The 57671-nt window shown below is 34.3% G+C and carries 45 protein-coding genes and 3 tRNA genes (1 of these 48 running past the window's edge); 30 read left to right on the plus strand and 18 right to left on the minus strand.

The window, feature by feature from the left end:
• Positions 1–135: 135 nt before the first annotated feature.
• Positions 136–1230 (minus strand): redox-regulated ATPase YchF, encoded by a 1095-nt coding sequence (gene ychF, locus B6A10_RS04230; RefSeq protein WP_188219837.1) that lies wholly within the window; start codon positions 1228–1230, stop codon positions 136–138.
• Between the two features lie 205 nt (positions 1231–1435).
• Here ychF and B6A10_RS04235 point away from each other — a divergent pair, with 205 nt between their 5' ends.
• Positions 1436–2179 (plus strand): class I SAM-dependent DNA methyltransferase, encoded by a 744-nt coding sequence (locus tag B6A10_RS04235; RefSeq protein ID WP_188219838.1) that lies wholly within the window; start codon positions 1436–1438, stop codon positions 2177–2179.
• 48 nt (positions 2180–2227) lie between these two features.
• On the opposite strand, the gene B6A10_RS04240 is transcribed toward B6A10_RS04235, so the two are convergent.
• The gene (locus B6A10_RS04240) at positions 2228–2578 is read right to left on the minus strand and encodes a 4Fe-4S dicluster domain-containing protein (protein WP_026715150.1); all 351 of its coding nucleotides are present in this window, start codon (positions 2576–2578) and stop codon (positions 2228–2230) included.
• A gap of 135 nt (positions 2579–2713) precedes the next feature.
• Between B6A10_RS04240 and B6A10_RS04245 the strand changes: the two genes are divergently transcribed.
• The 6 genes from B6A10_RS04245 (at position 2714) to B6A10_RS04270 (ending at position 7704) form a co-directional block, all read left to right on the plus strand.
• Complete coding sequence (locus B6A10_RS04245; protein ID WP_188219839.1) at positions 2714–3772, plus strand: acyl-CoA reductase; 1059 nt, start codon at positions 2714–2716, stop codon at positions 3770–3772.
• Positions 3773–3865: 93 nt separating this feature from the next.
• On the plus strand, positions 3866–4936 hold the full coding sequence (gene serC / locus B6A10_RS04250) for a 3-phosphoserine/phosphohydroxythreonine transaminase (protein ID WP_188219840.1): 1071 nt from the start codon (positions 3866–3868) through the stop codon (positions 4934–4936).
• 251 nt (positions 4937–5187) lie between these two features.
• Positions 5188–6138, plus strand: coding sequence for a D-2-hydroxyacid dehydrogenase (locus tag B6A10_RS04255; protein ID WP_188219841.1), 951 nt, complete (start codon positions 5188–5190; stop codon positions 6136–6138).
• Positions 6139–6237: 99 nt separating this feature from the next.
• Positions 6238–6795, plus strand: coding sequence for a DUF937 domain-containing protein (locus B6A10_RS04260; protein WP_188219842.1), 558 nt, complete (start codon positions 6238–6240; stop codon positions 6793–6795).
• A gap of 124 nt (positions 6796–6919) precedes the next feature.
• Positions 6920–7360, plus strand: coding sequence for a DUF6146 family protein (locus B6A10_RS04265; RefSeq protein WP_055090149.1), 441 nt, complete (start codon positions 6920–6922; stop codon positions 7358–7360).
• A 32-nt stretch (positions 7361–7392) separates the two neighbouring features.
• Positions 7393–7704 (plus strand): DUF6787 family protein, encoded by a 312-nt coding sequence (locus B6A10_RS04270; protein WP_188219843.1) that lies wholly within the window; start codon positions 7393–7395, stop codon positions 7702–7704.
• On the opposite strand, the gene B6A10_RS04275 is transcribed toward B6A10_RS04270, so the two are convergent.
• Both B6A10_RS04275 and msrA read right to left on the minus strand, forming a co-directional pair.
• On the minus strand, positions 7701–7961 hold the full coding sequence (locus tag B6A10_RS04275) for a hypothetical protein (protein ID WP_188219844.1): 261 nt from the start codon (positions 7959–7961) through the stop codon (positions 7701–7703). The genes B6A10_RS04270 and B6A10_RS04275 overlap by 4 nt on opposite strands.
• An 8-nt stretch (positions 7962–7969) precedes the next feature.
• A complete protein-coding gene (msrA, locus tag B6A10_RS04280; protein WP_188219845.1) occupies positions 7970–8521 on the minus strand; it encodes a peptide-methionine (S)-S-oxide reductase MsrA in 552 nt (183 codons plus the stop codon).
• A gap of 126 nt (positions 8522–8647) precedes the next feature.
• Here msrA and B6A10_RS04285 point away from each other — a divergent pair, with 126 nt between their 5' ends.
• From B6A10_RS04285 to B6A10_RS04320, 8 genes are all read left to right on the plus strand, one after another.
• Positions 8648–9313 (plus strand): ABC transporter ATP-binding protein, encoded by a 666-nt coding sequence (locus B6A10_RS04285; RefSeq protein WP_188219846.1) that lies wholly within the window; start codon positions 8648–8650, stop codon positions 9311–9313.
• A 15-nt stretch (positions 9314–9328) separates the two neighbouring features.
• Positions 9329–10093 carry a TIGR02757 family protein gene (locus tag B6A10_RS04290; protein ID WP_188219847.1) on the plus strand — a complete coding sequence of 255 codons (765 nt, stop codon included), beginning with the start codon at positions 9329–9331 and terminating at the stop codon, positions 10091–10093.
• A 335-nt stretch (positions 10094–10428) separates the two neighbouring features.
• Positions 10429–13200 carry a T9SS type A sorting domain-containing protein gene (locus B6A10_RS04295; protein ID WP_188219848.1) on the plus strand — a complete coding sequence of 924 codons (2772 nt, stop codon included), beginning with the start codon at positions 10429–10431 and terminating at the stop codon, positions 13198–13200.
• A gap of 512 nt (positions 13201–13712) precedes the next feature.
• Entirely contained in the window at positions 13713–14618 is a 906-nt protein-coding gene (locus B6A10_RS04300; RefSeq protein ID WP_188219849.1) for a HEAT repeat domain-containing protein, read from the plus strand.
• Positions 14615–16042, plus strand: a complete 1428-nt coding sequence (locus B6A10_RS04305) for a glycosyltransferase family 2 protein (RefSeq protein ID WP_055090140.1) — start codon at positions 14615–14617, stop codon at positions 16040–16042. Before B6A10_RS04300 ends, B6A10_RS04305 begins: the two co-directional genes overlap by 4 nt.
• Positions 16043–16046: 4 nt before the next feature.
• Positions 16047–17312: a YaiO family outer membrane beta-barrel protein gene (locus B6A10_RS04310; RefSeq protein ID WP_188219991.1), complete on the plus strand. Its 1266-nt coding sequence runs from the start codon at positions 16047–16049 to the stop codon at positions 17310–17312.
• 162 nt (positions 17313–17474) lie between these two features.
• On the plus strand, positions 17475–17891 hold the full coding sequence (locus B6A10_RS04315) for a response regulator transcription factor (protein ID WP_188219850.1): 417 nt from the start codon (positions 17475–17477) through the stop codon (positions 17889–17891).
• 150 nt (positions 17892–18041) lie between these two features.
• Positions 18042–19391, plus strand: a complete 1350-nt coding sequence (locus B6A10_RS04320) for a DEAD/DEAH box helicase (protein ID WP_188219851.1) — start codon at positions 18042–18044, stop codon at positions 19389–19391.
• A gap of 104 nt (positions 19392–19495) precedes the next feature.
• Here B6A10_RS04320 and B6A10_RS04325 read toward each other — a convergent pair whose 3' ends face one another.
• From B6A10_RS04325 to B6A10_RS04335, 3 genes are all read right to left on the minus strand, one after another.
• Positions 19496–20026: a peroxiredoxin-like family protein gene (locus B6A10_RS04325; protein WP_188219852.1), complete on the minus strand. Its 531-nt coding sequence runs from the start codon at positions 20024–20026 to the stop codon at positions 19496–19498.
• A gap of 67 nt (positions 20027–20093) precedes the next feature.
• A complete protein-coding gene (locus B6A10_RS04330) occupies positions 20094–20669 on the minus strand; it encodes a Crp/Fnr family transcriptional regulator (RefSeq protein ID WP_188219853.1) in 576 nt (191 codons plus the stop codon).
• A gap of 5 nt (positions 20670–20674) precedes the next feature.
• Positions 20675–21784, minus strand: a complete 1110-nt coding sequence (locus B6A10_RS04335) for a lactonase family protein (RefSeq protein WP_188219854.1) — start codon at positions 21782–21784, stop codon at positions 20675–20677.
• A 171-nt stretch (positions 21785–21955) separates the two neighbouring features.
• On the opposite strand from B6A10_RS04335, the gene B6A10_RS04340 reads away from it, so the two are divergent.
• The 4 genes from B6A10_RS04340 to B6A10_RS04355 are packed head-to-tail and all read left to right on the plus strand — an operon-like array spanning position 21956 to position 26130.
• Positions 21956–23884 (plus strand): vWA domain-containing protein, encoded by a 1929-nt coding sequence (locus B6A10_RS04340; protein ID WP_188219855.1) that lies wholly within the window; start codon positions 21956–21958, stop codon positions 23882–23884.
• A gap of 5 nt (positions 23885–23889) precedes the next feature.
• Positions 23890–25146 carry a dihydroorotase gene (locus B6A10_RS04345; protein WP_188219856.1) on the plus strand — a complete coding sequence of 419 codons (1257 nt, stop codon included), beginning with the start codon at positions 23890–23892 and terminating at the stop codon, positions 25144–25146.
• 7 nt (positions 25147–25153) lie between these two features.
• Positions 25154–25474: a DUF4870 domain-containing protein gene (locus B6A10_RS04350; RefSeq protein ID WP_026713229.1), complete on the plus strand. Its 321-nt coding sequence runs from the start codon at positions 25154–25156 to the stop codon at positions 25472–25474.
• An 8-nt stretch (positions 25475–25482) separates the two neighbouring features.
• The gene (locus B6A10_RS04355) at positions 25483–26130 is read left to right on the plus strand and encodes an alpha/beta hydrolase (RefSeq protein ID WP_188219857.1); all 648 of its coding nucleotides are present in this window, start codon (positions 25483–25485) and stop codon (positions 26128–26130) included.
• Positions 26131–26220: 90 nt separating this feature from the next.
• Here B6A10_RS04355 and B6A10_RS04360 read toward each other — a convergent pair whose 3' ends face one another.
• On the minus strand, positions 26221–27204 hold the full coding sequence (locus B6A10_RS04360; RefSeq protein ID WP_188219858.1) for an FKBP-type peptidyl-prolyl cis-trans isomerase: 984 nt from the start codon (positions 27202–27204) through the stop codon (positions 26221–26223).
• Between the two features lie 79 nt (positions 27205–27283).
• On the opposite strand from B6A10_RS04360, the gene B6A10_RS04365 reads away from it, so the two are divergent.
• Together B6A10_RS04365 and B6A10_RS04370 are read left to right on the plus strand one after the other, a co-directional pair.
• Positions 27284–27688, plus strand: coding sequence for an RNA-binding S4 domain-containing protein (locus tag B6A10_RS04365; RefSeq protein WP_188219859.1), 405 nt, complete (start codon positions 27284–27286; stop codon positions 27686–27688).
• Positions 27689–27730: 42 nt separating this feature from the next.
• On the plus strand, positions 27731–28228 hold the full coding sequence (locus tag B6A10_RS04370; RefSeq protein WP_055090413.1) for a phosphoribosyltransferase family protein: 498 nt from the start codon (positions 27731–27733) through the stop codon (positions 28226–28228).
• Here B6A10_RS04370 and B6A10_RS04375 read toward each other — a convergent pair.
• A complete protein-coding gene (locus tag B6A10_RS04375; protein ID WP_055090415.1) occupies positions 28220–28738 on the minus strand; it encodes a shikimate kinase in 519 nt (172 codons plus the stop codon). The two genes, B6A10_RS04370 and B6A10_RS04375, sit on opposite strands and share 9 nt — an antisense overlap.
• Positions 28739–28865: 127 nt before the next feature.
• On the opposite strand from B6A10_RS04375, the gene B6A10_RS04380 reads away from it, so the two are divergent.
• The 4 genes from B6A10_RS04380 (at position 28866) to B6A10_RS04395 (ending at position 30478) form a co-directional block, all read left to right on the plus strand.
• Positions 28866–28938, plus strand: a tRNA-Lys gene (locus tag B6A10_RS04380).
• Positions 28939–28981: 43 nt separating this feature from the next.
• Positions 28982–29054 (plus strand) — tRNA-Lys (locus B6A10_RS04385).
• Between the two features lie 41 nt (positions 29055–29095).
• Positions 29096–29178, plus strand: a tRNA-Leu gene (locus B6A10_RS04390).
• A 268-nt stretch (positions 29179–29446) separates the two neighbouring features.
• Positions 29447–30478: a LacI family DNA-binding transcriptional regulator gene (locus tag B6A10_RS04395; protein WP_055090417.1), complete on the plus strand. Its 1032-nt coding sequence runs from the start codon at positions 29447–29449 to the stop codon at positions 30476–30478.
• Between the two features lie 76 nt (positions 30479–30554).
• Here B6A10_RS04395 and B6A10_RS04400 read toward each other — a convergent pair whose 3' ends face one another.
• Both B6A10_RS04400 and B6A10_RS04405 read right to left on the minus strand, forming a co-directional pair.
• On the minus strand, positions 30555–32480 hold the full coding sequence (locus B6A10_RS04400) for a sialate O-acetylesterase (protein ID WP_188219860.1): 1926 nt from the start codon (positions 32478–32480) through the stop codon (positions 30555–30557).
• A 16-nt stretch (positions 32481–32496) separates the two neighbouring features.
• Entirely contained in the window at positions 32497–34737 is a 2241-nt protein-coding gene (locus B6A10_RS04405; protein ID WP_188219861.1) for a glycoside hydrolase family 3 C-terminal domain-containing protein, read from the minus strand.
• A 183-nt stretch (positions 34738–34920) separates the two neighbouring features.
• Here B6A10_RS04405 and B6A10_RS04410 point away from each other — a divergent pair, with 183 nt between their 5' ends.
• From B6A10_RS04410 to B6A10_RS04430, 5 genes are all read left to right on the plus strand, one after another.
• A complete protein-coding gene (locus B6A10_RS04410; RefSeq protein WP_188219862.1) occupies positions 34921–37113 on the plus strand; it encodes an alpha-glucuronidase family glycosyl hydrolase in 2193 nt (730 codons plus the stop codon).
• Positions 37114–37186: 73 nt separating this feature from the next.
• The gene (locus tag B6A10_RS04415) at positions 37187–40084 is read left to right on the plus strand and encodes a glycosyl hydrolase 115 family protein (RefSeq protein ID WP_188219863.1); all 2898 of its coding nucleotides are present in this window, start codon (positions 37187–37189) and stop codon (positions 40082–40084) included.
• A gap of 16 nt (positions 40085–40100) precedes the next feature.
• On the plus strand, positions 40101–41234 hold the full coding sequence (locus tag B6A10_RS04420) for an endo-1,4-beta-xylanase (RefSeq protein WP_188219864.1): 1134 nt from the start codon (positions 40101–40103) through the stop codon (positions 41232–41234).
• 5 nt (positions 41235–41239) lie between these two features.
• Positions 41240–42673 (plus strand): MFS transporter, encoded by a 1434-nt coding sequence (locus tag B6A10_RS04425; protein WP_188219865.1) that lies wholly within the window; start codon positions 41240–41242, stop codon positions 42671–42673.
• Between the two features lie 34 nt (positions 42674–42707).
• Positions 42708–43733 (plus strand): glycoside hydrolase family 43 protein, encoded by a 1026-nt coding sequence (locus tag B6A10_RS04430; RefSeq protein WP_188219866.1) that lies wholly within the window; start codon positions 42708–42710, stop codon positions 43731–43733.
• Between the two features lie 476 nt (positions 43734–44209).
• Here B6A10_RS04430 and B6A10_RS04435 read toward each other — a convergent pair whose 3' ends face one another.
• The 7 genes from B6A10_RS04435 to B6A10_RS04465 form a co-directional block, all read right to left on the minus strand.
• A complete protein-coding gene (locus tag B6A10_RS04435; RefSeq protein WP_188219867.1) occupies positions 44210–45451 on the minus strand; it encodes a cellulase family glycosylhydrolase in 1242 nt (413 codons plus the stop codon).
• 128 nt (positions 45452–45579) lie between these two features.
• Positions 45580–47283 carry an endo-1,4-beta-xylanase gene (locus B6A10_RS04440; RefSeq protein WP_188219868.1) on the minus strand — a complete coding sequence of 568 codons (1704 nt, stop codon included), beginning with the start codon at positions 47281–47283 and terminating at the stop codon, positions 45580–45582.
• Positions 47284–47322: 39 nt separating this feature from the next.
• Positions 47323–48336, minus strand: a complete 1014-nt coding sequence (locus B6A10_RS04445; protein WP_238929359.1) for a DUF5627 domain-containing protein — start codon at positions 48334–48336, stop codon at positions 47323–47325.
• 74 nt (positions 48337–48410) lie between these two features.
• On the minus strand, positions 48411–50162 hold the full coding sequence (locus B6A10_RS04450; RefSeq protein ID WP_188219870.1) for a RagB/SusD family nutrient uptake outer membrane protein: 1752 nt from the start codon (positions 50160–50162) through the stop codon (positions 48411–48413).
• Between the two features lie 28 nt (positions 50163–50190).
• Entirely contained in the window at positions 50191–53208 is a 3018-nt protein-coding gene (locus B6A10_RS04455; RefSeq protein WP_188219871.1) for a SusC/RagA family TonB-linked outer membrane protein, read from the minus strand.
• Between the two features lie 44 nt (positions 53209–53252).
• Positions 53253–55142 (minus strand): RagB/SusD family nutrient uptake outer membrane protein, encoded by a 1890-nt coding sequence (locus B6A10_RS04460; RefSeq protein ID WP_188219872.1) that lies wholly within the window; start codon positions 55140–55142, stop codon positions 53253–53255.
• 12 nt (positions 55143–55154) lie between these two features.
• Positions 55155–57671 carry the 3' portion of a SusC/RagA family TonB-linked outer membrane protein gene (locus B6A10_RS04465; RefSeq protein WP_188219873.1) on the minus strand. It continues 699 nt past the right edge of the window, so the window shows 2517 of its 3216 coding nt (coding positions 700–3216); its start codon lies off the right edge, out of view; it ends in the stop codon at positions 55155–55157.

Here is a 57671-nt window from a genome sequence, read left to right on the forward strand (position 1 = left end):
ATTTAATCAGTTGTAAATCAACGACTAAATATACGAAATAACTTATGTTAAACCAAATATAAAGCACAAAAAAAACCGCCTCAGTTTTGAGACGGCTTCATCTATTTTCTTTTTCGGTTTCTTTATTCTAAAAAACTACACATTAAAACGGAAATGCATCACATCACCATCTTTTACAATATATTCTTTTCCTTCCACACGTAATTTTCCGGCTTCTTTCACTTTAGATTCCGAACCATAATTAGAGAAATCATCATAAGCAATTACCTCGGCACGAATAAACCCTTTTTCAAAATCGGTATGGATTACTCCGGCAGCTTTTGGAGCAGTATCACCTATATTAATCGTCCAGGCACGAACTTCTTTTACACCAGCAGTAAAATAAGTTTGTAAGTTTAATAATTTATAAGCCGCACGAATTAAAACTGCCGATCCCGGTTCTTTCAATCCTAAATCTTCTAAGAAAATCTGACGCTCTTCGTAACTTTCTAACTCTGTAATATCAGCCTCAGCTCCTACTGAAAGCACAATTACTTCGGCATTTTCATCTTTTACCAATTCGCGAACCTGATCTACATATTTATTTCCGTTTATCGCCGAAGCCTCATCTACATTACAAACATACAAAACCGGTTTAGTGGTAATCAACTGAAAATCTTCTATCAAAGCTTCTTCCTCATTCGACTGAGGCACCACTGTTCTGGCTGATTTTGCCTGTAATAAAGCTTCTTTAATTCGGTCCAAAAGTGCTTTTTCTGTTTGCGCTTCTTTATTTCCGGTTTTAGCCGCACGATTTACTTTTTCCAAACGTTTTTCAACCGTTTCCAAGTCTTTCAACTGCAACTCGATATCAATGGTTTCTTTGTCACGAATCGGATTTACATTCCCGTCAACATGCACAATATTGTCGTTATCAAAACAACGCAATACATGAATAATAGCATTACACTCACGGATATTTCCCAAAAACTGGTTTCCTAAACCTTCTCCTTTACTGGCACCTTTTACCAATCCGGCGATATCTACGATATCAACCGTTGCCATTTGCACACGTTCCGGTTTCACCAATTCTTCCAAACGGGCAATTCTCGGGTCCGGTACATTTACCACACCAATATTAGGTTCGATAGTACAAAAAGGAAAGTTTGCACTTTGCGCCTTAGCATTAGACAAACAATTAAATAAAGTTGATTTCCCAACATTTGGTAATCCTACAATTCCTGCTTTCATGATCGTATTATTTACAACTAGCGTTTTGCTATGTGTTTAATTTTTATTTTAAAAGTGTGCAAATATACTATATAAAACGCAGAGTTAACATAATTCTAAAATTTATGCAAAGCATTTAGTTCACGCAAAAAAAAGCTTATCTTGCAAATGCATTTTTTGACTAATTAAATCCTTAAGCTGTGAAGGATTCAAATTCTAAAACGCTATGATTAATCTTTATCCCGATGAAATGGCCGAAATTTACGACGCCATGTACCAAAGTTTTATAGATTATGACAAAGAATACGCTTTTTACAACAATCTGCTTCAAAAAAATGAACCAAAATCTATTCTGGAAATAGGAAGCGGAACAGGAAATATTGCCAAACGTTTTATTGAAAACCACCAAAACTACCGCGGACTTGATTTTAGCACAAGCATGATTACCATTGCGCAAAAAAGAAATCCGGATTGTGAATTCCTCCACGGCGACATGCGCGATTTTAATCTGGAAAAAAAAGCGGATGCTATCATTATTACCAGCCGTTCCACCAGTTATCTGATTACTAATAATGATATTAACGACACTTTTAACTGTTTATACAACAATCTGAATCCAAACGGCATTATTATTTTTGATTTTATCGATGCTAATCGCTACATCCCTTTTATCAAAGAAAACAAAACAGTCATCCACAGTGCGAGACACAAAGGACATTCCTATCTTCGAAAAAGCGATTGGGAAATCAGTTCGCACGACAATTTTATTTTGGAATGGACGGCAAAATATTATAAAGACAAAATAGACAACACTACTATTATTGCTAATGATTATTCTACGGTACGGGTGTTTACACTAAACGAAATCCAATTATTTTTATACCTGCACAATTTTGAAATTCAGGAAATCATTGACCGCAAAACATACGCTTTTGATACTTTTGTAATCGTGGCCAAAAAAAAATCCTAAACAAAAAGCTTAGGATTTTTTTTAAATTGAAATTAAAAATATAATTCACTATTCATTATGTAAGAAAGCCTGTCTGTTCAACAAGGTTTCCTCATCCTCAACATGATTTTCATCCGGAACACAACAATCTACAGGACATACAGCAGCACATTGAGGCTCGTCGTGGAATCCTTTACACTCTGTACATTTTCCCGGAACAATATAATAGATTTCATCAGAAATTGGAGTTTGCGCCTCTTCAGCATCTACTTCAGTTCCGTCAGGAAGAACTACTGTTCCACTTAATTTTGTACCATCTTTGTATCTCCAGTCATCAGCTCCTTCATAGATTGCTGTATTTGGACATTCTGGTTCACATGCACCACAGTTGATACATTCGTCTGTTATGATAATTGCCATTATTACTTGGTTTTATGGTTAAAGTACAAAAGTTTTCAAGTTTTAATAACCTGTAGATTATAACTTTTGTCTTTCGACTATATTATACTTATTTTTGTGCAAAATTACAATCAAAACATTTCATAAGCAAACAATATGACAATAGAAAGCAAAAAAAATATTTTTGTGGAATTAGGAAAATTTCTCAGCCAATTTTCTGAGGCCGAAAATAAACAGAGAGAAGACGTACAGGGCAATGCTGTTTTTTTTGATTCTTTTGTTAATTTGATTGAGCTTTCACAATCCCATAACGGCTGGTACACGCCTGAACAAGTGTATTATGCAATAAATTCCTGGGCTACCGCTTTAACCGAAGAAAACCTCAATCAATGGCTTTCAATGTATTCTTTTGACAATGTAAAATCCAAACGAATAGCCTTAATTCTTGCCGGAAATATTCCGTTGGTAGGCTTCCATGATTTTCTTTGTGTGTTAATAACAGGACATGATGTTTTGGTAAAAACATCCTCAAATGACCAACATTTATTACCTTTTTTAGCCAAATACCTTATTCATATTGCTCCCGAATTAGCCGAAAAAATCACTTTTACCGAAGGAAAACTGGAAAATTTTGATGCCGTAATCGCTACCGGAAGCAACAATACCGCCCGTTATTTTGAATATTATTTTAAGGACAAGACTTCTATTATTCGCAAAAACCGCAATTCAGTTGCTGTTTTAAACGGAGAGGAAACCAAAGAACAATTAATCGCTTTGGGTGAAGATATTTTTAGGTATTTTGGTTTAGGATGCCGCAATGTTTCCAAACTTTTTGTTCCAAAAGGCTACAGTTTTAATGCTTTTTTTGAAGCCATGTTTGAATATCAGGATGTGATACATTATGAAAAATACGCTAATAATTACGATTACAACAAAGCGGTTTTCCTGATGAGTAATTTTCAATTGTTAGACAATGGTTTTTTAACAATCAAAGAAGACAATAGCTACGCATCGCCAATTTCCAGCGTATTTTACGAATATTACGACGCCTTGCCGGAAGTAGAAAAAAAACTACAGAAAGACAGCGACCAAATCCAGTGTATTACAAGCAATAATTTGATAAAAAACAGCATTGCATTCGGACAAACCCAACAACCAAAATTATGGGATTATGCCGATAATATCGATACTATATCGTTTTTGTTAATAACATAGAAAAATTTTTAATAATTATTATGAATAATTTAATGCTTATTCGACTCCTATTACCGAAATTTGCATTTTAATTTTTTGGACATAAACTACACCATGAAAAAACACAACTACAGCGCAGGACCTTGTATTTTACCACAAGAAGTTTTTGAGAAATCAGCACAAGCTATTTTAGACTTCAATAATTCAGGATTATCGATTTTAGAAATTTCGCACCGCAGCAAAGACTTTGTTGCTGTTATGGACGAAGCAAGAGCATTAGTTCTTGAATTACTTGGATTAGAAGGAAAAGGATATCAGGCACTTTTTCTTGCCGGTGGAGCTAGTTTAGAATTTTTAATGGTTCCTTACAACTTAATGAAAGAAGGAGGAAAAGCAGCTTATTTAGATTCAGGAACCTGGGCTACTGCAGCTATTAAAGAAGCCAAATTCTTTGGAGAAACTGTTGTTGTAGCTTCTTCAAAAGAAGACAACTACACTTATGTACCTAAAGGATATGAAATTCCTGCTGATGCAGATTATTTCCACTGTACTTCAAACAACACTATTTTTGGTACTCAAATGAAAGAATTCCCTAAAACGAATGTTCCGTTAGTTTGCGACATGAGTTCGGATATTTTTTCAAGAGAATTAGATTTTTCACAATTTGACATTATTTATGCCGGTGCTCAAAAAAATATGGGCCCTGCAGGAACAACTTTAGTAGTTATCAAAGAAGAAATCATTGGTAAAAACGGTCGCAACATTCCTAGTATGTTGGATTATGCCAAACACGTTAAAGCAGAAAGTATGTTCAACACTCCTCCTGTTTTCCCTGTGTACGCATCTCTATTGACATTGAGATGGATCAAGGAAAAAGGTGGTATCGCAGCGGTTGAAAAACTTAACAATGCTAAAGCTGAATTGCTTTATAACGAAATTGACAGAAACCCATTATTCAAAGGAGCTGCTGTTACAGAAGACCGTTCTAACATGAATGTAACTTTCTTGTTAAAGAATCCGGAGCACACTGAAACATTTGACAAAATGTGGAAAGAAGCCGGAATCTCTGGCCTTCCTGGTCACCGTTCAGTAGGTGGTTACAGAGCGTCTATTTACAATGCTATGCCAATTGAAAGCGTACAAGTATTGGTAGATGTAATGCAGGCTTTAGAGAAAGCAGTTTAAATAAATTAAAAGATTCAATGATCGAAAGATTAAAGAATCTATATTTATTTAAATAAAATCTATTGATTGAATCTTTAAATTTTTCAATCTTTAAATTGAAATTGCTAGCAGAGGCTCTAGCCCCGATAGAAGCGGAAATCCTTGTGGCGGCAGGCATCTACGCCGACGCAAGATTGAAACGGATAGCGGGAAACAGCTTCTAAAACATTCAATTAATTTGAGGTTTAAACCTCGTAATGTAATAACAAAACATGAAAGTATTAGCAAACGACGGGATTTCAAAAAGTGGAATCTTAGCTTTAGAAAAAGGTGGTTTTGAAGTAATCACTACAAAAGTTGCTCAGGAACAAGTAGCCAACTACATCAACGAAAACAACGTAAGCGTGATTTTAGTTCGTAGTGCTACTAAAGTTCGTAAGGACATTATTGATGCTTGTCCGGGCATTAAAATCATCGGTCGTGGTGGTGTAGGTATGGATAATATTGATGTGGAATACGCTAAAAGCAAAGGAATCCACGTAATCAATACTCCTGCATCTTCATCAGAATCGGTTGCTGAATTAGTTTTCGGTCATTTGTTAACAGGAGTTCGTTTCTTACACGACTCTAACAGAAACATGCCATTAGAAGGTGATACTAAATTCAACGAATTGAAAAAAGCTTACGCTAACGGAGTTGAATTAAGAGGTAAAACTTTAGGTATTGTAGGTATTGGCCGTATTGGTCAGGCTACTGCTAAAATGGCTCTTGGATTAGGAATGAAAGTTATCGCTGCTGATAGTTTCATCCCTCAAGTTGATGTAAAAGTAGAGTTCTTCGACGGACAAGCTATTACAACTACAATCAAAACACAATCATTAGAATCAGTATTTGCAGAATCTGATTTCATCACCTTACACGTTCCTGCTCAAAACGGTTACATTGTAACTGAAAAAGAGTTTGCTACAATGAAAAACGGTGTTGGAATTGTAAACTGTGCTCGTGGTGGTGTTATCAACGAAGTTGATTTAGTGAAAGCTTTAGACAGTGGAAAAGTTGCTTTTGCAGGTTTAGACGTTTTCGAAAACGAACCAACTCCGGCTACACAACTTTTAATGCACCCAAAAATCTCTTTGACTCCACACATTGGAGCTGCAACAGGAGAAGCTCAGGACAGAATTGGAACTGAATTAGCTTCACAAATCATTAGTTTATTGAGCTAATAATTTTAAGGCTTTTATAACACAAAAGGACTCATTACAAATTGCTAATGAGTCCTTTTTTTATTAAATTTGATAAGTAACCTTATAAAAGCGAATCTCATGTTAGATCAATTAGCACAATTAGTACAGGAATTTGGTGAAGATGCAGTTATAAAAAACGAAGCAATCCCGCACGAACAAAACCAAGCCGTTTTGCAGGAAACCAGCAACTCTATTTTTTCCAGCTTACAAAAAATAGCCAGTCAGGCTGATTTATCGCAAATTGCAGGACTCCTACAAGGTCAGGATATTGACAAAAACAATCCAGCCGTACAACAAATTACAAAAGATGTTTCAAATTCATTAACAGAAAAATTAGGAATCAGCTCCGCCACAGCAACTTCGTCAGTGACAGCCATAATTCCAAAAGTACTAAGTTCCTTAATTCAAAAAGCTAATGATCCAAAAGATACCAGCATCAATCTTTCCGGCTTACTGGATTCCTTAACAGGCGGAAACAGTCCGGAACACGCCAGCATCATGGAAGCCATCGGAGAATACGGAATTCATTTTGGTTTAGACCAAAACTCGGATGGAAAAGTAGATTTAGACGACGCTATCGAACTCACCAAAAAAGGAGGTTTAGGCGGAATGCTGGGCAAACTTTTCGGAAAATAATTTTTAAACTCGTTTTTTCAAAAGCCATTTAGCACAGGAATAAATGGCTTTTTTGTACCTAAAAACCAGAATTCAGTAATTTAATTCGTAAATTTAATAGGGCAAAACCAATTCGCCGAGCGTCATGAAAACAAAATTCCTCATAATACTATTAATTTTAGGTCTCATTATAATAAGTTGTGCTTCTCATAAAACATTGGCTCCAATTTCTAAAATAAATAAAGATTCAACAACAAATGACACCGTAAAAATCACCAACAAAGATTTAGAATACGAAGTAATTATTATCGATCCCGGATTTAATTTTTGGCTCAATTCGATGGCTTATCCGCGCGGTTTTTACACCCAAACCTATCTAGAAAACAAAAACAGAATTTATATTAACGAATGGAACAACCGTTTTTTACAACCGCAACGTTACAGTCGTGATTTGTATGAAATGAGTATTGATTACGATTCAAATATCAATTATGGCTACGAAGTCAACTACCTTATTTATAATTATATGATTTATTTTCAAAATAATTACCACCAAAAACTTTACGGCCGCGTTCCTTTAAGATAATCTTTATACATTTGTAATCATTATAAATAAAGATGAAAGGATTAAAAGAACGTTGGAAAATAGAGTCTAATTTTCAACTCACCATAATTTTTATCGTTTTTGCCATAACAGGATCAGCTTCGGCATGGATTTCTAAACCCGTTTGTATTTGGTTAGGAATTTTAAAAGAAGATTTTGGTTTCTGGCACACTCCTGTTCGCCTGCTAATTGTGTTGCCTTTATACCAAATTTTGCTGGTAATTATTGGTTTTTTATTTGGTCAGTTCAAATTTTTCTGGGCATTTGAAAAAAAAATGCTTCGCAAAATGGGTTTAGGATTTTTATTTAAAGACAACACTAATTAATCTTTCTTTTTAAACTTATAATAATAAATCCAGCTCAAAGTAAAAGTGGGAATAAAATCAATATAAGGCAAAAATTCTTCCGCAAAAGAAATAATCCCACCTATCCTTCCAAGCTTCCCTTTATACATTCGGGTCATTAAAAAACCGGGAAGCGGCGCCCAAACTACATCTGAAAATTCCCCGACAAAAGGGATACTAAAAGACAGCATTCCGATAGCATCAAAAAGAATTCCTAAAAAAAGTTTTTTATAAGCCATTTCCAAGATTAGTCCTTTTTTAATTTATCTTTAAAATAAGTTCTCACCTTATCAATTTTTGGCGCAATAACAAAAGCGCAATAACCCTGTGTTTTATTTTGATTGTAATAATTTTGATGATAATCCTCAGCCTCATAAAAAATAGTAGCCGGTGAAACTTTAGTCACAATTGGTTTCTCAAAAACAGCTTCTTCCTTTAGAAATTGAATAAAATCTTCGGCTATTACTTTTTGTTCCTCATTATGATAAAAAATCTCGCTTCGGTATTGTGTCCCTACATCATTCCCCTGACGGTTTAAAGTTGTTGGGTCGTGCGTTGCAAAAAACAATTCCAATATTTCGCCAAAAGAAATCTCCTCCGGATTAAAATAAACCTGAATTGCCTCGGCATGACCCGTATCCCCCTGACAAATTTCCTTATATGTAGGATTTTCGGTTTTTCCGCCTATATAACCCGAAACCACTTTTTCAACAGCTTTTAACTCTAAAAAAACAGCTTCCGTACACCAAAAACAACCTCCTGCTAAGGTTGCCACCTCTGTTATCATTTCTTTTTTCATAAGCTTCTTTTAAAAAAAATGTTTTCGTTTTTATTAACTCAAATTTATGCTTTTTAAACCAAAAATATAGTCTGCTTCATTTTATAATCCTTAAAATCTTTGTTTCTTTGTAAAAACTGCCAATTGATGATACAAGCGAAAAACTTACATAAATATTACGACCAGCTTCACGTACTGAAAGGTGTTGATTTACATATTCAAAAAGGAGAAATTGTTTCTATTGTAGGTGCTTCGGGAGCAGGAAAAACAACGCTTTTACAAATTCTTGGTACTTTAGACAAGCCTAATCAGGAAAACGAAATTGAACTTCGTATCAACGATGAAAATATCTTATCGATGAATGATAAAAATTTATCCAAATTCAGGAATTTGAATTTGGGATTTATTTTTCAATTTCATCAATTATTACCGGAATTTACCGCTCTGGAAAATGTGTGCATTCCGGCGTTTATTGCCAAAAAAAACAAAAAAGAAACCGAAGAAGAAGCCATCAAACTACTGACTTATTTAGGACTTTCGCATCGAATTCATCATAAACCCAGCGAACTTTCCGGCGGAGAACAACAACGTGTGGCTGTTGCCAGAGCTTTAATTAACAAACCCGCAATTATTTTTGCCGATGAACCTTCCGGAAATTTGGATACACATTCGGCGGAAAATTTACATCAGTTGTTTTTTAAGTTAAGAGATGAATTTGGTCAAACCTTTGTAATTGTGACACACAACGAAGAATTAGCCAATATGGCCGACCGAAAACTGGTTATGGTTGACGGCTTAATTAGCGACCATTAATATACATTCCGGAATATGAATTTCTCCGAACTCAAAGATTTTCTGGACGAAAAAGTACTGCAATACAACACACTTGATTTCATAGAAAGCGATCCGGTTCAAATTCCGCATTTATTCACTTTAAAAGAGGATATTGAAATTGCCGGTTTTCTGAGCGCCACCATTGCCTGGGGAAACCGAAGAATGATTATAAAAAACAGTCACCGCATGATGGATTTGATGGGAAATTCTCCTTATGATTTTGTCATGTCACATTCTGAAAATAATTTAGAACAATTAGAATCATTTGTACACCGCACTTTCAACGGTCAGGATTTTATTGGTTTCATCCAATCACTTCAAAATATTTATAAAAATCATGACGGACTGGAAGCTGTTTTTGCTAAAAATCAGGAAGAAATTTCTATGCAAAAAAGCATCTCGGAATTCAAGAAAATATTTTTTGAAATCCCGCATCTTTCCCGAACTCAAAAACACATTTCGGATCCATTGAACAATTCGGCAGCAAAAAGGATCAACATGTATTTGCGTTGGATGTGTCGTAAGGACAACAACGGAGTGGATTTAGGAATTTGGAAATCTATCGCTCCTTCGAAACTTTCCTGTCCACTGGATGTTCATTCTGGTAATGTTGCCCGAAAATTAGGTTTGTTACTTCGTAAACAAAATGATGGAAAAGCACTTTTAGAATTAGACACAAAACTTCGTGAACTTGATGCTACCGACCCTGTAAAGTACGATTTTGCACTTTTTGGACTTGGGGTCTTTGAAGGTTTTTAAACCGATTTACTATTCCTACTTTAGTCTCAATCAAAGTCAATTAAAAAGTATAACAATAACCAATATTTTTTTGTCAATTTAGTACTGTTTTAGCATCAAATTGTAATTTGACCCTGCTTAAAAAGCAATTTTTACCCCTAATTTGTTTTCTATATTTCTAATTTTATACCCGAACTAAAATAAAATCTTTGAAAAACATGTTAAAAAATGTAAACGTTTACATTTTAAAATAATTCATTTTAACCTAAAAAAAATCTACTATGAAATAAAATATTTTAAATAAATATGTCTATTAATAACCTTAAAAAAAACCTACTTAAATGCTAAAAAATTACATGAAACCATCATTAGTAATGGCTATAGCATGCCTTACTATGAAAACCACCGCAATTTTTGCTCAGAATCCAGTAGTAAAAATTGATTTTGATCAATCAGGAAGAAGCACTGCCGAAGTGAGTGAATCCGGGTATACCCCTTGGGTAATTACCACTAATACAGCCAGCAAAACAGTAAACGGCGTCACATTTACAGTAACCAAAGTTGGAGACAAAGGAGAAATTTTAGGTACCAATTGGTACAAAGCCGGAGTTCAGGCTCCTAGTTACGCCAGATTAGTCTGTGATGGAGTCACTGTGAAAAACGGTACTGCAAACGAAGGTGGTCATATAGAGCTTAAAATAAGCGGATTAGAAACCGGAGAACATACTTTAATGGCTTTTTTAAATGCTGTAGACAGCCCCGTTTATACATTTAGTCCAATTGATATATCTATCAATGAAAATTTAGTGATCGATAATTTGATTCCTACTGTAAGAGCGCTGTCTCCTGCAACTGCAAAATCAGCTTATTTAAAATTTCAGGCTACGACAGGAACCGATGTAATTATTCGTTTTGCGGCCGAAAAATCAGGAAATGAAACCTATAAAAATGTGATGTTGAATGGAATTGAATTAAATACACCTAACATTTTTAATCAGGCAACTAACCCGAAACCCAACGACAATGATGAACACGTAGAATTAAACTCCGGAAGCACCACCTTAAGCTGGACATCTGCCATTAATGCCGTATCTCACAATATTTATTTCGGCTCAGATTTAGCTGCAATTGAAGCCGCAAACATCTCTTCTTCTTTATATAAAGGAAATCAAACTAAAGAAAATACTTCTTACTCTGTAAATGGACTATACACTGGAGAGACTTATTATTGGAGAGTTGATGAAGTTTTAGCAAATGGTGAAATTGTAAAAGGAAACATTTGGCGTTTACGTCCTGCTCAGTTAGCTTTTCCGGGAGCCGAAGGTTATGGTCGTTTCGCACGCGGCGGAAGGGGCGGAAAAGTGATTGCAGTAACCAATTTGAATGATAGCGGTCCGGGAAGTTTACGTGAAGCCGTTACCAATGATATTGGTCCAAGAACGATTGTTTTTAATACTTCTGGAATTATCCAATTAAACTCGCGTTTGGTTTTAAGTCAACCTTATGTTACTATTGCGGGACAAACGGCACCAGGCAAAGGAATCTGTATTCGCTCCGCTCCTTTTGGAATTACCGGAAATGATGCTATCGTACAAAATGTACGCGTTCGATTAGGCGCAGGTCCTACTTATGACGGAATGGGATTAACCGGTGCGAATCATAGTATCATCGATCATTGTTCCATCAGTTGGACAATAGATGAAGCGTTTAGTTCTCGTTCCGGTAAAAATATTACCCTGCAAAGAACCTTAATTTCGGAAGCCTTAAATGCCGCAGGACATCAAAATTATCCGGCAGGAACAGAACACGGTTATGCAGGAACCATAAGCGGAGACATCGGAAGTTTTCACCATAATCTGTTAGCACATAATTACGGTCGTAACTGGAGTCTTGGAGGTGCATTAGACGGTAATGGTACTTATGCCGGCAGAATGGACATCACAAATAATGTGGTTTACAATTGGGGCAACAGAACTACTGATGGAGGAACTAAAGAGGTTAACTTTGTTAATAATTACTATAAACCCGGAGCTGGTTCTAAAATATTTGTTGCATTTAGTGCCGACAATGAAAATGTAGGAACTGGAACACAACGTTGTTATTTTAACGGAAATGTAATGCCTGGTTATTTTGACGAAAATAATCAAACCATTGGAAGAAGAGCAACCTTCAAAAACGGTGCAACTTATCAATACGACAACTTTGTTAATACTCCTTTTTTCCCATCTTATGTAACCACACAAACAGCCGAGGACGCATATAAAATTGTACTTTCTGATGTGGGATGTGTACAACCGGAATTTGACGAACATGACGAAAGAATTATTACTGAAACACTAACCGGAACTTTTACCTATACCGGAAGTGTAACCGGTAAACCTGGATTTCCGGATAATGAATCAGACGTTGGCGGATATGAAAATTATCCTGAAGTAAGCAGAGATATTGATTGGGATACTGATCAGGACGGTTTACCAAACTGGTGGGAAGCTATCAAAGGAACAAATTTAAATTCTGCAATTGGAGATTTTTCAGATAGTAATGCTGATGAAGATTTAGACGGTTACACTAATCTGGATGAATATCTACAATGGATGTCACTACCTCATTACGAATCTCCTAAAGGACATAAATTAAGTATTGATATCAAAAAATTTTCGAGAGGATTTACCGACGGAGTTAGTTACTCCTTATCTAATGTAGAAAAAGGAAATGCTACTTTAGTTTCTAACATAGTAGAATACAGACCAACAGCCAACGGATTAGGTTCATTCGATTTTACCGTTACTGATAATACCGGAGCAACAATGACCCGCAGGGTAAATATAGTTAACGGATATTCTTTGTCAGCAACAAAAAAGAATCCGGAAATCTCTACTCAGGTTAATGTTTGGCCTATCCCAAATAATGGTTCATTTTCTATACTAATGACCAATGACAGCGATGAAACTAATTCTAATGCAGAATACAAAATCTATGATATTTTTGGAAAAGAAGTCAAAAAAGGAATTCTTAAAGAAAGTCGTCAGGAAAACGTCAGTTTACAGTCAAAAGGAGTTTTTATTATTAATGTTTCAGATATTTCAAGTAAAAAAATATTTCATTCTCAAAAAATCATTTTAGAATAGTTTTTTTTACATCTTTAAATGGCAACTTTTCAAGTTGCCATTTTTTTTTTTATTATAATTTCAATCTTAATCCTTCAAATAATTTTCGAATTAAATACCCAAACTTCGTCAAATTAGATGCTCTGTATTCCGTAAAATAAAATTTTACCTTTTTAGACTTAGCCTCTTTGAAGCATTTTTAAATCTTCCTCAAAAGAAACAATTATTCCCAAATACAAAATTGTAAGTTTTTTGTAATTATTTTACACAAAAACTGCTTTTTATCGATGTTTTTATACACTTTATCGATGTCGTTACATTTTATTTATTACTTTTATCATGTAATTAATCCCCAAATTATAAACTACTAACCTAGGAAAAATATGGATCTAACCTACTCTTTGACTCATATCATTTTACCCTTTTTAGGACTTGCATTTCTGGTTTTGATTATAATATTAATCCTAAACAGATTACTTTTTAATTTACGTCAGCCAAAAATCAATTTAGTAAAAAACAAAATTGATGATTTTTTGACCACTTTAGTATTTTCATCTTACGAAGCAAACGAACTAAAGTTAAAAATTAATGATTTCAAAAAAGAAATTCCATTTAAAAAGAAGTGGTGCAAAAAAATAGTTTTAAATAAAATTATCTTTTTAAAACGAAATTTAAAAGGTGATATCATCAAAACATCTCACTTAATCTACGAACAGTTTGATTTGTTTAACTACAGTATTTCTCTTTTAAAGAGTAAAAAGAAGTATTTAAATTGTCTTGGCATGTATCATCTAAAAGCCCTGGAATACCGCAAAGGAAAAGATTATGTAACCCCATTTTTAAATCATAAAAACAGGATTCTAAACTCCAGCGCTTATCTTACTGTAATTTCACTGGAACCTGAAAATTTAGGCCTTTTATATAATTACCAAAAACCAATATTTTTAGCCGGTGAAATAAACATCATGAATATCATTCATCAAAAAAAGCCGCCAATACCCGGTAACCTAAAAGATTGGATACATTCAACAAATCCATCAATTGTACGATTAGGGATTAAGCTGATGGCTTTTTACAATTATACAAATGAAAATCAATCGATTACCACATATTTAAAATCGGATGATGAAAAAATACGCTTGGCTGTTATTACGGTCATTAGACAGCTCTTTATATTTGATACCGAGAAACAACTAATTGAGTTATTTGACACTGAAAGCAAGAACAACCAGCTCGAAATACTCAAAACTTTAGCTGTAATTGGAAGTAAAGACACCGAAGAGTTTATTTATAACTTATTAAAAAAACCGATAGATTCAGACATTAAACTAAAAGCGGTAAAAAGTCTTTCCAAAATGAATTCAAACTATATTGAAAACTTTATTGGCAATCATGAGATTAGTAAAATGATTCAACATGTAAAAATACCTTCTATATGATACTCAAAAATTTTATCGAATATTATGAAATATTTGTAGCTGCTTTTTCTTCTACTTATATTATTTTTTACATGTTATTAGCAGGATTATCTTATTATGCTATTAAAAAACATCTTAATGCGAAATATTTTATTCATGATGATGTATTATTAAAGTCAAACTACATCCCGGGAGTTTCTGTAATTGCTCCGGCCTTTAATGAAGGAGCTAATGTAGTTTACAATGTAAAATCTTTACTTTCTCTAAATTACCCTAAATACGAAGTGGTACTGGTAAATGATGGTAGTACGGATGATACCTTAGAAAAACTCATTAAAGAATTTGAATTAGTCAAAATAGATTTCTTTTATCAGGAAAAAATCCCAACAAAAACGGTGAGAGGCCATTACAAATCGACAAACCCGGTTTATTCTAAACTTTTAGTTGTGGATAAAGAAAATGGAAAAAGTAAAGCCGATGCTTCTAATGCTGGTATTAATTCGTCAAAACATCCTTTATTTCTTTGTACTGATGTTGATTGTATTTTAAAAAATGATACTATCATAAAATTGGCTAAACCATTTATTGAAAGTAAAAAAAGAGTAATTGCAACAGGTGCAGGCATTCGAATTTCAAATTCATGTGAAGTAAAAGAGGGATTTTTAGTAAAAATTAGATTCCCTAAAGGCTGGTATCCGAGATTTCAGGAATTGGAATATGTACGGGCATTTCTATTTGGAAGAATGGCCTGGAGTCAATTAAACAGCTTACTTTTAGTTTCCGGAGGACTGGGAATGTTTGACAAAGAAATAGCCGTTAAAGCCGGAGGGTACTGGCACAAATCTTTAGGAGAAGATATGGAACTTATTACCCGAATGCGAAAATACATGTATGATAATAAACTTGATTTTTCAGTAAAATACATTCCTGAATCCTTATGCTGGACAGAAGTTCCGGGAAATCGAGAAATATTAATTCGTCAACGTGTGCGTTGGGCAAGAGGTTTAATCCAAACACTTAATTTACATAAAGATATGTTCTTTAATCCGAAATATGGAAGAACCGGATTTTTAATTTTCCCCTATTTCTTCGCATTCGAATTCTTAGTACCTATTTTAGAAGCAATTGGATTTATTACATTAATCATCTCTTTTTTCTATTTGAACATAAATTACGAGAGTTTTTTATACCTGACCATTGCAGTGTATCTATTCTATTTAAATCTCACAATAATATCTATTTTATTAGACGAAATACTTTACAAACACTACTCTAGCGTAAAAGAAATACTTATTCTTATTATGACTGCGATTATTGAACCTATTTTTTATCACCCTATAAATGTTTATGCCTCTTTAAAAGGTTATTATCATTTTTTTAGACAAAAAGAACAGGCCTGGGGAAATATGCAAAGACAAGGTTTTAACACTCAAAATGACAATTAACACTATGATAACTAATAATAAAAAAATACTAACAATATTAACTTATCTAATCCTTTTACTAAATTATAGTCTTTTTGCTCAACAAATTGATACTGATAATTTATTAAAAGAAGCTCTTCACGAAACTAATGTTGAACAAAATTATCCATCGGCATTAAAAAAGTCGCAATTAGGAATTAAACTTGCCCCTGATTATCTGGATTTTTATCTATTGTCCGGAAGAATTTATCAAATAACTCAAAAAAAAGATAGTGCCCGTTACTATTTCAATTATGTTATAGACAGAAATCCAAAGTATGAAGAAGCTTTTTTGTATTTAATCAATTTGAATTTAGAAGAAAAAAAATATAATGAAGCCGAGATAACAATAAACCAAGCACTCCAAAACCATCCTGAAAACAAAAATTTCCGATATAAAAAACTTCTCGTTTATCAGTTAGAAAATAATGAACAAAAAGAATACGACTATGTAAAAATATTGGAATTACAATATCCAAATGATGCCGAATTAAAGCAACGCATTTTCATTTTAGAAACCAAAAACAATTCAGAAAGAATAGGAATTAATTATAGTTATACTGCTTTTGACAGGAAAAATTACGGCCCTTGGCATTTAGGAAGTTTGCAATACATCAGACAACGCAACTGGGGTTCATTAATTGGTCGGGTAAGTTACGCTAACAGATTCGCTTCAGGCGAAAGTATTATTGACGGTGTCCAATATGAAGCTGAATCTTACCTTTTTACAGGTAAAAAAAGTTATTCCTATCTTAATGCAGCGTATAGTGAAAAAGCTGTTTTTCCAAAATTAAAATTAGGATACTCCTATTTTCAAAACTTTTCAAATGGATGGGAAGCCGATTTAGGAATCCGATATGTAAAAACACTTGATGCCGATTTTACTACTGCTGTTGTGGGGATTGGAAAATACATTGGCTCATACTGGATTAACCTAAAATCTTATATTCAAAGCAACAACAATTCTATTTATCCGGCATTTACACTAACTAGCCGATATTATTTTGATACGCAGTTTGACTACCTAAGCTTAATTGCCGGTTATGGCTCTTCTCCTGATGAGAGATCTACTTTAGGACAATATGAAAATAGAGTTTCGTTAAACTCTTATCGAATTGGAGGCGGATATTTCAAATTAATAAACAAAAATTTTCTAACAGGTATACAATTAACTGTTAACAATCAGGAATATACTCCTCATTTAATACAAAATGAAATAGAAATAGCTTTAATGTTTCAATACAAATTATAAAAAAAAGAATACAAAACTTACATAACACCGACAAACAATGTATTTCATCGATATTTTTTACTCTTTATCGATAAATTAATTTTTTAAAGTTATATTTGTTAGTAATCTTTTTAAAAAAAAATTTTATAAAAAAAGTTTCTAAACACAAAATATCACATAAAAATGGAAAATAGCGCAAAGAAAATTTTAGTTATTGAAGACGATATTTTAATGGTGAAAATTTTAGAATTCGTGCTTCGAAAAGAAGGATACGAAACAGTAATTGCAAAAGATGGTATTGAAGGTCTCGAAAAATTAAAAACCATCAATCCGTCTATGATTATTACCGATATCATACTCCCATTCAAATCCGGATTAGAAATAATAAGTTTTGCAAAAGAAAATCACGCAGATATTCCAGTTATTGTTGTATCGGCAATGGGAGAAGAAGAAGGAACCGTAATGGAAGCCTTTAACTTAGGTGCAGATGATTTTGTATCAAAACCATTTAACCCGAATGAATTAAAACTTAGAGTAAAAAGATTGTTTGCTAAGAACCAATTTTTCGAAAATTCTATCAAAAATGCCATAAGCGCATAAATATAATGAGCTTAAAAATAAAACAAGCAGGATATCTTCTTAATTAGATCCCTGCTTTTTTTTTAAGACAAAACCAATAAAAAACAGATTCCTCTTACCTATTCTCTCATTAGCCTCAAAAAGACTATCTTTGCACAAAATTTACGTTTTATGGCTACTTTCGAGCAATTCAATCTACCTAAATCATTACAAAAAGCTGTTGATGAAATAGGACTTACTACTCCTACTCCTATTCAGGAGAAATCATTTTCGGTAATTATGTCCGGAAGAGACATGATGGGAATTGCACAAACCGGAACAGGTAAAACCTTTGCTTATCTGTTACCTTTATTAAAACAATACAAATTCAGTACTACACATACACCTAAAATTGTTATTCTGGTTCCAACCCGCGAACTGGTAGTTCAAGTTGTAGAAGAAATCGAAAAATTGACTAAACATATGTCCATCCGAACTATCGGGATTTATGGAGGTGTAAACATCAATACGCAGAAGAAAAATGTTTATGAAGGTTCTGATATTCTGGTAGGAACACCAGGAAGAACCATGGACTTAGCGCTGGACAATGTGGTGCGTTTTGAAGACATGCAAAAACTGGTCATTGACGAATTTGACGAAATGCTGAATTTAGGTTTCCGAGTACAATTGACTTCTTTATTTGCTATGATGCCAAGAAAGCGTCAAAACATTTTATTCTCGGCAACCATGACCGATGAAGTCGATGCAATTTTGAACGATTATTTCGATTATCCGGAAGAAGTAACACTGGCTGCTTCAGGAACACCTTTGGAAAAAATCACTCAAATCACCTATAACGTTCCGAATTTCAATACTAAAATCAATTTATTAAAACACTTATTAGCTACGAATGAAGACATGAGTCGCGTGCTGATTTTTGTCAATAACAAAAAGATTTCCGACATGCTTCACGAACGTATCGAGGAAGATTTTGAAGGACAATTTGGATTAATCCATTCTAATAAATCACAAAATTACCGTTTGAATACGATGGCTTCTTTTCAGGAAGGCAGTTTACGCGGATTGATTACGACGGATATCATGGCGAGAGGTTTGGATATTTCAGACATCACTCACGTTATCAATTTTGAAATGCCGGAGTTTGCCGAATTGTACATGCACCGTATTGGTCGTACCGGTCGTGCAGACAGTACAGGAACAGCCATCAGTTTTGTAACTCCTCGTGAAGAAGAAGCTAAAGTTGAGGCTGAAGTATTGATGGATATGGAATTGGAAATTGAAGCCTTCCCTGAAGAAGTTGAAATTTCAGATAAGTTAATTGGTCCTGAAAAAGACAGACAACCCATTAAGCATTTGATGAAAAAACCTAAAATTGAAGGTGGTGCTGCTTTTCATGATAAGGCCAAAAAGAACACAAAAATCAACTTGGGTGGGCCTTCTAAAACCAAGAAAAAAACTCATGGCTCTGTCAATAGAAACATGTTGAAACAACAAGCTGCTAAAAAGAAAAAGAAGAAATAGTCTTAAGATCTCAGAAAGCAATCTGCAGTTTGCAGAAAACAAAAAAAACAGATTGTAGATTAGAGGTTCTTATTCTTTAATTTACAATCTGTTTTTTCTGTCTTTTAAAAAATTTCTTCCAAAGGTAAATGATCAATAACACTATTTCCGTAATGCGCAATCTGAATGATTTTATCTTTTCCTATTAAAAAATCAGCAGGAATTTGATGTAATGTACCTTCTACTTTTCCACCTGCTTTAAACCCTTTTTTGGTTGCTTCATTCAAATGTTGCATTCCTTTAACCGACATCGTCCGCAATGTTTTAAGCCAGGAAGGATTTACTTTATACAAATCATACAACTCCCGATTGGTATCGGCAATAATGGGGAAATCAAATTGGTGTCTGTTAGCAATACTTGATTTGAGACTGTCTGCCGGAGATTCAAAAACCGCTATTAACTGAATTCCTTTTTGAGCAAATAAATCTTTATGTTTCATCATTTTTGCTATCTGAAGATTACACATAGCGCATTCGGCATAACGAAAAAAACTCAACAGTATTTTTTCACTTGGAATCTGATTCAAATCAATGGTATTTCCAAAAATATCTTTAGTAACAAATGAAGGCGCTTTTTGTCCTGAAACTAATTTCATAATTAATGATTTTAAAATTTACAATCACAAATTTGAAACTAACCTCATAAATCCTGCTTGATTTAAATCAAGAAATTCGTGCCCGTATTCTACTTAAAGTTTCCGGTTTCATCATTAAATAAGAAGCAATGTATTTCAACGGTATTCTGTTTAATAAATGTCCGCTCCTTTTGAGAAACACATCATATCGCTCTTTGGGTTTTAACGTTAAAAGCTCAACCTGCCTTTGTATATGTCCCGTTAAAGTTAACTCTAACATTGACTGATACCATAAAGCTATTTCAGGATTGCTTCGAATCAACGGCATCAAATCTTCTTTGGCAATAGCTACCAATTCAGTATCCACAATCGATTCAATACTTATCAAAGAAGGCTTTCCTTCTATAAAAGTTTGAAAACAGGTAATTAATGAATTTTCATAGCCAAACCCTAAATTAATTTGTTCGCCATTTTTATCCACTACAAATAATCGAACACAACCTTTTTTGACAAAATATAAATTGGAATCTTTTTGTTGAAAGCCTAAGAGTAATTCTCTTGCTTTTAACATTTTATCTTTGTTCCAAAAACGAAGTAAAATCGCTGCTGATTCGGTTCTTAAAATTTTATTTTCAAACAAAAAATTTGATAAAGCCAAATTCATAACAATTATTGTTTCGTAAAAATCAAACAAACTGGCGAACACAATCCGATTCTTTTTTCGGTATCGGTTAAAGCTCCTGTTTCGATATTACGTTTAAAAACAACCACATTATTAGTGTATTGATGTCCCACTAAAAGGAAATTTCCAGTTGGGTCAATGGCAAAATTGCGCGGTCCGTCACCCAAAGTACTGATTCGGGAAGCCAATTCTAATTTTCCATCTTTTAGAATTTTGAAACAACTAATGGTATTAGCTTCTTTTCTATTGGTTGCATATAAAAATTTCTCATCCGGCGAAATATGAATATCAGCAGCGGTAAAAGGCTGTGTAAATCCTTCTTCAACAACCGAAGTTTCCTGAACCAATTCTAATTTTCCTTTTTTATAACCAAAAACCGAAAGTGTACCATCCAGTTCCTGTAACAAATACATCTTTTTTCCGTTTTTGCTAAAAGCAAAATGTCTTGGCCCACTCCCCGCTTTCACACTGATGCTGTCTTTTAAAGCTAAAGGCTTTGCTGCTTTTGAATCGTATTGGTACACATATAATTTATCAGTTCCCAAATCGGTTGCCAATACAAGCTTGTGATCGGGTGAAAATTGCACCGAATGTACATGTGATTTTTCCTGACGTTTAGGATTAATCCCTTTTCCGCTATGCGTAATTAATTGTTTTAATTCCGTCAGACTTCCATTTTTATTTTTACCAAAAACCGCCACACTTCCGCCGGTATAATTGGCTGCTATCACGTTTTTGTCATCATTAATAATGTAACAAGGTCCCGGATTTTGAATCTTTTGCTTATTTAAAAAATCTAACTTTCCATTTTTCGAATCGTAGCTAAAAGCGCTAACGGTACTTTTAGGTCCGTCTTCATTAACCGAATACACAAAATCATTCTTTTTAGAAACCGTTACAAAACTGGGATTGATAATATTCTCTGTTGCAGATTTAAACTGAGAAACTCCGGTTTCTACATCAAAATCATAAACATAAATTCCTTTGCTTTCGCAACTCTTGGTGTAGGTCCCAATGACTAAATTAAATTTCTTTTCCTGCGCCTGAAAAGAAATACTGCCAAGTAACAACAATCCAAGTAAAACGCTTTTTTTCATTTTTAGAGTTTTTAGATAAATGCTAAAATACAGATTAATCAGCAACAAATTATAGTCCTGTAAATTTGATTCAAAAATAATCCAGGTAAATCAGGAACAAAAAATTTCAGAAGCTCAAAACAAAGTGAAGAGTTTTAACTATTTTTGGATACAAAATCAAACCAAAAAAGAATGCAATTCAAACATCCTGAAATTTTATACTTTCTCTTTTTATTGCTTATACCTATTTTGGTTCATCTGTTTCAGTTTCGAAAGTTTAAAAAAGAATATTTTACCAATGTTCGTTTCTTAAAATCGATTTCTATTCAAACCCGAAAAAGTTCCCAACTCAAAAAATGGTTGTTACTCGCCTGCCGATTATTGCTTTTTTTCTGTCTGATTTTGGCTTTTGCCCAACCTTTTTTTGATGCCAAAGACAGCCAAAACCGTTCGAATGAAACTTACATTATTCTGGACAACTCTTTTAGTATGCAGGCCAAAGGCAAAAAAGGCGAATTATTAAAAAGAGCCATTCAGGAACTGCTGGAAACAACGCCGGAAAACAAAAATTTCTCCTTACTAACTAATACCGAAAGCTATTGGAACACCGACATCAAATCGATTAGAAATACGCTTCAAAATCTAAAATACAGTGCGATTCCCTTTGAGTTAAACGCCATTTTAGCCCGAATTGATGCTCATCCTACAAATGCTAAAAAAGACATTATTGTGATTAGCGATGCTGTAGGAATGAATAAAAAACAACTCAAAAGTATTGCTAAAAACGACCTTTGTTACTTTGTAATTCCAGAATCGGAACAAAAAAATAATCTGAGCATTGACAGTGTTTTTATTACTGAAACCACGAATGATTTTTATGATATTGAAGTCAATTTATCCCGTTTTGGCAACGAAATCAAATCGGTTCCTGTAGCGATTTATAACCAGAAAAAGTTAATCGCAAAAACGGTTGCTAATTTAGACGGTTCAAAAAAATCATTACATTTTAATATTGCCAAACAGGCTTTTCAGGGTTATGTTTCCATTTCCGATAACAGCCTGACTTACGACAACAACTATTATTTTAGCATTGCCAACACCAAAAAAACAAAGCTAATCAGTATTGGCGAAAATGCCAAAAGCAACTTTTTACAACGCATTTATACGCCGGATGAATTTAATTACAGTAACACCGAGTTAAGCACTTTAGACTACAACACACTCGAAAAACAAGACGCGATTGTACTCAATGAATTGGACGAAATTCCTCAAGCTTTGCAAATTACACTGAAAGATTTTGTTCAAAAAGGGGGCAATCTGATTCTTATTCCGTCTGTCAAAAGTTCCGCTACGGCGCTAACTTCTTTTATAAGCGCTTTTGGCAATTTCCAATTTAAATCCATCGAAGCCAACTCAAAATTAATCACCAAAATAAACTTTGATCATCCCCTGTTTTCAGGTGTTTTTGAAAACAAAATCAGTAATTTTCAATATCCAATGACTAAAAGTTCGTTTGGAATTTCAAATAAGCAGTCAGCCGCTTTATTGTACGAAGATCAAAGTCCATTTTTATCGACAATCCAAAATACTTCCGGAACCGTTTCTGTTTTTTCGGCAGCTTTAAATACCGAAAATTCTAATTTTCAACAATCACCTTTAATTGTTCCTGTTTTTTATAAAATGGCACTTTTTAACCAAAATAATGGCGTAAACGCGCTAACAATTGGCAATTCTAATCCGTTTATTGTCGATGCTTCTCTTTCCAAAGACGGTATTTTGGAAATCAAAAATGAGCAGGAACAATTTATCCCAACCCAACAAATAATGAATACAAAAGTAAAACTCACTTTTAACGACCTGCCGCAGCAAGCCGGAAATTTTGAAATTTACAATCAAAAACAATGGGTTGAAAATATCAGTTTTAATTACAACCGAAGCGAAAGCAATCTTCAGCAAACCAATACCCAATTACTATCCGATTACACAAGAGCCGATTCGGCAGAAAGTATTTTTCACCGCCTACAAAGCGACCGAATGGATAAGCAACTTTGGAAATGGTTTGTTATCTTTGCACTGCTCTTCCTGATATGCGAAATGGCGATTATAAAATTCCTGAAATAAAAAATATGACAATCATTATCCGAAACGCAAAAATTATCGATCCGCAAAGCCCTTTTCATCAGCAAACGGTAGATATTTTAATAGTAAATGGTTTAATTGAAAAAATGGGGAGTAATTTACCCAATCCAGATCATGCCGAAGAAATAAAACTGGATAATCTACATGTTTCCCAAGGCTGGTTTGACAGCAGTGTTTCATTGGGAGAACCGGGCTTTGAAGACCGCGAAACCATCGCCAACGGATTAAACGTTGCTGCCCAAAGTGGTTTTACAGCCATTGCTTTGCAACCAAATTCTTTTCCGGTAATTGACAATCAATCGCAAATCAATTTTGTTAAAAACAAAGCTTTCGGACAGGCAACAGAACTTTTTCCTATTGGAGCTTTGACCAAAAATTCCGAAGGAAAAGACATGGCCGAGATGTATGACATGAAACAATCCGGCGCCATTGCTTTTGGGGATTATAATAAAAGTTTTGAAAATGCCAATTTGCTTAAAATTGCCTTGCAATACACACAGGATTTTGACAGCGTGGTAATTGCTTATGCTCAGGACGCTAACATCAAAGGAAACGGAGTGGTTAATGAAGGCGTTGTTTCTACCCGTTTAGGACTCAAAGGAATTCCAAATTTAGCCGAAGAATTGCAGGTTGCCCGTAATTTATTCTTACTTGAATACACCGGCGGGAAAATGCATATTCCTACGATTTCTACAGCAAAATCGGTAGCTTTAATCAAAGAAGCCAAAACCAAAGGTTTAAATGTAAGTTGCAGCGTGAGCGTGCATCATTTAACAATGACGGACGAAAAATTAGACAGTTTTGATACCCGTTACAAAGTAACTCCGCCATTAAGAACGGAAGCAGACCGTCAGGCTTTATTAGCCGGAGTGCTGGACAACACCATCGACATTATTACTTCCGACCATAATCCGATAGATATTGAACACAAAAAAATGGAATTTGATTTGGCTAAAAACGGAACAATTGGTCTGGAAACTGCTTTTGGAGCACTGAACACGGTTTTAGCTTTAGAAAAAACTATCGAAAAATTAACAGCGGCAAAAGCTATTTTTGGTATCGAAAATCATCCGATAAAAGAAGGCGAAAAAGCCAATCTGAGTTTATTTAATCCGGAAGGAACAAGCATTTTTACCAAAGAAGCCATTTTGTCCAAATCTAAAAACTCCGCTTTTTTAGGTCAGGAATTAAAAGGAAAAGCCTACGGAATTGTAAATCAGGGAAAAATAATTTTAAGCAAATAAAACTACAATGACTTTAGATAAAGAAAGTAAAAACATAGCCATCATAAGCTATTTCACGATTATTGGAGCTGTAATTGCGCTGTTTATGAACAATGACAAAAAAGATCCTTTTGCCTCTTTCCATATTCGTCAGGCGCTGGGTATCTTTTTATCTTTTTTTTTAATTGGGTATTTTATTGGTTATTTTGACAGCTGGACTATTTCTTCTGCCTTTTATATCTTTTATTTTATTCTTTGGATTTACGGATTCCTGGGAGCTTTGCAGGGACAAATGAAAGCGATTCCTATTTTAGGCGAACAATTCCAAAAAATATTCAAAAACATTTAATTCAACAAATGAATTTATCCTTAGAATACCTCATCAGAGAACCCAAAATAAAATTAGATACAAATCCGCTTCTATTATTATTACACGGTTACGGCAGCAATGAAGCCGATTTGTTTTCTTTTGCTTCCGAGTTACCGGAGGAATATTATGTAATTTCAGCCCGTGCTCCTTATGATTTACAATACGGTAGTTATGCCTGGTATGCGATTAATTTTGATGCCAATGAAAATAAATTCTCCGACCACGAACAGGCAAAATTATCCCGTGATTTGATTGCGAAGTTCATCGAAGAATTAATTGCTCATTACCCAATTGACAAAAATAACATTACGCTATTAGGTTTCAGCCAAGGAGCAATTTTAAGTAATGCAATTGCTTTATCATATCCGGACAAAGTACAAAAAGTAATTGCTTTAAGCGGCTATGTGAGCGAACCTATATTTGACGAAAATTATAAAAACAATGATTTCTCCAATTTAAAAATTTTCGCTGCTCATGGAACAGTAGATCAGGTAATCCCTGTAGAATGGGCCAGAAAAACCAAGCCATTTTTAACCAACTTGGGCATTGACGTTGTATATCACGAATATCCAATTGGTCACGGAGTTTCCCCTCAGGAATTTTATGATTTCAGAAATTGGCTTACACAAAACTAAAAATTAATTTTTTCCCAAATTAATTACACAAAAAATCCCGTCTTGATGAATCTCAGGACGGGATTTTTTTTATTATCTCAAAATGAAAATCTAGTGACAATTTGCATCCAAATGTTTCTTTTTGCTTGGATCTGTTGGTATATTTCCACCACAATCAGGAATCATATTAAAAGGTGTTACCACTCCGTTAACTGTTATTTCAAATTTAGTTACATAACCATCATTATCATCGTCGGTATCTAAAAAATTAGGAATCCCGTCTTTATCAGAATCATCCGGATTATCAACACCTTCCGCTAAAGAATACATATAACCGTCACCATTTAAATCCTCCAAATAATCCGGAATACCATCAGCATCTAAATCGGATCTCTTAATGGCATACAATTTAAAACTAAAAACCAAAGGTGTATAACTTGGAATTGAACCGCTTCCTGTACTATAATAAGCTAATCCTGAAGGTAAAAACATAACTCCCGCTCCAAAATCATTATAACTTACAGTTCCGTCAGAATTTGAAATAGCAGTTCCTGTTTTAAACTTTGGAAAAATTTCACTCCATCCTGTGATTACACTGTACAAATTAAAAAACGACTGCGGATATTTAACTTCCTCAAATTGTGTAGGAGTCAAAGTTGTAACTTCATCAACGGTACTTTTGTACAAATACTGCCCTCTATAAGACGTTAAAACAGCATCAACATTCGTTGGCGACTCACCTGTTCCTTCTCTTAAAACTAAATAATAAACCGAATAGGTAATATCATGTAGTGCAACATCTCTTTTTAACAGTTTTGGATAAGTAGCACTATTAAGATAAGACTTAATTGATTTTTCATTTACCGGATCAGTAATTTTAGAAAAAACAACATCCTGATCTTCTGTTTGTCCCGGAGCTTCTGTAACCGTAAATGTATAAGTTTCCAGATATTCTTCTATAGTAGTATTATCTTCTGTAAACTGTTCCTGATAATCTCTAAGTGGTATTTCTTCAATAGAGTTATCATCTTTAGAGCATGAAAATAAAAAGAGGCTTGTAATTATTACAATAAAATAATACTTAAATTTGTTCATTATAGCTGAATTTTAAGTGCGCAAGATACAATATTGATTTATTTTTGTAAACTATTTAACTTTGATTTTATAACTTTTTATGCGAATAGATAAATATTTATGGTGTGTAAGATACTACAAGACCCGAAACGTGGTCACCGAGGCCTGTAAAAAGAATCATATCACCGTAAACGGTGTGGTTGCTAAACCTTCTAAAGAAGTTTTTCCTACCGATGTTATTACTTTTAGAAAAGATCAAATTACCCAAACCATTACCGTATTAGACATCCCCGATAATCGTGTGGGAGCCAAATTGGTCGATATTTACAGAAGAAATGATACGCCGCCCGAAGTTTATCAACATCTGGAATTATTAAAATTATCCAAAGAACATTATCGCAAAGCCGGAACCGGTCGTCCAACTAAAAAAGACCGTAGAGATATTGATGATTACGGAAACGAGAATTATCCCGAAGATGATGAGGATAATTTTAAATTCGAATAACCTAAAAAAACTACATCACAAACCTTAAACAACATTTTTAAAATGAGCAAAAATATCATTCTTAGTCATCAGGAAATCAAACACAAAACCAAAAGAATTGCATACCAAATTTACGAAACCTTCATCGACGAAGAAGAAGTAGTTTTGGCCGGAATTGCAAAAAATGGCTATGTATTTGCCGAAAAAATTGCTCAGGAACTTCAATCCATTTCCGACCTCAAAGTGTTGTTATGCGAAGTTCATATTGACAAACAACATCCGCAACAGCCTATTCAAACATCTGTTCCAGCTCAGGAATATGCTAACAAAGGACTTATTCTTATTGATGACGTTTTGAATTCAGGCACAACCTTAATTTATGCCGTAAAACATTTCCTGGATGTGCCTTTAAAAAAATTCAAAACTGCGGTATTAGTAGACCGTAATCATAAAAAATACCCTGTAAAAGCCGATTTTAAAGGTATTTCCCTTTCCACTTCCTTATTAGAACATGTACAGGTAGAATTTGACCAAAACAACAGCTGCGCCTGGCTAAGCTAAAATTGCCAAAATCTCCCCTACGGTCTGCTCAATAGTTTGTTCATCTACAGCAACACTATATTGTGCCTGATTGTAATAATAACTTCTTTCAAATAAATGAGTAGCAATAAACTCTTTCATCTCCACATCATTTTTGTTGGCGATAAGGGGTCTGTTGCTCTTATTTAAAGACAAACGGCTTACTAAAGTATCAATAGAGGCTTTTAAATAAACCGACAAGACATCTTCTCTCTTTAATAACTCATGATTATTGGCATAACATGGAGTTCCTCCTCCCAAACCTATAATAACGGGCTCAGTTAAATTCAATAATTCGACAAAACATTCGTGTTCGAGCTTTCTAAAATGAATTTCTCCCTTCTCGGCAAAAATAGTTTTAATGTCCATTTTGACCTTTTTTTCAATAAATTCATCTAAATCGATGAACGGGACAGCTATTTTTTTTGACAATTCTTTAGCGATGGTTGACTTACCGCAACCCATGTAACCTAACAGTATAATTTTCTTCATAGAATAAAACCCTATAAATTAGAGTGTTAAAATTTATTATTAAAAAAAGACAAATTTATAATAAAAATGCTTGGAAAACTTAAAATAAAGTCCTTATATTTGCACCCGCAATCAGGGAACGATGCAAGACTCGATAGCTCAGTTGGTAGAGCACATCACTTTTAATGATGGGGTCCTGGGTTCGAGCCCCAGTCGGGTCACAAATGAGTGATCACTTGAAAAACAAACGTTCTCTGATGCAATGACTCGATAGCTCAGTTGGTAGAGCACATCACTTTTAATGATGGGGTCCTGGGTTCGAGCCCCAGTCGGGTCACAAAAGGTTAAGTAATTTTTACTTAACCTTTTTTTCTTTTAGGCCATGTGGAGAAACGGTAGACTCGCCATCTTGAGGGGGTGGTGCTCGCAAGGGCGTGAGGGTTCAAATCCCTCCATGGTCACTCTTAAAAATCAAAAATCCTTGTTTTTATTACAAAAACAAGGATTTTTTTATTTGTGAAATTCCGACATTATTCCGACATTCAAAATTATTTTATTCACTACTCATAAAAATACAATCGATTGTTTTTTTATCTACTTTTGCAGTAAATCCTTTTATAATAGCAAACAGACAAAATTTAGTTAAAAGAAATAATAACTAAAAATCAGGATGATAACACCTCAATACTTATTATAAAATGTATATTTGTTTACAAACGATTAATATTTATGGAAGAAAATAAAGTGGTGACCATATATGATATAGCTGAAAAATTAAATCTGGCTACTTCAACAATATCACGAGCACTAAAAGACCATCATACCATCAGTGAAAAGACAATTAAAAAAGTTAAAAAAGTTGCTGAGGAAATGGGCTACGTTCCTAATACTTTAGCTGCCGGATTAAGAGGAAATAAAACCCAAACCATAGGTGTTCTTGTTCCTACAGTAACACAACCCTTTCTGTCATCTTTGATTAGTGGTATTGAAATCACAGCACAGAAATCAGGATATAATGTTATTATCATGCAATCTAATGACTCTTATGAAGCAGAAGTGAGCATGGCCAAATCTTTGTACGGCAGTAGAGTAAGTGGTGTCATTTGCTCTTTAGCAATGAAAACGACTGACACTTCTCATTTTCAACAATTTGTAAGTAAAGATATTCCGTTAGTATTTGTAGATAGAGTTCCAAAAGATTTTGATACTTTTAAAGTTATCATTGATAACTATGCTGCCGGATTTAAAGCCACAGAACATCTTATTGAGCAAGGCTGTACCCGAATAGGACATCTTACTGCCGGATCTAAATTTGGAAATTTATACACCGAAAGGATGCGAGGTTACCTAGATGCTTTGAAAAAACATAATATAACTCCAAAAGAAGAACTAATAGTTGACTTAAAAGCAGTAACCTACGAAGAAGGGGTCAAAGCCAGCAACAAATTACTCGATTTAAAAACTCGTCCAGATGGAATTTTTGCCTCCGGGGATATTATGGCAGTTAGTGCCATTCAAAGTGCAAAAAAAAGAGGGCTTAAAGTTCCAGAAGATATTGCTATTATTGGCTTTAACAATGATCCCATTTCAGAAATAATCGACCCTAATTTATCCACAATTACACATCCAGCAGCTAAAATGGGACAAATTTCGGCCGAAATTATTTTGAAAAACATCAAATCGGCCAAAAAAAGTGCCGAAAAAGGAATCACTTATTTAGACACGGAAGTATTAGTTAGAGAGTCTTCTCAAAAAAACTAATTCACTTCTATAAATTATTATAAAAAAACTCATTGAAAGCAAATTCAATGAGTTCTTTTATTTTACTTAATCTGCATTATTTTTTAACTTCAAAAGGAGTCGAAGGCAATCCTTCTTTTGAAAATAAATTAGCCTCCGACGGATTATTATCCCAGGCATAACGAACAACTATCGGATTCTTTATATTTTCATTCCAAACTTCAACAGTGTTCCCTACTATTTTAGCTTTTGCCCAAACAAATTTCTTCCCATCATTGGAAATTGCAAATGATTTTAAATCTGTTCCATTTTTCACAACCAAGCCCTTACCTGTATTTTTAAAAGAAATTATTGCCTTATTTTCATCAAAAACCGAATTTGAAGGCATAGGACTTGAAGCAATTAAATTCTTTTCTCCATAGGCTATTTTTCGAGCCAGCAATGCCAAACGGTTTCCAACGTCTTCTTTGTTTAAAGGATGAATATCATTCCATTCCCCCAAATCGATAGCAACAGCCATAGCCGTATTAGGAACACTTAAAGATTCAAGCTGTGCTTGTCTTAAAATTGCCCAATTACTTTCTCTTGGTTCGGCATAAGTTTCCATATAATTAGGCAATTGCACATACAGAAAAGGAAAATTACCTTGCCCCCATTTAGTTCTCCAATCCTGAATTAAAGCAGGCAATGCTTTAGCATAGATTTTTGGATTTCCAGCATTTGATTCTCCCTGATACCACAACACTCCTTTAATTTTTAAATTAGTCAAAGGTGCTATCATAGCATTAAACAATCCTTCCGGCTTCCATCTTATAAATGTTGGTCCTTTTAAAGGCTGCATCGCTACGCCTAATTTATACTTCCAAGTTCCTTTTAAATCAATAGTATCAGTACCTACAGCCAGAAAATAAGGTTTATCTTCTACAAATCCACCTCTTCCGGAATTGTTTATTACTCTAATAGAAATGGTGTTTTTTCCTTCTTTCAAAACATCTGCATTTACATCATATCTACGTGGGGGATATTGATAACTCGTTGTTCCTATTAATTGATCATTTACATAAACAAAATCCTGATCAACAATTCTACCCATAAACAACTTGGCTGGTTTTCCAACCATAGCTTTTGGAACCTCAATTTCTTTGCGAAACCAGACTACTCCATTTACATTCCCTAATGAAGTATCAGCCCAATAGTTTGGAATTTGCATTTGATTCCAATCTTTATCATAAGTCCCTGCTAAATCCCAATGATTTTCTAAACCCAAATCGGTTTTATTTAATAAATCATACCAGTCATCATTCCTTTTTTTATCACCAGCTTCAATCTCTTTGATTAGCTCTTTATTTTTAAATTTCTGGCTTTCCTGATAAGCTTCTGGAAAAGCTTTTAAAGCCCCCTCACTTAACCAGGATTCAATTGGAGAACCTCCTAAAGCTGAATTAATCAAACCAATAGGAACATGCTGCTTTTCATAAATTGCTTTAGCAAAAAAATAAGCCACTCCCGAAAACTCCAGCACTGTTTTTGGATTAGCAGAAACCCAACTTCCGGAATCTACATCCGACTTTTCTTCATTAAAATCATATTTATCAGGAACCAAAAACTGTCGGATATTAGAATTGGAGGCGTTTTTAATCACCTCTCCATATTTCTCTTTCAGGCGCTCCATAGGCAATTCCATATTAGATTGTCCCGAACAAATCCAAACATCGCCAAACAAAATGTCTTTTACTATGATTTCATTACTAGCATTAAAAATCATTTCATAAGGACCTCCTGCCTTTTGAGCGGGTAATTGAATAGCCCAATTTCCCTTTTCATCGGCTTTGGCAAGATACTTTTTAGATTTAAATGTTAACTGAACGGATTCATTTGGCGAAGCCCAACCCCATAGTTTTACTTTTTCATTTCTTTGCAAAATCAGTCCGTCACTTATCAATTTAGGTAATCTTATTTGAGCTTTAACTGCTCCTACTTGCACAAAAAATAATAGGATAATTACATTTTTGAAAACTTTCATTACTTCGATTTTTTAGTTATTTCACAGTTAATTTTATTTCTGCCATTTTAGGAGCGCCCAATTCAAAACTTCTTTTCATAGGACTGGAGCCACCAACATAAATTTTAAAATCACCCGATTCTATAGTTTTTGACCCATCTGTTTTTATAATTTCAAATGCTTTTGGAGTCAACTCAAAAGAAACCTCCTTTGATTCTCCGGCTTCTAATACAATTCGTTTTACCGCATTTAACTGAAAATTAGGCACATCAACTGAAGCTTTCAAATCTGAAACATACAACTGTACTACTTCATCTGCTTTAAGCTTACCGGTATTAGTAACTTTTACCGACATAGTTACATTTTGATTTTTTGTAATTTTTTCAGAAGACAATTTGGCATCACTATAGGAAAAAGTAGTATAACTTAAGCCAAAACCAAAGGGATACATAGGATCTACATTCATGTATTTATAGGTTCTTCCTTTCATAGAATAATCCTCAAAAGGAGGTAATTGAGCTAATGATTTTGGAAAAGTAATAGGTAATTTTCCAGAAGGAGCCACTTTTCCAAAAAGAATATCTGCGACAGCATTCCCTCCTTCTTCACCGGGATACCAAACAAGTAAAACGGCATCAGCCAATTCCTGAACTTCGGCTAAATTCATCGGACTTCCGCCTGTTACAACAGCAACTATAGGCTTTCTATTTTCGGATTTTTTATCGGCTGTTTTTCTTAAATCTCTAAGGTATTCTATTTGATTTTCAGGCAAATCATAATTTAATCTGTCTCCGGCTGAATTAGAGTCAATAGAATCTCCCTCCTCCCCTTCTAAATTACTTGAAACTCCTAAAACCACAATCGTCACATCACTGCTTCCGGCATTACCAGTTGCATAATTAATCGGATTTATTGATGGTTTATTGAGCATCGCACCTAAACGGTATTCCAATTGGCTCTCAGCATTAATTGCCGATGTAATTCCTTCCAAAATAGTTACCATATTTGGATTAATTCCATAATAATTTCCTAATAGTACCTCAATACTGGACGCATTTGGTCCTGTGACAAAATATCTTGGAAGATTGGTTTTTAGAGGCAAAATACCATTATTCTTTAACAAAACGATACTTTTTTGAGCTACTTCTTTTGCCAAAGCTCTATGATTGGCACTATTAACAACATCATACGAAATAACATCATAAGGATTACTTCCCATTGGATCGAATAAACCTAATTTAAATCTTGTTTTCAAAAGAACTGCTAATTGCGCATCGATTTCTTTTTCACTTACCAAACCTAATTTCACAGCTTCTAACAAGCCCGAAAAAGAACTCCCGCAATTTAAATTGATTCCGCTTTTTAAAACAAGTGCGGCAGCTTCGGCTTTGCTTTTAGAAACACCATGACCGCCATTTTCTTTGGTCGTAAAAAAATCCTCTATCGCCCCGCAATCTGTAACAATATGTCCCTTAAAGTTCCATTGCTTTTTTAGTACGTCACTAATTAAATATTTATTGGCACAACAAGGTTCCCCATTAGTACTATTATAAGCACACATTACCGATTCTACCTTTGCCTCTTCAACCAAAGATTGAAAAGCTGGCAAATAGGTTTCCCATAAATCTTTAGGAGTTGCCTCGGCATTAAAACCATGCCTCACTTTTTCAGGGCCGCTGTGAACGGCAAAATGTTTGGCACAGGCCGCTGTTTTTAGATAATTTGGATTATCGCCTTGCAATCCTTTCACAAATGCTGTTCCTATTTGCGCAGTTAAAAACGGATCTTCCCCGTAAGTTTCCTGTCCGCGTCCCCACCTTGGATCCCTAAAAATATTAATATTAGGCGTCCAAAATGTCAATCCGCTATACCTTAAATGATTTCCTGTGGCTTTTGCTACATTATGCATAGCTCTGGCTTCATCAGAAATAGCACTGGAAACTTTGTATGCTAAATCGGTATCAAAAGTCGCTCCTAAACCAATAGCCTGAGGAAAAACAGTTGCTACTCCAGACCGCCCCACTCCGTGTAAAGCTTCATTCCAATAATCATAAGGTGCTATATTGAGCCGTTTAATTTCCGGAGTACTATTCATCATTTGCTCAATTTTTTCTTCCAATGTTAATCTGGAAATTAAATCCTGTACACGTGCATCAATTGGCAAAGAAGGATTATTAAACCTAAATAATCCATCATTTTTTGCCTTCAATTGTGCTTTACAAGGCAAAATGGTAAAAAACAAGAGTACCAAAACGGAATAACAACAAAATCTCTTCATAATTTAAATATTTTTTACTTTTTAATAAAAATCATTAGGAATATAAAAAAAATAACATAAAATTTTTTTATTATATTTCTATGCTTTACTTTTACGCAACCGATTGCAAATATAAAACAAAAAATTATAGCACCGAATAAAAAATAAATTCATAAGAACAATTGTATTTAATTAGCTAACAAAATGAACTCGATTAAATTATTTTTTATAGATATTCATAAAAATCCAATTTTCTTATATGGATTAGTACTACTATTTGGTATCCAGAAAACAATAGCTCAAACAGACTATAAATTGTGGCTTCAATATAATAAGGTTGCGAATTCAGAAAAAATTACCGAATATCAGGCAATAAACAAAAATATTGTGACGATTGGGAATTCAGAAACAATTCAAATTGCCGCAAAAGAATTACAGAATGCCTTCAAAAGTCTAATTAACAAAACAGTCCCGTTATCAAACAAAACAGCTGAATCAGCCAATATTATTCTTGCCAATGAGTCAAATTTATCACCGGAATTGCTAAATCAAACAAAAACCGAATTACAGAAAATAAATAATGAAGGCTTTGTTATTAAAACAATTCAGCTAAAAAACAAACCTCAAATTTTAATTACTTCTAAGAAAGATATTGGTCTTTTATATGGTATATTTCACTATTTACGATTACTCCAAACCAATCAATCCATCAGTAATTTAAACATAATTGATTCGCCAAATACAAATGTTCGAATTCTCAATCATTGGGATAATTTAAACGAAAGCGTAGAAAGAGGTTATGCAGGATCGTCTATTTGGAACTGGCAAAAACTTCCTGATTTTATTGATCAACGTTATATTGATTATGCCCGTGCTAATGCTTCAATAGGTATCAACGGAACCGTTTTAAATAATGTAAACGCAAATGCATTGATTTTAACACCGCAATACTTAGAAAAAGTAAAGGCATTAGCCAATACCTTTAGGCCTTACGGAATTAAGGTGTATTTAACGGCGCGTTTTTCTGCTCCTATCGAAATTGGAAAATTAAATACTGCCGATCCTTTGTCTTCTGAAGTTCAACAATGGTGGAAAGATAAAGCCAAAGAAATCTATAAATACATTCCTGACTTTGGAGGATTTTTAGTTAAAGCCAACTCTGAGGGACAGCCCGGACCACAAAATTATGGCAGAAATCATGTGGATGGAGCCAATATGCTTGCAGATGCTATAGCGCCTTTTGGCGGAATTGTGATGTGGAGAGCTTTTGTATATTCTGAACACGATGCTGATGACAGGGCCAAACAAGCCTATAGCGAATTTGTTCCTTATGATGGAAAATTTAGAGATAATGTAATTGTACAGGTTAAAAATGGTGCAATCGATTTTCAGCCCAGAGAACCATTTCATCCATTATTCGGTGCAATGCCTAAAACTCCTTTAATGATGGAATTTCAAATCACTCAGGAATATTTAGGATTTAGTACGCATTTAGTATTTCTACCAAAATTATTTCAGGAAACTTTAGAAGCAGATACCTTCAGCAAAGGAAAAGGTTCTAGTATTGCAAAAATCATAGACGGTTCTTTAGATAATCATCAATTAACAGGAATAGCCGGGGTTGCAAACATTGGCAGTGACCTCAACTGGTGCGGACATCCTTTTGCTCAGGCAAATTGGTACGGATTTGGACGCCTGGCCTGGAATCCTAATTTAGATTCAAAAACCATTGCAGAGGAATGGTTGCGAATGACCTTTTCAAATGATGAAAAATTTGTTTTGCCTGTTCAAGAAATGATGATAGAGTCCAGAGAAGCCGTTGTCAATTATATGACTCCACTAGGTTTACATCATATTATGGATACCGGACATCATTACGGTCCTGGTCCGTGGGTGAGTAATTTATCCAGACCGGAATGGAATCCAGTCTATTATCACAAAGCCGATAAAAATGGAATTGGATTTGACCGTTCTTCAACCGGAAGCAATGCAACAGCACAATACGCTCCCGAAGTAGCGAAAGAATTTAACGATATAGCCAAGTGCCCGGAAAAAGACCTATTATGGTTTCATCATGTATCCTGGGATTATAAACTAAAAAATGGAGCAACACTTTGGAATGGATTAGCACTAAAATATCAGGAAGGTGTAAATCAAGTAGCGAGTATGCAAAGTACTTGGAATAAGATAAAACCTTATGTTGATGAACAACGTTTTAATGAAGTAGAAATGCTTTTAAATATTCAACAGAAAGAAGCCAAATGGTGGCGTGATGCCTGTTTGCTGTATTTTCAACAATTTTCTGGAAAAGATTTACCAAGTGGAGTTGAAAAACCGACACAAACCTTAGAGTATTTTAAATCGCTTAAATTTCCATTTGCTCCGGGAAATAATTAATAAAAAACAGCATTTTAGAATTGACAAAACAGGAATAGTACAAATTAGAATAAAGGATTGAAAAAAAAACAGAATGAAAAACATAATCAAAAAATATAGCTTTTATACTTTATTGACAGTATTGATTTTGACTGTTCAAAAAAATTATGCTATCAATCCCAATAAATATGTAACTAATTCAACTACAAAAGGAAGTTTTCCTATTGTAAGCAAAGGTAAAATTGCCTCAATCTTAGTAAGTGATAATGATTTTGCGGGTGTTTTACGTGTTTCCGGACATTTAGAAAATGATCTGTACAAAGTAACTCAGTTGCATCCCAATAGGCTACAAAACACAAATCAAGAAACCGAAAATGTCATTATCATTGGTACATTAGGACATAGTGCTATCATTGACCAATTAGTGAAAGAAGGAAAAATAAATGCCACTGAACTAACTGGAAAATGGGAAAAATTCAGTACCCAAATTGTAGAAAATCCAACAAAAAACATAAAAAGAGCTTTAGTAATAGTAGGTTCAGACAAAAGAGGAACAATTTACGGCATGTATGATTTGTCAAATCAAATTGGCGTTTCTCCCTGGTATTTTTGGGCTGATGTACCTGTAAAAAAACAATCGGAATTACATGTTTTACCGGGGATTCATACTTTGGGAGAACCAAAAGTAAAATACCGAGGCATTTTTATCAATGACGAAGCACCTGCTCTTACAGGTTGGGTTCGCGAAAATTATGGAAAATTCAATGCTAAATTCTACGATAAAGTTTTTGAATTAATCCTTAGAATGAAAGGCAATTATTTATGGCCAGCCATGTGGAGTGAAAAATTTTATGCAGATGATTCTCAAAACGGAATTTTGGCTGACGAATATGGTATTGTAATGGGAACATCGCATCACGAACCATTAGCCAAAGCCCATGGAGAATGGAATAAAGCTATTAATGGTGAATGGGATTTTAATAAAAATCCTGAAGGTTTAAAAAAATTCTGGACAGATGGAATGCAACGAATGGGTACTAAAGAAACACTGGTTACCATTGGTATGCGCGGTGATGGAGACGAACCAATGACCGAAGGTACAGCTATTGAACTTTTAGAAAAAATTGTAAAAACACAACGCGAAATCATTAGTAACGTAACCCAAAAACCTGCGGAAAAAACACCTCAAATTTGGGCTTTGTATAAAGAAGTTCAGGAATACTATGACAAAGGAATGCAAGTCCCGGATGATGTTACTTTACTGCTCTGCGATGACAACTGGGGTAATTTAAGAAAACTACCTGAATTGAATGCAAAGCCACGTGAAGGAGGTTTTGGAATCTATTACCACTTTGATTATGTAGGAGGTCCCAGAAGCTATAAATGGATCAATACCAACCAAATAGAGCGTACATGGGAACAAATGCATCTCGCTTATGAACATGGTGCAAACAAAGTTTGGATTGTTAATGTTGGGGATATAAAACCTATGGAATTCCCAATTGAATTCTTCTTAGATTATGCCTGGAATCCGGAATATTGGAATACTTCAAATTTACAAGATTACTATGTACAGTGGGCTACGACAAATTTTGGTGTACAAAATGCTAATGCTATTGCTGAAATATTAAAAATGTACAGCAAGTACAATTCAAATCGAAAACCCGAACTACTAAATCCTTCAACCTATAGTATAATTCATTATAACGAAGCCGAAAATGTCGTTGCCGATTACAATAAATTAGCTGAAAAAGCACAAGCAATCAATGCTAAATTAAGTCCGGAATATAAAGATGCTTTTTATCAATTGGTATTGTATCCTGTGCTGGCCAGTGCCAATTTGAACGAAATGTATGTTAGCGCCGCAAAAAACAATCTGTATGCCAGTCAGGGCAGAGCGGCTACTAATCAATATGCTGATAAAGTAAAAACATTGTTTGACAAAGATGCTGAATTTACAGCTTTTTACCAGAATACAATGGCTAATGGTAAATGGAATCATATGATGTCTCAAACCCATATTGGTTATACCAACTGGCAAGATCCTAAAACCAATATTATTCCTCAAACCAATACGATTTCGATACCCGAAAAAGCCGAAATGGGAATTGCTATTGAAGGGAGTACAAAATGGTGGCCCAACTCCACAGAAGTCACTGTTTTACCGGAATTTAGCACATTTTCGAACAGCGTTTCTTATATTGATATTTTCAATCGAGGTTCAAAATCTTTTAATTTTACTATCAGTACAAAATCTAATTGGATACAGATTTCTAAAAGAAAAGGAACAATTGACCAACAAGAACGTATCATTGTTAAAATAAATTGGAAAATAGCACCTAAAGGCATTCAAACTTCTGAAATCATAATTTCAGGAGCCGGTAAAACGATTCCGGTTAGTATAATAACAAACAATATCCTAGGAAATAACGCTGTGGGTTTTGTAGAAAATAATGGTTACATAGTCATCAATGCCGAAAATTTTTCAAGTAAATCAGAACCTGAAGATTTCAAATGGGAAGTAGTCGAAAATTTAGGTAAAAGTAGTGCAGGAGTTATTTCCTTACCTATCCAAAAAGGACGCGTAGCATTGACTGACAATTCACCGAAACTTTCCTATAACGTGAATTTTCAAAAGGCCGGAAAAGTAAAAGTCCATTTGTATTTTTCTCCAACCATAAACTATTCTACAAGGGAAGGATTTTACTATGGATTATCTTTTGACAACGAAAAACCTACTCAAATAAATTATTCTTCAGAACCTAATATTTTTGATTATAACGGAAAAGTACCTAAATATTGGGATAAAAATGTGTCGGATAATATTAAAGTGATTACAACCGAATTTGATATACAAGAAGGCAATCATACTCTAAATTATTTTAGAATTGACGAAGGATTAGTACTTCAAAAAATTATAATCGAAACAGAAAAAAGCAATTTAAAGCAAAGTTATTTAGGTCCTCCTCAAAGTTTGAATATTAAAAATTAATCAAAAAATATAAAACATGAAATCAACCAAACCAATTTTACTCTTCTTCTCGGCAGTTTTTGCCTTAAGTAGCTGTAATAATAAAATCAATACTAAATTGACAACTACAGGCGCTTCACTTAAAGATGCTTTTAATGGCGATTTTTATATTGGAACCGCATTAGATGTCAATCAAATTGAGGAAAAAGACCCCAAGGTAACTCAGTTCATTTCAAAAGAGTTTAATGCAATTACTGCTGAAAACATCATGAAATCAATGTTTGTGCATCCGCAAAAAGATAAATTTGATTTTGAAACAACCGATAAGTATGTGGCTTTCGGAAAAAAACACAATATGTTTATTCACGGGCATACTTTAATTTGGCATAGCCAATTACCGAAATGGTTTTCTGAAATAAAAGACAGTGCCGAAATGAATGCTGCATTCGAAAACCACATTACAACCATTGTAAAAAAATACAAAGGTCAAATTAATTCCTGGGATGTTGTTAATGAAGCAGTCAACGATGATGGAAGTTTAAGAAAATCGGTGTTTTTAAAAACACTTGGGGAAGATTTTATAGCTAAGGCATTCCAACTTGCAGCGGCAGCTGACCCTAAAGTGGATCTTTATTATAATGATTACAGCATGACAAATCCCGCAAAAAGAGAAGGTGTAATCAGAATGGTAAAAAAAATACAGGAAAAAGGAGTTAAAATTGACGGTATTGGCATGCAGGGACACTGGCATCTTGACAGACCTACAATTCAGGAAATAGAAAAAAGTATTCTTGCGTATTCCAATTTAGGTGTAAAAGTGGCTATTACTGAACTTGATGTATCTGCTTTACCTAGTCCTTTCGGATTACAGGGTGCCGAGGTAAGTCAACGATTTGAAAATAATGAAAAAATGAATCCTTATCCTAAATCATTACCGGATTCCATACAGGTTAAACTTGCGCAGCGTTATGAAGATATCTTTAAACTATTTCTGAAACACAAAGACAAAATAAGCAGAGTTACTTTTTGGGGAGTTAATGATACACAGTCCTGGTTAAATGACTTCCCGATTAGAGGAAGAACGGATTATCCTCTGTTATTTGATGCTAATTTACAGCCTAAGAAAGCCTATTATCAAGTATTAAGTTTAAAACAAAAAACAAATAAATAACTTTCATGAATACGACTTCACAAAAATTATCCATAAAAGAAAAAATAGGATATAGTCTGGGTGACTTAGCTGCCAATTTGGTTTTCCAAACCTTGATGACTTATCTGGCTTATTTTTATACCGATATTTACGGATTATCCCCTACTGATTCCTCGATAATTATGCTTATTGTTGGATTGATAGCTGCATTTATTTTTAATCCGGTTATTGGTGCCATTGCTGACAGAACCAATTCAAAATGGGGAAAATTTCGTCCCTGGATTTTATGGACTTCGGTTCCTTTAGGAGTGGTAGCCTTATTGGCTTTTAGCACACCAAATTTCGCTTATCAGGGAAAAGTAATTTATGCAGTAATAACCTATTCTTGTTTGCTATTGCTATATGCTGCAAATAACCTCCCCTATTCTGCCTTAAGCGGCGTAATTACGGGAGAAATGGCGGAGCGAAACAGCTTATCCTCATACCGATTTGTGGCGGTAATGTTCGCTCAGTTTTTTGTGCAAGTATTCATGCTAGGAATTATCAAAAGTGCCGGAAATGGCGATAAAGCAATCGGTATTGAAAAAGTAATGACCATTCTGGCTATTATAGGAACTATCATGCTTTTAATTACTTTTTTCACTACAAAAGAGCGTATTGTTCCTAAACCGGAACAAAAATCAAGTGTTAAAGAAGATTTGGGCGATTTAATAAAAAATAAACCCTGGCTAATCATGCTAACGCTTACCACCTTGGTATTTATCACCTTAGCTTTAAAAGGCGGTTCTTATGTTTATTATTTTGAAAATTATGTAGACAAGGAGCAATTAACCGTATTTATTCAACCTATTTTAAATATCCTTTCCTCTTTGGGTTTAAACCATTTTGGTGACGATCCTATCTCGGCCGGATTCGGATTATTTAACGCCGGTGGCATTATTTTTATGATTGTTGGAATAACCTTGTCAAAAAAATTAGCAGACAAATATGGTAAAAGAGATATTTTCAGATTCTTTCTTTTTATATCAACACTATTTATCATTGCTTTTTATTTCTATCCTCCGCAATCGGTTTCATTGATGTTTTTATCTCAAATTTTCCACGGTTTTTTCTATGGAATTACTATTCCTGTTTTATGGGCGATGATTGCCGATGTGGCTGATTTTTCGGAATGGAAAACAAACCGTCGTGCCACAGCCATTATTTTTTCAGCAATGATGGTAGGTTTAAAAACTGGTTTAAGCATTGGAGGAGCTTTAACCACATCGCTATTAGGAATTTTTAATTATATCCCGAATTCATTACAACAACCGGAAAGTGCCGTTAATGGAATAAAATTATTAGTTAGCATCTTTCCTGCCATTCCATTCCTGCTGGGAGTTGGTTTGCTGTTTTTCTATGAAATTGATAAAAAAATGGAAATCCAAATCGAATCGGAATTAAAACAACGAAGATCTTAATAATCACATACACACTAATACAAAAACTAAAATTATGCCTGAAGAAAGTATCGAACATATCGACTTTAAAGAATTAGAACAAAATGCGATTTCTCAGCCACTAGTATCTCATATTTACACTGCTGATCCCTCCGCACATGTTTTCAATGGTAAAGTATATATTTACCCTTCTCATGATATTGATGCCGGAATTGCTTTCAATGACAATGGCGATCATTTTGGAATGGAGGATTATCATGTCTTTTCCATGGATTCCATTACATCTGAAGCAAAAGACAACGGACTTGCCTTACATGTAAAAGATGTCCCTTGGGCAGAACGCCAAATGTGGGCGCCGGATGCGGCACATAAAAATGGAAAATACTACCTTTATTTTCCTGCCAAGCGTACCAATGGAATTTTCCAAATTGGTGTTGCCATTAGTGATTCACCAACAGGACCTTTCATACCTGAAAAGGAAGCTATCAAAGGCAGCTATTCGATTGATCCGGCTGTGTTTGAAGACGAAGATGGAAAATATTACATGTATTTTGGAGGGATTTGGGGAGGTCAGCTTCAAAAGTACAGAAATAATAAATATGCCGAAAAAAATGAAGAACCAAAAGATTATCAGTCTGCTTTAGGTCCAATAGTGGCTCGACTTTCAGATGACATGAAAGAATTTGATGAAGAACCCAGAGAAATCAAAATTTTAGATGAAAATGGTCATGAAATTCTAGCCGGAGATCACGAACGCCGCTTTTTTGAAGGCCCGTGGCTTCATAAATACAAGGGTAAATACTATTTTTCATATTCAACCGGAGACACTCATTATATTTGCTATGCCATAGGCGATAGTCCTTATGGCCCATTTACCTATCAGGGAATAATTTTAGAACCTGTTGTAGGATGGACAACCCACCATTCTATTTGCAAAGTTGACGAAAAATGGTACTTATTTTATCATGATTCAAGTCTATCAAAAGGGATTACCCATCTTCGATCAATAAAAGTAACCGAGATAAACTACAACGAAGACGGGACGATACAAACAATTAATCCCTACAAAAATGAGGATTAAACGAATCCTGTCTGACCTGTAAAAAGGCTCTTTACAGGATCATAAAAAAATTTTAAAACAGTAGTAAAAATTTACTACTGTTTTTTTTTATATCTATTTTATTTAATCAATCGCTAAAAACAAGTTTTCAAAATAATAAAAGTAAAATGCGAATCAATTCCTGATTTAAAGATTTATAAATAATCTTATCAAAAAAAAGCTGTCCAAAATCAGGACAGCTCTTCAAAGGGTTATTTTGGTTGATTGGTTTTGTGTTTAATATTAATTTTCACAAATTATTTTACTTAATAAATCGGATAGGTCAAAACCTAATTATTTAATTTCATCTTTGTTTATTTTATCAATATAATCAACAAAAGTTCTTGGATTATTCTTGATATTTATAAGTACTAAGCTCAATTAATATTTTCATGACTTAAATTATTTTCTCCTTTCAGATAATCAAGAAGCATTTTATCAACTAAACAAGTACCATTTTAGTTACATAACTTCATTGTTTTAGCATAGTCTTTAAACCATTTATTCACTGGATTTGCGCATGCCTGTGGATCATTATCATAAGCAACACCTCCTGTAAGCGAGCCTCTGTCAATAAGATTTTCAGGTGATAAAACATTCCAGCTTACATTTCCGGATTCATCAGTAATAGCTTTAAAATTAGCGCCAAAACCCCATCCTCCTGAAGTTCCGGTCACTCCTCCTTTTCCCCATACAGGATATTTATCAGGCCCCCAGTCAATTTCTGTAATGGCAATTGGAGCAATATCTGCCACAGGCTTGATATTTTCATTCCAATTGGCTCTAAAAACCGCAGGATCATTATTATCTTTTCCCCAATATCCGGGATAAATATGAACCGCATAACCAATGTTAGTTCCCGAAATTGGATTTACTGCATATCCTTTGTACTGAGACTGCCATCCGGAACCCGGAATCCACAGTATATTATTAGCTCCATTTGCCCGAATCATATCTACTATAGGTTGGAAAAACAATTTCAACTGATCAAAATGAGCCTGAGTATTAGCTCCATAAGTTCCATCTGGAAGTTTTATTCTGATTGGCTCATTTGCCAATTCAAACATCACATGATCGACATTTTTTAAGGACGGATGTTTAGATATATAATCCCATATTACTTTTAAAAAATCATGATAAGCATCTCCTACACCTATTTGTTCAGGACAAACACCAGGTGGACGCAAAATAATGTACATTCCTCTTGTTTTTGCATGAGCTATAAGCGGAAGAATCACTTTATCTATAGCGTCCTTAAAGCGGTCAATATTAAATTGGGAAATATCATTTTCCTGAATACCTGAAACACCTTGATTATTTGTCCAATAAGGATCAATATGTAAACGAACATAATTAAGGTACCAACCTTGTTTTGCATCAGATAATTTATCCATTATTGCTTTATTATAGGATAAACATCCAGCTACATCATAATTGTTCCAACGCCATTCACCCACTGCTCCACCATTGAACCAAGGACTTGGAGTCATGGCTACTCCATGTAACTTAACAATATTTCCGCAAGGATCTTTTAAATATTTTCCTTCCACTTTTAATTTAGGTGTCCCTAATGGCCACGTAACTGTTTCTTCGGCGGGTACTTCTTTTATAGGGTCTTTTGAAGTTGGAGTTTCATCCTTTGAACAGGAAAACAGGAATAAACAAACAAGTTGAATACTCAATAACTTATATAATTTCATTGGGTTTCATTTTTAAATTAAAAAACCTTTGGACGTAATTAAAAAAATAAGTACGCCCAAAGGGTAAACTCAAACTAACTATTTTATGATGGAGTTAAAAAAAGATATTTATATACTTTTAATTTTATTTATTTTGAAGACTTAAGACCTTCAGCAAAACCAACATAAGCAGGTTTACGTGTGTAATTTAAATCCCAAAGTCCAATTGGTTCTCCCCCTCTCCATGATGAATTAGCCGGACTGTCGGTTGCAGCCCATTGCGTAATACCGTAACGCTGAGCAGCTGGTACAATATCAAAATAAGCTTCTACTATCTGCTTGTAAAAATCTGACATCTGCTGTAATTGGGCAGAAGTAACATTTTCAGTTTTTACCGTGACTCCGCCCACTTTGATTCCCATATCAAGTTCTGATATTTTCACGAGTTTGCCTGTTGCCGCTAATTTTGTCAACATTGTTCTAATTCTCTCAATGGTAGTTTCACCTAAGGTTACATGCATTTGAGTACCTATACCGTCAACTATTTGTCCTTTACTTTCAATATAATTGATATACTGAATAAGACCATCACATTTATCACCACCTCCTTCAAGACCGTAATCGTTGATAAAAAGTATATCATTTGGATTACCGTGTAACCTAGCTAGTCTAAACGCTTCCACCGCATAATCTTTCCCTAAATAATCCTGCCAGTAGAATTCATCAGCAGCCATATTGGTTTTACCAACACCGGTTTTTAATTCAAATTGATTTGGCCAGTCTGACATTGGTTCATTAACTACGTCCCAGGCTTTTACATAAGTTTTACAATTAGTAACCATTCCGGTTATCCATTTATCCAGTGCTTCTGCAATGATAGCTTTCTTTTGTTCAGGTGTTTTTTCTTGAGTTTGAATACTTCCTGTTGCATTATACTTTTCTATTTTAACATTATCGTAGTAAAAATTGGAAGCTGTTTTTCCAAGATTAAAAGCAATTGTATTACAGTCTTTCATTTGTTCAGAAACCGTAATCTCTTTAACATAAGTTGCCCAAGTTGTTGTATAAGGAACTGAACCAAAGAAATCCCAATGTCTATAACCACCGGGGTTTAATTGTGCCTGTGTAGGAGAAGATGCTGTAACATCAGCACGCACATCCATAGTAAGTCTGTATTTCTCTCCCACTTGTACAGCCGGAGAAAACTTTATGTAAAGCTGTGCATCCCATTCATTAGTACGAACACTGGCATTGGTTAATTTAAGTGCTCTGCCTGTACCGTTTGCCCCTTGACCAGCAGCAGTATAGCTTGAAGTTAAACCTGCATTAATCTGATAATTGGAAGTATTATCAGTCTCAAAATTATTTTCCATTATCAAATCCCAACCTGGACCCGTTGTTGATAAAACATCCGGAGCAATCAATTTATTCAAATAAGTCGCATTTTGATTGGCATGCCAACAAAGCGTATGACCAAAAACGGAAACATTAGCTTCCTGAGCTGTTTTTAATAACTTATTGACATTGTCAAGATTAAGACTTCCATCAGCTTGAACTATTGCGCCGTGTTTCATTTCGTAACCCAAAGTAATCTCATCAAAATTTCTATTGGCTAATCTATACATTACATTTTTATTTACGTAATCAGACAAACTCATTCCTAATCCTAATTTAAAATTAGGATTAGCTTCTCTATCCACATACGTTTTTAAATCCGCATAAGCATTAATTTCTTCCTGATTAGCAATAGTAACCGGTTTTTCAACATCGTACGAAAGTACATGTGACTCAGTACAGGATGCTAACATTATTAAAAACGCAGCAAATGGTACAATTCTATATATTTTTTTCATATGATTTATTTTTAAACAGATAAAAATTACCTTAATAAATTACTTACGCACCGGACTAAATGTTTCCGCTTTAACTCCTCTGTCACGTAATACCAGAGTATCTTTAGTAGCAACATTAAAATCTGCTAAATTAACCGTGTAATCAAGATAAAGTGCATCTCTATCTTTAGATCCCCAACTATTTTTCTCTCCTTTTTTAACAAATTTTCCTGTTCCGGTTGCTGTATAACTACCTGGATTAGAAGAAGAAACGGCACAATTGCCTGCTTCATCAAAAGAAAGAATTAATTTACAATTGATATTATTACCTCCGGCGTCTTTATAAACTACAGGAAAATCAATATTGGTCAATGAAAGCGTATTGATTTTAAAAACTTCATCTTTTTCTACATAAGCCTGATGTCTAACAATTGTTTTATTTAATGAAGTATTTCCATTATTGCCTACTATAACATCTTTTCCTCTTCGCAAATAAAAACCATCCCAAGGATTAACATACTTTATGGCATAAAATATAAAATCCTTTGGAGCAACTGACCAATCAGAAGCTATAGCTCTGTTAGGATTAGCAACTAATTCCTTACCTGATAAAATAGTATCGGCATTCATCACATAAGTCATTCTAAGAGGAATCACATAAGTGTTTTTTATAGCAAGTGGATCTGCAAAAAAGGCATCAGTCAATTGAACCTCTACACCTCCTGTAATTTGTCCTTTGGAAATAATAATTTTATCTGATGATAAAGTATAATAATTACTAGGCATAGCAACAATGTCAGCACCTGCCGCTTTAAACAACAATCCGGTTGTTAATGGATTAGCAACTTCAACATCAATAGTAACATTTTTATCATTACTATATACACCTCCCAAAGTTGCCATGATTCTGCATTTGTGCTCATTATCCATAGAGGTATCAAAAACATCATCCCCCAGAGTTATTGTTCTAACCGGAAATTGATAAGCAAAGTAAACAGATTGGTAATCAAAATTATCAAACACCACTTCTTCATTTGAACAAGATGTTAAAGTGATGAATAAAATTGTGAACATTAAAAATATCTTATTTTTCATTTTCTTCTGAAATTATATTAAAAATAAATAGTACTCTATAAGTTTTATAAACTTTACCATCCTTTATTCTGAATCAACGCGTTAAACTTCAGCGTTTCACTATATGGTATTGGACCATAGAACATATCATTAGTAAAAACTCTATTCTCAACAGAAGGAATTTTAGTATATGTAGGAGAAGCTGTAGTCCCTTGAATATCCATACCTTGAGCTGATTCGTTTAAGTTTAATTTCCATCTGCGTAAATCCCAAAAACGGTATCCTTCAAAACATAATTCTAAACGACGTTCATTTCTTATTAACTCACGCATAGCATCTTTGTCTGATTTAATGGATTCCAAATAATTATCCGGTTGTGTAATACCAGCACGTTTTCTTATTGCTTTAATCACATCATAAGCTGAAAAACCATAACTAGCTGTTGCTAAAGGCCCCCAAGCTTCATTGGCTGCTTCAGCATAAATTAAATACAATTCGGTGTAACGCATACGAGGTCTATAATGTCTTTGACTAGTTGTTGAATTAGGATTCAAATTCACGTCCTGTCTTAATAGTTTTTTCATATAATAACCCGTTCTTGTCGATGTTTCCACCTTATTTAATGCATCGTTAGTAGTTCCGTTACTGGCAGTTGTAATAACCGTTGAACTTACCCCGGCCACATCCTGATTCACTAAAATAAAATGTTTTAAACGTGGGTCACGATTTGCATACGGAGTAGCTGGATTGTAATTACTTGTAGCATTAGTAATAGGATACCCATTAGCTGCAGGAAAAGCATCTACTAAATTTTGTGTAGGATTAACACGTCCTCTACCATAAAGTGTAGGAGGAAAATTATCAGCCTCTAAGTTATTACTATTAGCAATATCAGTTCTCCAAACTACTTCTTTCGAATTTACTCCTGTACCTAGTGCCGCAATTTCTGCGGTATTTTTATACCAGGTTAAACCTGTAGGATCTATACCTGCAATACCTCCATTAAGAACTAATAATTCTCCTGCTGAATTAGCGGCAGCAGCCCAATTAGCAGAGTTTCCACTATTGAATGCCGGACTGGCAGCTAATAGTGCAGCCTGAGCTTTAACAAACATCACTATTCTTCCGCTCATTCTTTGTCTGGCAAGATCTCCAAAAACTCTATTGTAATCATTTAAATTATCATAACCCGGAGGTAAACTGGTTGCTAATTCAAAATCCAAAGGAAGAAGTTCTCTTGCTTTGGTAACATCACTATAAATTTGATCCATGCATTGTTGAAATGTATTACGTGGAATATTAAAATTAGAAGCAGATGTTTCGGGCTCTAATAAAATAGGGACACCTAATAACTCGTTCCCTTCTGTTATCCCAGCATGAGCCTGTAATAAGTAATACATATACAAGGCACGTAAACCATAGGCTTCCCCTTTCAATCTTTGAGCAAATAACTTACTAACATTTTCATCTTTAGCCCAAGTCACTTTATCCACTTCTGCAAGAAAAATATTGATATATTGAATAGCCGCTTTTGAGTTTGTCCATTGATCTAATGGATTAAAATTAGCAGCCCATTGTCCCGTAGCAATCTTACGATAATTATTGGCTACATCATTTGAAACAGCGTCATCCGTTGCTACATCACTAAAAGACCAACCGTTTCCTGGGAGTCTCGTATATGCATTCAGTAGAATTCCTTGTGCAAATTCTGCTTCAGCATACATATCATCAATCCCCCTATTATTTTCAATAGCCGGCTCTATAAGATCATCACAACTAACAAAAGTAAAAATGACCGATAATAATATTAGAAAAGTTTTTTTCATATCATTTATTATTTAATGATTTGTTATTTTAAAATAAAGCTTTTAAACCTAAATTGAAAAATCTGGTTTGTGGAGCCCCTCCAACATTGAGTTCCATAGTTTCACGTTCAGGAGATATTGTCAACAAATTAGCTCCATTTACATACACTCCCAATTCATTAATAAATGAATTTTGAATCATTTTCTTTGGGAAATCGTAGCTAATCTGAACTCTAGCCAAGTCTATTCTATTGGTACTATAAATCCAAAAGTCTGATGAACGATAATTATTATCACTTGTCGTTGTAGTTAATCTTGGATAAGTAGCTGTATCCTGATTATCAATAGTCCAACTATTTCTTACCATTACTGAATATTTATCTTCCCCATCTATCCAAAAGTAAGAATTGTTCTTCATAGCGTGAGCTCCAAACTGCCCCGTTGCTAAGGCAAAAAATGTTAAGTTTTTCCATTTTGCAGTAAAATTAACACCTCCAGTAAATGGAGCACCACTCCAACCTGCTTTACCTAAATAAACTTCATCCTGAGCATTAATTATACCATCTCCATTTTGATCTTTATACTTTATGTCTCCAGGTTTAACTTGTCCAAATGATGGTGTTGCATGATTAGCTATATCTTGAGCGTCTGTATAAAAACCTTCGTTTTTAAGTCCCCAAATTGCATCTAAAGGCTTCCCTTGTCTGTTTTGATATTGATCTTCAAACTGTTCAGCTCTTTTAGAGGCTTTAGTATCATAATAATTTCCTGCAATTCCTAATGACAAATCTACTTCTCCAACTCTTTTATTAACTCTCACATTGAAATCAAAACCAATTCGCTTATCATCATTATAATTGATAAAAGGAATGAAAGAAGAATTTGGAAAACCTGTAGTAAAATAATTAGGATATAAAACATTAGCCTGTATCACATTTCCCTTAATCTTATTAGCAAAGAACGAACCGTTAAAAGTGATTAATTTATTAAGAAAAGAGGCTTCTATACCTGCATTAATTTCCTCTCTTTTAGCATAAGTAAGTGCTAAATTCTCCCCTCTTCTTGAATCTGTACTTCTGTTTAAAGCACCATCTCTCCAACTAAACCAGGCCCCATCTGTTTGAGAATAAATACTTTCATACAAATAATAATTCGAAACATCTAAATCTGTATTTAAAATACCTGCAGATACAGTAAGTTTTAAATTATCCAGAGCAGACCAGTTTTTCATGAAATTCTCTTTACTCAATCTCCATCCTAAAGATAATACCGGAGAAGTTGCATTTCGCTTCGTTTCAGCAAACTTAGCAGAATGAACCAATGCTTCACTAAATTCTACATAATACTTATTTGCATAATTATAACTTAAATTAAGTCCTAAATTAGCATTACTTACTTTGTGATATACTTCAGAGATTGACTGTTGAAATCCATTAGCAATTAACATTCCTGAAAAATTATGAACTTCATTAATCTTTTTGACATAATCAAACTGACCTGAAAATGCCAACGTTTGCTGATAAGCACTATTAGAAATATTTTGAACTCCTGATTTAGCATCCTCTCCAAATTTAGTTAAAGAAGTAATTTGATCAAATCCGGCATAGGTATTCCAATTAGCCTGATAAACAGCATAAGTATTGTTAAAGGATTGATTATATGAAGTTTCGTAGTCTACAGCAAATTTAGAATGAAAAGACAAACCATCAATAAAACTATTCAACTTTGCGTCAATACCTGTATTAAACTGAAACTGACGATTAGTATAAGTATTATACCCCCCAGCATAAATAGCCGCAAATGAATTATTTAAATCCAATTGAGTACCACCAAGAAGATATTTACCCCCAATGACATTGTTACTATTATTTACCATTGCAAAGGATGCATCATCTCCTTCTTCAAGCATATCGATAGGTATTAAAGGAGTAAAACGATGAGGTCTTGTAGTTGCTGCACTATTCCAATAATTAGTATTTACACCTCTACCATTGTAATAAATAGCATTAGTACCAATTGAGGCTGAAATGAAATCATTAATTGCCAAATCTACATTTCCTCTTATGTTAAAACGACTAGTATTATTATTTTTAGCTTCTCCAAAATCCAATAATTCTCCTGCTCTTGAAAAATTAACTACTGTATAATATTGGGCTATATTATTTCCCCCTTTAATTTCAACATTAGCATCATACCTTTGAGAAAAATCCTTTAAATATTTAGAAGAATAATAATCCGTATCGGCATATCTGTAAGGATTATTTCCGGAAGCATAATTATAAATCGTTTCATCCGAATACAATGGTGATAAACCATCATTCATACGAGCCTGATTGTAATATTTCATGTACTCTGCTGACCCCAGATATTTAGGAAATCTTTTTGCTACATCAATCCCTGCATTAGCTCTGACGCTGATTTGTTGTTTTTGAATTTTCCCTTTTTTTGAAGTAATATAGATAACCCCTTTAGCAGCACGGCTTCCGTATAAGGCTACTGCAGCAACCCCTTTCAAAAAAGTTACCTGTTCAATCTCTACTGGTAAAATAGAACCTGCACTACGAGGAATACCATCTACTAATACCAAATAGCCACCTGTTCCCCAAATATTTCCACCATTAAATCCTCCAACAAAAGTTTGCAAACCATCTAAACTGTAAGTGGTATAATTTTTTTCTAAAATATCCGGTAAGTTAACATAAGATACTCCTCCTAAAAGATCCGATTCCTGAACTTTCTTAAAAGCAACTTGAACTTGCTGACTCTTATCCAGCACTAAACTCATTTCATTAGATGTAACAACAACTGATTTTGTAATATAACCCGTTGCATTTATTAATAATTTTGAATTCACAGGTACACTAAGTAAAAATTTCCCTGTAAAATCAGTAGTTGTTGAAATATTATCTTTTTCACTAACCAGAGTAGCTCCTATAATTGGCTTCCCTTCAGCACTCTTTACAATACCATTGACATCAATTGTACGAACAGCCTGACCAATTAGAATTGTAGGAGAAAAAGCAATAATCAAAAAACATAACACTATTCTTAGTTGTATATATCTCATTATTTTCTAATTTGTATTTATAATTTTTAAAATAATCTGCATAATTACCATCCTGGATTTTGTGGAAATTCCAAATACATGTTCACATCAGCATTTTTCAATGGTAACCAGTAATGCTTATCACTAAAATTTCTCTCTAGGATAACCGTTTCACGAATATTAAGTACTTTATTCGTTTTAGGAGTTGCAGGATTAAAACTAGGATCTCTATCAAATTCTATTGATTTTTTCAAAGTATATGGACTTTGAGTAAATAACATCCATCTGCGAAGATCATTGAATCGGTGTCCTTCAAAAGCTAATTCAACTGCACGTTCACGTCTTACTTCGCTCATAAACAAATCAAGCGTAATTAAAAATTTATTAGCAACATGACCTACATTAGCTCTGTCTCTAACCACATTTATAGCTTCTACAGCAGTTTTATTATAAGAAGGGTCTTTACCATTTGGTGAGTTGTAAGCTATAGCTGCAGATTCGGCGTACATTAAATATATATCAGACAAACGCATCCATGGAATATGAATATTTAAGTTACTTCCCCAATCATAACCTCCATCATATTTATTAGCCGTAATTGGTATAAACTTATATAATAAATACCCTGTTCTACTTCCTGTACTTATATTACGATAATTACCTCCGGTATATAAATTCGCGTAACGATCTGCAGCATTTGCAGCAGGAATTGTCCCCTTAACACATTGTACCCCATCATAAACTATATCGTTGTAAAAACGAGGATCACGACCTTGCCATGGGTGAGTTGGATCATATCCGGACTCTGCATCCGCTTGAGTAATATTTGTTATTGGTAAACCATTTGCCATACCATAATAATCAACATAATTTGCCGTTGGAAGAAACTTAACATCTCCGTCAACCAATATTGGAGCAGGTTGATATTGCTTACTTGTTCCCCAGTTAGAACCGTTTGCACCGAAATATGGACCTCTAAAAATAGCTTCAGTCCCTCCCGGAATAGCCCAGTTTTGTCCGGTAGTGTAAAAATTATCACTGTACTTAGCAAAAGGCAATAATGCGTATTTAGAATTACTACTCTCAGTATGATTTAACAATTCTGCAAAAGCCTGAGCAGCCTTTTTACAAAACTCTGTATTGTAGGTAGCACTTCCGGTAGAGACTTTATTCATTAAAGGACTTCCTGCCCATAGATAATTTTTACCTAAGTATCCTAAAGCCATTATTTTATTAATACGCAAGGCATTTTTTCCTAAAGTTCTTTTTCCTACAGTAGTTTCATCCCAATCAACAGGTAATAAATCAGCCGCTAATCTAAAATCGGCTGCTGCTTTTTCGGCACATTCAGCATAACTAAGTCTAGGCAGAGTCAATGGTTGATCGCTAGGAAGAACAGTATCTATGTATGGAAGCCCACCAAAATACTGCATGAACTGGAAATGGAACCATCCTCTAAAAAATAAAAGTTGGCCTTTTATCATATCTTTTTCTTCCTGGGTAGCATCTTGCAATTTATCCATATTGGCTAAACCAATATTGGCTTTACGGATACCAGCCCATCCTAAAGTCCATAAATCTTTAGCAAAACGATCGTTATTAGTCGATACTCCTCTTCTATTCATCCATCCTGCCTGCCAACCATCGTATTCGGATTGCCAGCCCCATAAATTTCCGTTATCAATTTTAACAACAAAATGGAAATCACGTGCTGTAGATTGAATTTCATCTTCTCCCCAATTCCAGGAATTTGTCCAATAGGCATTCGTAAAATCAGGAATACACTGATATAATTCTTCTGTAAATCCCTGAAATTTAGTAAAATTTTCAAATGCCTCATTTTCAGAAATTATTGTATCCGGAGATCTGTCAAGATAATCTTCGCAGGATACCGAACTAAATATCAAGCCAAATATAAAGCCATATTTTACTATTGTTTTGAAATAATTTTTCATACATTTTTAATTTTAAAAAATAATATTAGCTCCTATATTAAAACGTTTAACGGTTGGATAAGCACCTTGTGAAGCCCATCCTGTTCCAGCATAATTACTTTCTCTATCATCCGGCATTTTTGACCAGAAAAAAAGATTATCTCCGTTTATAAAAACTCTTATATTTTGAAGTCCCAACGATTTTATTAAAGAAGTACTTCCATCAAATGTATAGGCAATTTCAGCATTCTTCAAGCGCACATAAGATCCGTCATACATATGCCGTTGCGCATCATTATAACTACTTGGTGTAGAAAGCCATCGAGGCATTGGAACATCTGCATTTATATTGTCCTGAGACCACAAGGAGCCTTGATTATAGACTACATGGTTTTGTGAAACTAAACTCCCTAAAACTACCTGCCTTGTAACGTTGTTAACCCCGTAAAACTGAACAAACGCACTAAAATTTTTCCAGTTAAAACCAACAGTAGCATTATAGGTGTTTTGAGGCGTACCAGCATGACCAAAAGGAATATTGTCATAATTATCAATTACACCATCTGCATTATAATCCAGTAAATTATAATTACCCGGTAATTTTTGATTATCATTGGTATTGGTCATAGTACTTGCATACAATTCATCCCAAGTATTATAATACCCCTGCCCAACATAAGAATATGCCTGCCCAATAACTTTACCTTCTGTTTTTTGGTAATCAGGCAATAACTGCGCGTTATTAGCATCAATAATTTTGTTTTTTGAATGACTCATATTCAAGTCTGCCCACAAATTCAAGTTATTAGCAAAAGTATGATTCAACTTAATCTCTATTTCATAACCTTTATTAGTAACTCTTCCCAAGTTAGCAGCAGGAGCTACTGCCCCATAATAGGATGGTATTGATCTTCCACCACCCGCAATAAAAATATCAGATCGATCTTCTTTAAACAAATTGAAAGTTCCTTTTACAAGACCTTTGAATAAACCAAAATCAACACCTAAATTAGATTTCTTTGCCGTTGCCCACTTTACATCCGGATTTCCAACTGCTGACTCTTTATACCAATTATAAGGACTAAGCTCTCCTCCTTCTCCGGTTGTACCTAATTGAGATTGTCCTCCAAAACTCCATTGAGTTAAATAAAGCCATCTGGAACCACCTATATTATCATCACCAACTTCACCATAATTTAGTCGAATCTTAAGCATATCCAGGAAAGATTCTGTTTTTTTCATAAAGTCTTCTTTAGAAACTATCCAGGTAATTCCTCCGGATGAAAAGAATGCAAAACGTTTCCCTTTAATAAATCTTTCAGAACCATTATAAGCACCATTATATTCCGCAAAATATTTCCCGGCAAAACCATAAGTAGTTCTAAATACCCAGTCTTCTCTGTAACGTGGAATTTCACTTCCTGTAGCACTTTTATCCCTATTAAAAAGCCCCATTGCCATAATATCATGCTTGGAATTTATGTTTACAGTATAATTCATTTGAGCCTGATAAAAAATCCTTCTATATGAAGCCCAATCCTGTACATTTCCTGCACTTGGAGACCATTTAATACCTTCCTGAAAATCAAATCTATTATTGGAATCGTAGTTTTGTTTGTAAGTAACGGTACCAGTTACAGGATCAATCCATTTTTCTTGTGTATTATTATATAAATCAGTAACTCCACGATCGGCTTCTACGAAAGTATTATCTAATGCTATTTTACCATTAAAACTAAGTCCCTTAATCAACATATCCAGTTTTTGATCTAGGGTAAAATCGGTTGTGAGTCGTGTTGTAGTTCTATATTGAACACCACTAATAGCTAAATTACGGACGGAATTTGATGCCTTCCCTTCATTTGGTGCAAAATACCCCCAAGAACCATCCGATTCATAATAAGGTAAAAACACATCCGGAGCTGTTGAATAAGCAGCATCCCACATAGTATATTCTCCTCCTGTAGCTCCCCAAGGACTTTTCTTTACTCCATGTGAACCAGAAAGATTTACTTTAAAAGTTGTAGTTGGAGAAAATTGAAAATCCAAATTAGTTCTAACATTCAAACGATTAAAACCATAACCTGGTTCATAACCTCTATTATTACTATATTTTCTAAAAAGATCGCCTTCATGTAAAAAATCTGCACTGGTAAAATACTTAACAAATTCAGTACCTCCACTTACATTTAAACTGGCATTATGCGACATTACATAATCCTTAAACAATGTCTTTGCCCAATCTACATTTGGATAACGCTCTCTTTCTTCCTGATTAGCAGGAAATCTATATTTATTGATAATATCCTGTGGAAGATAATCATTCCAACTTGACGGAGACAATGCCAACTCATTCTCAATAGCCTGATTTCTTATCATTAACGCATCATACGCATCATACTTATTTGGTAATTGAGAAGGAACTTTCATTGTTGAATTAACGCGGGCTCTAATTAAAGCTTTCCCTATGCTTCCTCGCTTAGTTGTAATAATAATTACACCATTTGCTCCTCTTGAACCATAAACGGCTGTAGCAGAAGCATCTTTTAA

The organism is Flavobacterium pokkalii (assembly GCF_014596575.1).
Taxonomy (GTDB): Bacteria; Bacteroidota; Bacteroidia; order Flavobacteriales; family Flavobacteriaceae; genus Flavobacterium; species Flavobacterium pokkalii.

Bases quoted from the DNA above. Each gene is read 5' to 3' on its own strand.
- B6A10_RS04340 (WP_188219855.1), top strand. From the start codon at position 21,956: ATGCAATTCAAACATCCTGAAATTTTATACTTTCTCTTTTTATTGCTT.
- B6A10_RS04410 (WP_188219862.1), top strand. From the start codon at position 34,921: ATGAACTCGATTAAATTATTTTTTATAGATATTCATAAAAATCCAATT.
- B6A10_RS04435 (WP_188219867.1), bottom strand. From the start codon at position 45,451: ATGAAATTATATAAGTTATTGAGTATTCAACTTGTTTGTTTATTCCTG.
- B6A10_RS04370 (WP_055090413.1), top strand. From the start codon at position 27,731: ATGAGCAAAAATATCATTCTTAGTCATCAGGAAATCAAACACAAAACC.
- B6A10_RS04460 (WP_188219872.1), bottom strand. From the start codon at position 55,142: ATGAAAAATTATTTCAAAACAATAGTAAAATATGGCTTTATATTTGGC.
- B6A10_RS04305 (WP_055090140.1), top strand. From the start codon at position 14,615: ATGATACTCAAAAATTTTATCGAATATTATGAAATATTTGTAGCTGCT.
- B6A10_RS04270 (WP_188219843.1), top strand. From the start codon at position 7,393: ATGAAAGGATTAAAAGAACGTTGGAAAATAGAGTCTAATTTTCAACTC.
- B6A10_RS04455 (WP_188219871.1), bottom strand. From the start codon at position 53,208: ATGAGATATATACAACTAAGAATAGTGTTATGTTTTTTGATTATTGCT.
- ychF (WP_188219837.1), bottom strand. From the start codon at position 1,230: ATGAAAGCAGGAATTGTAGGATTACCAAATGTTGGGAAATCAACTTTA.
- B6A10_RS04335 (WP_188219854.1), bottom strand. From the start codon at position 21,784: ATGAAAAAAAGCGTTTTACTTGGATTGTTGTTACTTGGCAGTATTTCT.
- B6A10_RS04375 (WP_055090415.1), bottom strand. From the start codon at position 28,738: ATGAAGAAAATTATACTGTTAGGTTACATGGGTTGCGGTAAGTCAACC.
- B6A10_RS04350 (WP_026713229.1), top strand. From the start codon at position 25,154: ATGACTTTAGATAAAGAAAGTAAAAACATAGCCATCATAAGCTATTTC.
- B6A10_RS04345 (WP_188219856.1), top strand. From the start codon at position 23,890: ATGACAATCATTATCCGAAACGCAAAAATTATCGATCCGCAAAGCCCT.
- B6A10_RS04240 (WP_026715150.1), bottom strand. From the start codon at position 2,578: ATGGCAATTATCATAACAGACGAATGTATCAACTGTGGTGCATGTGAA.
- B6A10_RS04365 (WP_188219859.1), top strand. From the start codon at position 27,284: ATGCGAATAGATAAATATTTATGGTGTGTAAGATACTACAAGACCCGA.
- B6A10_RS04245 (WP_188219839.1), top strand. From the start codon at position 2,714: ATGACAATAGAAAGCAAAAAAAATATTTTTGTGGAATTAGGAAAATTT.
- B6A10_RS04320 (WP_188219851.1), top strand. From the start codon at position 18,042: ATGGCTACTTTCGAGCAATTCAATCTACCTAAATCATTACAAAAAGCT.
- B6A10_RS04330 (WP_188219853.1), bottom strand. From the start codon at position 20,669: ATGAATTTGGCTTTATCAAATTTTTTGTTTGAAAATAAAATTTTAAGA.
- B6A10_RS04260 (WP_188219842.1), top strand. From the start codon at position 6,238: ATGTTAGATCAATTAGCACAATTAGTACAGGAATTTGGTGAAGATGCA.
- B6A10_RS04255 (WP_188219841.1), top strand. From the start codon at position 5,188: ATGAAAGTATTAGCAAACGACGGGATTTCAAAAAGTGGAATCTTAGCT.
- B6A10_RS04310 (WP_188219991.1), top strand. From the start codon at position 16,047: ATGATAACTAATAATAAAAAAATACTAACAATATTAACTTATCTAATC.
- msrA (WP_188219845.1), bottom strand. From the start codon at position 8,521: ATGAAAAAAGAAATGATAACAGAGGTGGCAACCTTAGCAGGAGGTTGT.
- B6A10_RS04445 (WP_238929359.1), bottom strand. From the start codon at position 48,336: ATGTTCACAATTTTATTCATCACTTTAACATCTTGTTCAAATGAAGAA.
- B6A10_RS04315 (WP_188219850.1), top strand. From the start codon at position 17,475: ATGGAAAATAGCGCAAAGAAAATTTTAGTTATTGAAGACGATATTTTA.
- B6A10_RS04360 (WP_188219858.1), bottom strand. From the start codon at position 27,204: ATGAACAAATTTAAGTATTATTTTATTGTAATAATTACAAGCCTCTTT.
- B6A10_RS04235 (WP_188219838.1), top strand. From the start codon at position 1,436: ATGATTAATCTTTATCCCGATGAAATGGCCGAAATTTACGACGCCATG.
- B6A10_RS04295 (WP_188219848.1), top strand. From the start codon at position 10,429: ATGAAACCATCATTAGTAATGGCTATAGCATGCCTTACTATGAAAACC.
- B6A10_RS04400 (WP_188219860.1), bottom strand. From the start codon at position 32,480: ATGAAAGTTTTCAAAAATGTAATTATCCTATTATTTTTTGTGCAAGTA.
- B6A10_RS04395 (WP_055090417.1), top strand. From the start codon at position 29,447: ATGGAAGAAAATAAAGTGGTGACCATATATGATATAGCTGAAAAATTA.
- B6A10_RS04420 (WP_188219864.1), top strand. From the start codon at position 40,101: ATGAAATCAACCAAACCAATTTTACTCTTCTTCTCGGCAGTTTTTGCC.
- B6A10_RS04265 (WP_055090149.1), top strand. From the start codon at position 6,920: ATGAAAACAAAATTCCTCATAATACTATTAATTTTAGGTCTCATTATA.
- B6A10_RS04275 (WP_188219844.1), bottom strand. From the start codon at position 7,961: ATGGCTTATAAAAAACTTTTTTTAGGAATTCTTTTTGATGCTATCGGA.
- B6A10_RS04425 (WP_188219865.1), top strand. From the start codon at position 41,240: ATGAATACGACTTCACAAAAATTATCCATAAAAGAAAAAATAGGATAT.
- B6A10_RS04325 (WP_188219852.1), bottom strand. From the start codon at position 20,026: ATGAAATTAGTTTCAGGACAAAAAGCGCCTTCATTTGTTACTAAAGAT.
- B6A10_RS04450 (WP_188219870.1), bottom strand. From the start codon at position 50,162: ATGAAAAAAACTTTTCTAATATTATTATCGGTCATTTTTACTTTTGTT.
- B6A10_RS04430 (WP_188219866.1), top strand. From the start codon at position 42,708: ATGCCTGAAGAAAGTATCGAACATATCGACTTTAAAGAATTAGAACAA.
- B6A10_RS04440 (WP_188219868.1), bottom strand. From the start codon at position 47,283: ATGAAAAAAATATATAGAATTGTACCATTTGCTGCGTTTTTAATAATG.
- B6A10_RS04405 (WP_188219861.1), bottom strand. From the start codon at position 34,737: ATGAAGAGATTTTGTTGTTATTCCGTTTTGGTACTCTTGTTTTTTACC.
- B6A10_RS04415 (WP_188219863.1), top strand. From the start codon at position 37,187: ATGAAAAACATAATCAAAAAATATAGCTTTTATACTTTATTGACAGTA.
- B6A10_RS04355 (WP_188219857.1), top strand. From the start codon at position 25,483: ATGAATTTATCCTTAGAATACCTCATCAGAGAACCCAAAATAAAATTA.
- B6A10_RS04290 (WP_188219847.1), top strand. From the start codon at position 9,329: ATGAATTTCTCCGAACTCAAAGATTTTCTGGACGAAAAAGTACTGCAA.
- B6A10_RS04285 (WP_188219846.1), top strand. From the start codon at position 8,648: ATGATACAAGCGAAAAACTTACATAAATATTACGACCAGCTTCACGTA.
- serC (WP_188219840.1), top strand. From the start codon at position 3,866: ATGAAAAAACACAACTACAGCGCAGGACCTTGTATTTTACCACAAGAA.